52 protein-coding genes (1 of these 52 running past the window's edge) are annotated in these 57,671 nt (G+C 37.6%); 17 read left to right on the forward strand and 35 right to left on the reverse strand.

Annotation, left to right across the window (positions count from 1 at the left end):
• Positions 1 to 136: 136 nt before the first annotated feature.
• A complete protein-coding gene (locus BV906_RS09715) occupies positions 137 to 1,009 on the forward strand; it encodes an SDR family oxidoreductase (protein WP_087973326.1) in 873 nt (290 codons plus the stop codon).
• A 49-nt stretch (positions 1,010 to 1,058) separates the two neighbouring features.
• Here BV906_RS09715 and BV906_RS09720 read toward each other — a convergent pair whose 3' ends face one another.
• The 8 genes from BV906_RS09720 to BV906_RS09750 all read right to left on the reverse strand — a co-directional run bounded on the left by BV906_RS09720 (position 1,059) and on the right by BV906_RS09750 (position 13,879).
• On the reverse strand, positions 1,059 to 2,558 hold the full coding sequence (locus BV906_RS09720) for an alpha-amylase family glycosyl hydrolase (RefSeq protein ID WP_087973327.1): 1,500 nt from the start codon (positions 2,556 to 2,558) through the stop codon (positions 1,059 to 1,061).
• A 229-nt stretch (positions 2,559 to 2,787) separates the two neighbouring features.
• Positions 2,788 to 3,159, reverse strand: coding sequence for a DUF1516 family protein (locus BV906_RS09725; RefSeq protein ID WP_087973328.1), 372 nt, complete (start codon positions 3,157 to 3,159; stop codon positions 2,788 to 2,790).
• A gap of 219 nt (positions 3,160 to 3,378) precedes the next feature.
• Positions 3,379 to 4,554 (reverse strand): DUF418 domain-containing protein, encoded by a 1,176-nt coding sequence (locus BV906_RS09730; RefSeq protein WP_087973329.1) that lies wholly within the window; start codon positions 4,552 to 4,554, stop codon positions 3,379 to 3,381.
• A complete protein-coding gene (locus BV906_RS19450; protein WP_176330305.1) occupies positions 4,523 to 4,681 on the reverse strand; it encodes a hypothetical protein in 159 nt (52 codons plus the stop codon). The genes BV906_RS09730 and BV906_RS19450 overlap by 32 nt, the downstream gene beginning before the upstream one ends.
• Positions 4,682 to 5,023: 342 nt before the next feature.
• Positions 5,024 to 8,758 carry a helicase-exonuclease AddAB subunit AddA gene (addA, locus tag BV906_RS09735; protein ID WP_087973558.1) on the reverse strand — a complete coding sequence of 1,245 codons (3,735 nt, stop codon included), beginning with the start codon at positions 8,756 to 8,758 and terminating at the stop codon, positions 5,024 to 5,026.
• Complete coding sequence (gene addB / locus BV906_RS09740; protein WP_087973330.1) at positions 8,751 to 12,245, reverse strand: helicase-exonuclease AddAB subunit AddB; 3,495 nt, start codon at positions 12,243 to 12,245, stop codon at positions 8,751 to 8,753. Before addB ends, addA begins: the two co-directional genes overlap by 8 nt.
• Positions 12,246 to 12,615: 370 nt before the next feature.
• Positions 12,616 to 13,167, reverse strand: coding sequence for a signal peptidase I (lepB, locus tag BV906_RS09745; protein WP_087973331.1), 552 nt, complete (start codon positions 13,165 to 13,167; stop codon positions 12,616 to 12,618).
• 55 nt (positions 13,168 to 13,222) lie between these two features.
• Positions 13,223 to 13,879: a TVP38/TMEM64 family protein gene (locus tag BV906_RS09750; protein WP_087973332.1), complete on the reverse strand. Its 657-nt coding sequence runs from the start codon at positions 13,877 to 13,879 to the stop codon at positions 13,223 to 13,225.
• Between the two features lie 201 nt (positions 13,880 to 14,080).
• Here BV906_RS09750 and BV906_RS09755 point away from each other — a divergent pair, with 201 nt between their 5' ends.
• On the forward strand, positions 14,081 to 14,473 hold the full coding sequence (locus BV906_RS09755) for a YhjD family protein (protein WP_087973333.1): 393 nt from the start codon (positions 14,081 to 14,083) through the stop codon (positions 14,471 to 14,473).
• Here BV906_RS09755 and BV906_RS09760 read toward each other — a convergent pair.
• From BV906_RS09760 to BV906_RS09770, 3 genes are all read right to left on the reverse strand, one after another.
• On the reverse strand, positions 14,424 to 14,942 hold the full coding sequence (locus tag BV906_RS09760) for a competence protein ComK (protein ID WP_087973334.1): 519 nt from the start codon (positions 14,940 to 14,942) through the stop codon (positions 14,424 to 14,426). The genes BV906_RS09755 and BV906_RS09760 overlap by 50 nt on opposite strands.
• 181 nt (positions 14,943 to 15,123) lie before the next feature.
• On the reverse strand, positions 15,124 to 16,119 hold the full coding sequence (lplA, locus tag BV906_RS09765) for a lipoate--protein ligase (RefSeq protein ID WP_087973335.1): 996 nt from the start codon (positions 16,117 to 16,119) through the stop codon (positions 15,124 to 15,126).
• A gap of 441 nt (positions 16,120 to 16,560) precedes the next feature.
• Positions 16,561 to 17,292, reverse strand: a complete 732-nt coding sequence (locus tag BV906_RS09770) for an MBL fold metallo-hydrolase (RefSeq protein WP_087973336.1) — start codon at positions 17,290 to 17,292, stop codon at positions 16,561 to 16,563.
• A 114-nt stretch (positions 17,293 to 17,406) separates the two neighbouring features.
• Here BV906_RS09770 and yhfH point away from each other — a divergent pair, with 114 nt between their 5' ends.
• On the forward strand, positions 17,407 to 17,538 hold the full coding sequence (yhfH, locus tag BV906_RS09775; RefSeq protein ID WP_087973337.1) for a protein YhfH: 132 nt from the start codon (positions 17,407 to 17,409) through the stop codon (positions 17,536 to 17,538).
• 189 nt (positions 17,539 to 17,727) lie between these two features.
• The gene (gene pepF / locus BV906_RS09780) at positions 17,728 to 19,542 is read left to right on the forward strand and encodes an oligoendopeptidase F (protein WP_087973338.1); all 1,815 of its coding nucleotides are present in this window, start codon (positions 17,728 to 17,730) and stop codon (positions 19,540 to 19,542) included.
• Between the two features lie 104 nt (positions 19,543 to 19,646).
• Here the strand turns inward: pepF and hemY are convergent, their stop codons facing one another.
• From hemY to BV906_RS09800, 4 genes are all read right to left on the reverse strand, one after another.
• A complete protein-coding gene (gene hemY, locus BV906_RS09785) occupies positions 19,647 to 21,059 on the reverse strand; it encodes a protoporphyrinogen oxidase (RefSeq protein WP_087973339.1) in 1,413 nt (470 codons plus the stop codon).
• On the reverse strand, positions 21,059 to 21,994 hold the full coding sequence (hemH, locus tag BV906_RS09790) for a ferrochelatase (protein ID WP_087973340.1): 936 nt from the start codon (positions 21,992 to 21,994) through the stop codon (positions 21,059 to 21,061). Before hemH ends, hemY begins: the two co-directional genes overlap by 1 nt.
• 29 nt (positions 21,995 to 22,023) lie before the next feature.
• Positions 22,024 to 23,058, reverse strand: a complete 1,035-nt coding sequence (hemE, locus tag BV906_RS09795; protein WP_087973341.1) for a uroporphyrinogen decarboxylase — start codon at positions 23,056 to 23,058, stop codon at positions 22,024 to 22,026.
• A gap of 344 nt (positions 23,059 to 23,402) precedes the next feature.
• Positions 23,403 to 25,574 (reverse strand): transglycosylase domain-containing protein, encoded by a 2,172-nt coding sequence (locus BV906_RS09800; RefSeq protein ID WP_087973342.1) that lies wholly within the window; start codon positions 25,572 to 25,574, stop codon positions 23,403 to 23,405.
• A gap of 160 nt (positions 25,575 to 25,734) precedes the next feature.
• Between BV906_RS09800 and BV906_RS09805 the strand changes: the two genes are divergently transcribed.
• Positions 25,735 to 26,232, forward strand: coding sequence for an antibiotic biosynthesis monooxygenase family protein (locus tag BV906_RS09805; RefSeq protein ID WP_087973343.1), 498 nt, complete (start codon positions 25,735 to 25,737; stop codon positions 26,230 to 26,232).
• A 51-nt stretch (positions 26,233 to 26,283) separates the two neighbouring features.
• Here BV906_RS09805 and BV906_RS09810 read toward each other — a convergent pair whose 3' ends face one another.
• From BV906_RS09810 to BV906_RS09820, 3 genes are all read right to left on the reverse strand, one after another.
• Positions 26,284 to 26,763 (reverse strand): thioredoxin family protein, encoded by a 480-nt coding sequence (locus BV906_RS09810; protein WP_087973344.1) that lies wholly within the window; start codon positions 26,761 to 26,763, stop codon positions 26,284 to 26,286.
• A gap of 4 nt (positions 26,764 to 26,767) precedes the next feature.
• Complete coding sequence (locus tag BV906_RS09815) at positions 26,768 to 27,193, reverse strand: disulfide oxidoreductase (RefSeq protein WP_176330306.1); 426 nt, start codon at positions 27,191 to 27,193, stop codon at positions 26,768 to 26,770.
• A 169-nt stretch (positions 27,194 to 27,362) separates the two neighbouring features.
• Positions 27,363 to 27,998, reverse strand: coding sequence for a phosphatase PAP2 family protein (locus BV906_RS09820; RefSeq protein ID WP_087973345.1), 636 nt, complete (start codon positions 27,996 to 27,998; stop codon positions 27,363 to 27,365).
• A gap of 106 nt (positions 27,999 to 28,104) precedes the next feature.
• Here BV906_RS09820 and BV906_RS09825 point away from each other — a divergent pair, with 106 nt between their 5' ends.
• Together BV906_RS09825 and BV906_RS09830 are read left to right on the forward strand one after the other, a co-directional pair.
• Complete coding sequence (locus BV906_RS09825) at positions 28,105 to 28,539, forward strand: ferritin-like domain-containing protein (protein WP_087973346.1); 435 nt, start codon at positions 28,105 to 28,107, stop codon at positions 28,537 to 28,539.
• 231 nt (positions 28,540 to 28,770) lie between these two features.
• Entirely contained in the window at positions 28,771 to 29,946 is a 1,176-nt protein-coding gene (locus BV906_RS09830) for an amidohydrolase (protein WP_087973347.1), read from the forward strand.
• A gap of 296 nt (positions 29,947 to 30,242) precedes the next feature.
• Here BV906_RS09830 and BV906_RS09835 read toward each other — a convergent pair whose 3' ends face one another.
• Positions 30,243 to 31,457: an ABC transporter permease gene (locus BV906_RS09835; protein ID WP_087973348.1), complete on the reverse strand. Its 1,215-nt coding sequence runs from the start codon at positions 31,455 to 31,457 to the stop codon at positions 30,243 to 30,245.
• Complete coding sequence (locus tag BV906_RS09840; protein ID WP_087973349.1) at positions 31,450 to 32,196, reverse strand: ABC transporter ATP-binding protein; 747 nt, start codon at positions 32,194 to 32,196, stop codon at positions 31,450 to 31,452. The genes BV906_RS09835 and BV906_RS09840 overlap by 8 nt, the downstream gene beginning before the upstream one ends.
• 1,153 nt (positions 32,197 to 33,349) lie before the next feature.
• On the opposite strand from BV906_RS09840, the gene BV906_RS09845 reads away from it, so the two are divergent.
• The 3 genes from BV906_RS09845 (at position 33,350) to BV906_RS09855 (ending at position 34,939) form a co-directional block, all read left to right on the forward strand.
• Positions 33,350 to 33,778 (forward strand): HIT family protein, encoded by a 429-nt coding sequence (locus BV906_RS09845; protein WP_087973350.1) that lies wholly within the window; start codon positions 33,350 to 33,352, stop codon positions 33,776 to 33,778.
• Positions 33,779 to 33,917: 139 nt separating this feature from the next.
• On the forward strand, positions 33,918 to 34,439 hold the full coding sequence (locus BV906_RS09850; protein ID WP_087973351.1) for a tryptophan transporter: 522 nt from the start codon (positions 33,918 to 33,920) through the stop codon (positions 34,437 to 34,439).
• A gap of 140 nt (positions 34,440 to 34,579) precedes the next feature.
• A complete protein-coding gene (locus tag BV906_RS09855; protein WP_087973352.1) occupies positions 34,580 to 34,939 on the forward strand; it encodes a YtxH domain-containing protein in 360 nt (119 codons plus the stop codon).
• A gap of 45 nt (positions 34,940 to 34,984) precedes the next feature.
• On the opposite strand, the gene BV906_RS09860 is transcribed toward BV906_RS09855, so the two are convergent.
• Positions 34,985 to 35,338 (reverse strand): DUF1878 family protein, encoded by a 354-nt coding sequence (locus BV906_RS09860; protein ID WP_245844030.1) that lies wholly within the window; start codon positions 35,336 to 35,338, stop codon positions 34,985 to 34,987.
• Positions 35,339 to 35,547: 209 nt separating this feature from the next.
• Between BV906_RS09860 and BV906_RS09865 the strand changes: the two genes are divergently transcribed.
• The gene (locus tag BV906_RS09865) at positions 35,548 to 36,081 is read left to right on the forward strand and encodes a DUF3267 domain-containing protein (RefSeq protein ID WP_087973353.1); all 534 of its coding nucleotides are present in this window, start codon (positions 35,548 to 35,550) and stop codon (positions 36,079 to 36,081) included.
• A 975-nt stretch (positions 36,082 to 37,056) separates the two neighbouring features.
• Positions 37,057 to 37,989: a peptidylprolyl isomerase gene (locus BV906_RS09875; RefSeq protein WP_087973355.1), complete on the forward strand. Its 933-nt coding sequence runs from the start codon at positions 37,057 to 37,059 to the stop codon at positions 37,987 to 37,989.
• 61 nt (positions 37,990 to 38,050) lie between these two features.
• Here BV906_RS09875 and BV906_RS09880 read toward each other — a convergent pair whose 3' ends face one another.
• The 8 genes from BV906_RS09880 to BV906_RS09915 form a co-directional block, all read right to left on the reverse strand.
• A complete protein-coding gene (locus tag BV906_RS09880; RefSeq protein ID WP_087973356.1) occupies positions 38,051 to 38,230 on the reverse strand; it encodes a sporulation YhaL family protein in 180 nt (59 codons plus the stop codon).
• Positions 38,231 to 38,387: 157 nt separating this feature from the next.
• On the reverse strand, positions 38,388 to 39,332 hold the full coding sequence (yhaM, locus tag BV906_RS09885; RefSeq protein ID WP_087973357.1) for a 3'-5' exoribonuclease YhaM: 945 nt from the start codon (positions 39,330 to 39,332) through the stop codon (positions 38,388 to 38,390).
• A 36-nt stretch (positions 39,333 to 39,368) separates the two neighbouring features.
• On the reverse strand, positions 39,369 to 42,326 hold the full coding sequence (locus BV906_RS09890; protein ID WP_087973358.1) for an ATP-binding protein: 2,958 nt from the start codon (positions 42,324 to 42,326) through the stop codon (positions 39,369 to 39,371).
• A gap of 6 nt (positions 42,327 to 42,332) precedes the next feature.
• A complete protein-coding gene (locus BV906_RS09895) occupies positions 42,333 to 43,553 on the reverse strand; it encodes a metallophosphoesterase family protein (RefSeq protein WP_087973359.1) in 1,221 nt (406 codons plus the stop codon).
• Positions 43,554 to 43,680: 127 nt separating this feature from the next.
• On the reverse strand, positions 43,681 to 44,922 hold the full coding sequence (locus BV906_RS09900; RefSeq protein WP_087973360.1) for an NAD-dependent epimerase/dehydratase family protein: 1,242 nt from the start codon (positions 44,920 to 44,922) through the stop codon (positions 43,681 to 43,683).
• A 210-nt stretch (positions 44,923 to 45,132) separates the two neighbouring features.
• Positions 45,133 to 45,339, reverse strand: coding sequence for a copper chaperone CopZ (copZ, locus tag BV906_RS09905; protein WP_087973361.1), 207 nt, complete (start codon positions 45,337 to 45,339; stop codon positions 45,133 to 45,135).
• Positions 45,340 to 45,372: 33 nt separating this feature from the next.
• Positions 45,373 to 47,757 carry a heavy metal translocating P-type ATPase gene (locus BV906_RS09910; protein WP_087973362.1) on the reverse strand — a complete coding sequence of 795 codons (2,385 nt, stop codon included), beginning with the start codon at positions 47,755 to 47,757 and terminating at the stop codon, positions 45,373 to 45,375.
• Between the two features lie 11 nt (positions 47,758 to 47,768).
• On the reverse strand, positions 47,769 to 48,071 hold the full coding sequence (locus BV906_RS09915; RefSeq protein ID WP_087973363.1) for a metal-sensing transcriptional repressor: 303 nt from the start codon (positions 48,069 to 48,071) through the stop codon (positions 47,769 to 47,771).
• Positions 48,072 to 48,239: 168 nt separating this feature from the next.
• On the opposite strand from BV906_RS09915, the gene BV906_RS09920 reads away from it, so the two are divergent.
• Entirely contained in the window at positions 48,240 to 48,566 is a 327-nt protein-coding gene (locus BV906_RS09920; RefSeq protein WP_087973364.1) for a four-helix bundle copper-binding protein, read from the forward strand.
• 562 nt (positions 48,567 to 49,128) lie between these two features.
• Here BV906_RS09920 and BV906_RS09925 read toward each other — a convergent pair.
• Both BV906_RS09925 and BV906_RS09930 read right to left on the reverse strand, forming a co-directional pair.
• Complete coding sequence (locus BV906_RS09925) at positions 49,129 to 50,385, reverse strand: ABC transporter permease (RefSeq protein ID WP_087973365.1); 1,257 nt, start codon at positions 50,383 to 50,385, stop codon at positions 49,129 to 49,131.
• The gene (locus BV906_RS09930) at positions 50,378 to 51,277 is read right to left on the reverse strand and encodes an ABC transporter ATP-binding protein (protein WP_087973366.1); all 900 of its coding nucleotides are present in this window, start codon (positions 51,275 to 51,277) and stop codon (positions 50,378 to 50,380) included. The genes BV906_RS09925 and BV906_RS09930 overlap by 8 nt, the downstream gene beginning before the upstream one ends.
• A 147-nt stretch (positions 51,278 to 51,424) precedes the next feature.
• On the opposite strand from BV906_RS09930, the gene BV906_RS09935 reads away from it, so the two are divergent.
• A complete protein-coding gene (locus BV906_RS09935) occupies positions 51,425 to 51,610 on the forward strand; it encodes a YhzD family protein (protein ID WP_087973367.1) in 186 nt (61 codons plus the stop codon).
• A gap of 141 nt (positions 51,611 to 51,751) precedes the next feature.
• Here the strand turns inward: BV906_RS09935 and BV906_RS09940 are convergent, their stop codons facing one another.
• Positions 51,752 to 52,105, reverse strand: coding sequence for a YlbF/YmcA family competence regulator (locus BV906_RS09940; protein WP_087973368.1), 354 nt, complete (start codon positions 52,103 to 52,105; stop codon positions 51,752 to 51,754).
• Between the two features lie 157 nt (positions 52,106 to 52,262).
• On the opposite strand from BV906_RS09940, the gene BV906_RS09945 reads away from it, so the two are divergent.
• Positions 52,263 to 53,153 carry a PucR family transcriptional regulator gene (locus tag BV906_RS09945; protein WP_087973369.1) on the forward strand — a complete coding sequence of 297 codons (891 nt, stop codon included), beginning with the start codon at positions 52,263 to 52,265 and terminating at the stop codon, positions 53,151 to 53,153.
• Positions 53,154 to 53,242: 89 nt separating this feature from the next.
• On the forward strand, positions 53,243 to 54,340 hold the full coding sequence (locus BV906_RS09950) for an ABC transporter ATP-binding protein (RefSeq protein WP_087973370.1): 1,098 nt from the start codon (positions 53,243 to 53,245) through the stop codon (positions 54,338 to 54,340).
• A gap of 108 nt (positions 54,341 to 54,448) precedes the next feature.
• Here BV906_RS09950 and BV906_RS09955 read toward each other — a convergent pair whose 3' ends face one another.
• The 3 genes from BV906_RS09955 to fumC form a co-directional block, all read right to left on the reverse strand.
• The gene (locus tag BV906_RS09955; protein WP_087973371.1) at positions 54,449 to 54,652 is read right to left on the reverse strand and encodes an alpha/beta-type small acid-soluble spore protein; all 204 of its coding nucleotides are present in this window, start codon (positions 54,650 to 54,652) and stop codon (positions 54,449 to 54,451) included.
• Positions 54,653 to 54,864: 212 nt separating this feature from the next.
• Positions 54,865 to 55,044 (reverse strand): hypothetical protein, encoded by a 180-nt coding sequence (locus tag BV906_RS19170; RefSeq protein WP_140321979.1) that lies wholly within the window; start codon positions 55,042 to 55,044, stop codon positions 54,865 to 54,867.
• A 154-nt stretch (positions 55,045 to 55,198) separates the two neighbouring features.
• On the reverse strand, positions 55,199 to 56,584 hold the full coding sequence (gene fumC, locus BV906_RS09960; RefSeq protein WP_087973372.1) for a class II fumarate hydratase: 1,386 nt from the start codon (positions 56,582 to 56,584) through the stop codon (positions 55,199 to 55,201).
• A 285-nt stretch (positions 56,585 to 56,869) separates the two neighbouring features.
• On the opposite strand from fumC, the gene BV906_RS09965 reads away from it, so the two are divergent.
• Positions 56,870 to 57,671, forward strand: the 5' portion of a protein-coding gene (locus BV906_RS09965) for a zinc dependent phospholipase C family protein (protein WP_087973373.1). 113 nt of this gene lie beyond the right edge of the window; only the first 802 of its 915 coding nucleotides appear in the window; its start codon is at positions 56,870 to 56,872; the stop codon falls past the right edge of the window.

Genomic DNA, 57,671 nt, shown 5'->3' on the forward strand with positions numbered 1-57,671 from the left:
CACTTTGCAGTTTATATCTGTAAAGGTTATAAAAGTAATAAATCAATGAGCTTTTTATTTTAATCTTCTTCATGATTGAATTGTAATTTTTCGGGGTACATTGTTTAATATACAATTCATTGAAGGAGGTCCACATATGGATATGGAAAAATCAAATGGAAAAGTAACACCACCAGCACAGGTGCAAGATAAGCAGCCAGGGTTGGAAACAGAAATGAATCCAGAGCCAAAATATATTCGTAAGAGTTATAAAGGCAGTGATAAATTAAAAGATAAGGTTGCCATCATTACCGGTGGGGACAGTGGGATTGGAAGATCAGTAAGCCTGCATTATGCTAAAGAGGGTGCAGATATTGCAATTATCTACCTTGATGAACAGGAAGATGCACAAGATACGAAAAGACTTGTTGAACAAGAAGGCCAAAAATGTCTTTTAATAAGTGGTGACATTGGAAATCAAACTTTTTGCGAAGCAGCGGTTACGCAAGTCCTCGATACCTATGGCAAGGTTGATATACTTGTCAACAACGCTGGAGAGCAACATCCACAGGACAGCTTTATGGATATCACAAGCGATCAATTGGAGAAGACTTTCCGTACAAATATTTTCAGCATGTTTTATTTAACGAAAGCTGTTTTACCGAATCTAAAGGAAGGTAGCAGTATCATCAATACGTCTTCCATAACTGCTTATAAGGGGAATCCTTCTCTAATTGATTATTCATCAACAAAAGGTGCGATTACATCCTTTACAAGATCTCTTTCCGGCGAACTGGTGAAGCAAGGAATACGGGTCAACGGTGTTGCCCCAGGGCCAATCTGGACACCATTGATTCCAGCTTCTTTCGATAAAGAAAAGGTTGATCAATTTGGAGGAGATTCTCCAATGAAGCGCCCTGGACAACCACAGGAATTAGGACCTGCATACGTTTATCTTGCCAGTGAGGATTCAAGCTATGTCACAGGTCAAATGATCCATGTGAATGGTGGAACTGTCGTCAATGGTTAAAAGCGAGAAAAAAGTAATGCTCTCCATTTTGTGGTGGAGAGCATTACTTTTATTTATTGTCTTTTCTCTGTTTGATACTGAGGGCAATAATTCCACCAATGAAAAGAACAAACACAGCTACAACAAAGCTGATAAATGCCCAATTCAATCCTTCATCCGTTTGTAAGGAATAAACTTCTGTTGTTTCGCGTGGCAAACCAATTCTATAATCACCATTTTCATTTTCCCTTACAAGGTTATCTCCAAGATGGCCTCTCAGCTGCAAGCCAGATTCAATATCTGATACATCTAAATAAGCTGATTCACTGCCATTGTTAATCGCGATATACATTGTCTCGTCTTCCAATGTCCGCTTAAATACACTCATTGCTCCATCTGAACCAACTATTTCAAAGTCACCATGTTGAAGTACAGGAAATTGACTCCTTAGTGAAGATATCCGCTCATGAAACTCTTTCAATTCTGGTTCCCCACTGTTAAATGGCACAAGTCGTTGAGAATCCTCAGCAGTTGCACCATACATCGGTAACTCAGAACCTTGCAAAATCATCGGAGTACCAGGAGTGGTATATAGATAAGTCAATGCCAACGTCCAAGTTGTCAGTGAGTTTCTATGATTTTCAGAATATGCTTGCGTAAATCGCTCTGTATAAAAATCGTCCATATATATTAACCCATGTTGATTTGAAGAATTTGACCAAGTTTCATAAATAGTAGATACATTATTATCTGGAGCAGCAAAGACGTCTACCATCGAATCCCTCAAGCTCATATTTTCAAAAGCATCCAATTCTGTTTCAGCCAATATTTCGTCACTTGCTTCATCTGTAATTAAAATATCTCCAAGTAAATAAAATTCGGGATTTACACTTTTTAAATGACTTGTGAAATTCCCCAAAAATTCTATAGGAGCCTCGTCCACAGCATGAAGCATATAGCCATCAAGGTTCGTTTCATCCATCCAGTATTTGGCAACATCGATTAAATATGCTTCCACTTCAGGATTATTTAAATTCAACTGAACCGTATTCGCTGTCCATGCAGGTTCAGTTAGCTCCTGCTCCATAAACCAATCTTCTTTGTCTGGATCATCAATGATTGGATTCGTATCAGCAATATAATTGGTTACGAACTCCATGACCACTTTCATATCTCGGGCATGTGCTTCTTCAATTAATGTATTCAAATCTTCCATTGTTCCAAACTGTTCTTCTATGCTATAAAAGTCCTCGATCCAATATCCATGGTAACCATTATCAGCATTTTCCATTAGAGGTGATATAGAAATCGTTGTAACACCAATCTTCTGTAACGCATCAAGCTTTAAGATGATCCCTTGAATGTCTCCACCGTGATATGCATTGGGATCATCAATATTCACATCTGCCTGAGATTCCGAGCTGTGATTCGCATTATTGAATCGGTCAACCATTATATTATAAATAATTTCTTCCTCCAAAGCCCGCTCTTCATCTGCAAAAACGGTTGGAATATATGACATCGTAGCCATCATAATAGCTATAACAAGCATAAATGCTATTTTCTTCATAAACAATCCCCCACAAAAATATAGTAACTCTTAGTTTATTATTAACCAATAAAATGAATAGTCAATGACAAACCAAATATTGTTGAAAATACTTCACATGTTAAGATTGTGACTGATTTTTATGTTTATCTGCGATTATGAATAGTTTATCGGCAAATCGCCTTCCAATGATATTTCGCAATAAAAAAAGACTGCCCCAAAAAACCTTGAGGCAATCCTCCATTTCTTATTATAATTGTATACCCATTGGCAAGCGGAAAAATCCAAGTATCAATACGATGATGAACGCAATCCAGAACTGAATCCACGGGCTTTTCGCCGATTTCCTTTTACTCTTTTTAACCAATATCATTTCCATCGCTGCGATCAACCAAATTCCAGCTACACCTTTCGTGATTGCTTCAGCCAGAATCGGCATTCCACTGTTTGTGATGTAATTCCAGAGTAAAACTCCACCAGTATAAAGCATAAACAAGTAAACAAGACGTAAAATCATATGAAGAATTTTTGCAGGTTTTGCATTATCGCGATCCACCATTGCAATTACTAAAATAAACAGTATGATTCCCAAAACCCATGATGTTATATGCATATGTGTCATGAATGTATCCTCCCTTTGTTTCTGTGATTCTAAAAAACTCACAGAATAATATCTAATCGTATCATAACATGTACATCCAAATAATTCATTTTATATAAACCATCGTAAATAAAAAAGATACAAGCTTGTTGCAAAACATTCACAACCCAACCTTGATTAACGTATTGATTTTCTATTTTTACCTTTTCACTTTACTTTCGATTGTTTCATTCATAATTTTCACTTTGTGTTCTTGCGAAACGGCTGTAACTTATTATATGTTAAGCTTCTCCATATCCATTCCATTGGTCCAAAACGGAATCTCGCCAACCACCATTTACTGAAAAATACTTGCATGGTAAAGATAACCAGTACCATAACAATTCCTGCAGCAGGACGGATCGAGCCATATAATCCAAAACCGATGCCATAGAAAAGCATGAAGCTAATGACAGACTGAAGTAAGTAATTCGTCAATGCCATTCTTCCAACACTTATGAATGGCTGGATTATTATTAACCCTAGCTTACTCCTGGCAAGCAGTGTAATTGAAACAATATAAAAGATTGCTGATGCTGTACCACCGATATTATCCTGAATATAAGAAAACCATAACGGATTTTCAAATAAATAGGTTCCCATTTTTATAGCAATAAAGATGATAAGCGATATCACCCATACTTTCTTCAATGTAACTGCATGTTTATTTGGCTCGTGAAGCCAGTGTTTCCGAGCGATATACATACCGAATAAGAATAAAGGAAGTAAGGTTGCTGCCAAAAACAGCATAACAATTCCTCCATTTGCATACATCCAATCATGATAATTTTGTGACCAGATCGTTAGCAGACTATTGCTTTGATAGTTAGCCAATGTTTGATTAATTATATTTTCATTATAACCACCCAAGTAATTGCGGGCACCGTACATCGCTAGTGATAATAGTCCTACACTTCCCACGAGAAGGATCACACCCCAAAGGACCAACAGCTCATCCCTCACATTCAGAAACAACAGCAGTAGAAGACCAATCAGACCATAAGATAGTAAAATATCACCATGCCAGATGAAAAATGCGTGGAAGATTCCAATCCCAATGAGAATAATCAACCTCCTGAATAAGAAAGATCTTACATTTGCATTTCGCGCAACAAGCCGACTTTTTAGCAACTGTATACCAAAACCGAAAAGAATGGAAAACAATGTATAAAAGCTTGCTTGAAAAAATATATCAATAAACCCTTGCGAAAACCGATCCACTGGAGAAGACCAAACATCCTCCGCTCCTCCATGCATAAAATAAGGAGCTGAAAAAGCACCGATATTAACGATAAATATCCCAAAGATAGCAAACCCTCTAGCTGCATCAATCCAAACTAATCGATTACTCTCTTTCGCCGGACCAAATTGTTGCATTGGTTCCACTCCCTTCATTGGTGACTGTCACTTCTAAATGTTGCGTAAGTACATCTGTGGAATGTCCATGCGTTGTATCAATAACAATGGCATCAATACCTGTTACAACGAGTATGATAAAATGCATTTCTATAAGCTTGTGCTAATGCTCCTGTCCAGGATCGCTCTGGGCGGATGCGCATCCTTAGGGCACGTCCTCAAGCCCTCCAAAGAGAAAACCACTCTGCGGGGTCTTCGGACACGTGCTGTTCCCATAGGACTCACCGCCCAGAGCGATCCCGGACTAGTACTACTATTTATGGAGGAATTCTCTGCCTTTTTTCAGTTAAAGATTCTATCTTTAACAAACGCTATTCTAGCAGCCCCGTATACACGTAGACTCCTGAGGGAAGTGAAGTGTATACGGGGCTGCTGTTGCCGAAGTAACTTTTTTGCCTTTATCAGTGTTACAAATCTAACTTAAATATTTTTATTGTTGCACTGGTACTTCCACAAGCAATTGTTTTGAGAAGAAATACAGGTATGTTTCTTTTACCGGTTGCCTCCATATCTCTTCAAGAGCATGTCGGTACAAAGACATCTGTGTTTCGTATCTCTTAACTAGTTGCTCTCTTACAGCATCTGTAACATCCTTTGCAATGGTATCTGTCTTATAGTCGAGGATAATCCACCCATCATCTCTTGGGATAAGACAGTCAATCACACCTTGGATCAGAACTTGTTCATCTTTGTCACTTTTCCAATTTGCATAAACTTTACTTGCAGGCAATGTCAGACTGAATGGCACTTCCCGATACATTTCCGTACTATCTATCATAAGCTTTGCAATATCCGTATGGAAAAATTGTTCAATTGGCCCCACATCCACGATATCCGCTTCTACCCTCGTCAATATCTCTTTATCTGCAAGTAGCTCCACGTATTCTGCGATTTCGTTTCCCGTTAATGCCCGGTCCATTGGCAGGTGTTGCATAACCGTATGCATGGCAGTACCAATTTCTGCTGGTGTAACCTTTTTTTCAGTCTGCATAAAATTCGGTCGTTTGACAATTGGTGCTTTAAACGATTGTACAAGTTGATTGTCACTGTAATCATCTTTGATTTCTCGTTGTCGCTTAAGCTCTGTAACTGTTTGCTTTGCACGCAAACTTGCTGCTTGATTATATGGATATTGATAGGATAACCGTTCATTCACTACAACTTGTAAATCTCTATCTTCCACATCTACAGGCTGCCAATTGATGATTTTCTCCTTCAACTGCAAATCTGCTTCCATTGTCGTTTCTTCCAGATTTGTCAAGTCACTAGCATGGATAATGGATACATCCCATCTCGATGGATCGACCTTTATTTCTTCTAATACAGCATCCCCAATTTCCTCTGTTCGAAGCCCACCTGTTTCTTGATGACGGATGAGTGCTGGTCCGACCCAATCCAAATAGGTCTTCGATTCCATACGGAAATGTGCCGGGAGAACCCACTCGGAATGGTCAATCATTTTCTGCCATTTTTGCAGTTTTTTCTCCATCGATCCTACTGTACCGACCATAACAAGCTTTTCTTTTGCCCGGGTTAATGCTACATATAATACACGCATCTCCTCGGCGAGAAGCTCCCTCATTTTCTCCTGCTGTAATGCATGGTAGAATAACGTAGGATACGTAATTCGTTTAATCGGATCGATATATTTACTCGCAAATCCAAGATCTTTATGCAACAAATATTTTTGCCTTAAATCTTGTTGATTGAATTGCTTTTCCATCGCTCCTAATATTACGACAGGGAATTCGAGCCCTTTACTTTTATGGATAGTCATAATTCGGACAACATCTTCCTGCTCACTGAGTGCCCTGGCAGCTCCTAAGTCATCCCCACGTTCTTCCATTCTTTCGATAAAGCGAAGGAAACGGAAGAGACCACGAAAGGATGTTGTCTCATAACCACGAGCACGATCATAAAGCGCTCTTAAATTAGCTTGGCGCTGGCGTCCACCAGGCATACCACCAACAAAATCATAGTAGCCAGTTTCCCTGTAGATATCCCAGATTAATTCTGATAATCCACCTTGCTTGGATGCAATCCGAAATAGATCCAACTGATTCAGGAACTGTTCTATTTTATTAGCGGTGCTATCACTATTCTGTTTCCTATAACTTATTGCCGCCTCATAAAATGAACCGTTCTTATCTGCTAAGCGAATGGAAGCCAGTTCATCCTCATTTAAGCCGACAATCGGTGATTTTAGAACAGAAGCCATCGGAATATCCTGTCTTGGATTATCAATGATCTTCAACAAACCGATCATTATTTTTACTTCAATCGCTTCAAAATAACCTGTCGAAAGCTCCGCATAAACGGGAATCCCCTGTTTCTTCAGTTCATCGGCAATCGTTGCGGCCCATGTCATCGAACGCATAAGGATTACAATATCCCGATATTGTAAGTCACGCTGGCTCTGTGTTTCCTTATCCACAACTTTCATTGGGGCGCTTGCTTCCTTTAGACCGATCCATGTTTTTATTTTTTCTGCATATGCTCTTGCTTCAAGCTGTGCTTTTTCTAAATCTTGAAAGTTCTCTTCCTCTCCAGTTGCTTCTTCCCTGTCATCTACTGCTTCCCTGTCAATAATAAGGAGTTCAGGAGATGGCTTATCATATGGCAGTTCATCATACATTTTATTGCCGTAAATTAACTCTGCATCTGTATCATAATTTATTTCTCCAAGTTCTTCATCGAGAATCTGCCGGAAAATATAATTTGCCCCTGTAAGTACTTGCTCACGGCTTCTAAAATTGCTTGCCAAGTCAATTCGTTTCGCAATTTCATCGTCATTTGCAAAGCGTTTATATTTTTCAATGAAAAGAGTTGGTTCCGCATGTCGGAAGCGATAAATACTCTGTTTGACATCGCCTACCATGAACATATTCCCCGCACCTGACCTGTCACTTATCAATGTGAGTATCGTTTCCTGGACAAGATTCGTATCCTGATATTCATCGACAAGAACCTCACTGAACTGCTTTTGAAATTGCAATGCTACTGTTGATGGGATGATGTTCCCTGTTGTAGAAGCTTCATCCACAAGCAATTGCAGACAAAAATGTTCCAAATCGGAAAAATCAACAAGGGCTTTTTCTCGTTTATGTTCTGTGAATTTAGCTTTAAATTGCTTTACAAGTTCTGTAAGCTGTTTAATAACTGGCGCCAGCTCTCTCATATCCTCTATATGGCTGTTGAGATTCCTGCTGAACCATTTCTTTTTCATGCCATCCCAGCGATCCTTGTAACTTTTTCTTAGATTCTTCACTTTTTCCTTCTTTAATTCGTTACATTCTGCGCGTTTCCCAGACAATCTTCCAAAAGTACTTGACGTCATAAAGGTTTGAAGTTCGTCCCAGGAACCGACAAAGCGTAAAGCTTCCTGTAACAGAGCCATATCTGCATCAATGGTATCAGCGTAATGATACGGGCCATCATTTTCCCTCGTTATGTTTAACGCAAGCTCCATCTCCTGTTCAATCGCATCCAACTGATCTTTTACTTCCCGCTTGATCATTGTTAGCCAATTTAGATTAGATTCTGTCCAGTTTTCGGGTATTTGATATACATCTGCTAACTTGTCGAGCCACAGATCTGGCCATGGATTTTGTGTAGCAAATGTATACAAATTAAGAATGAGATCTTCTACTTCCAAGTCACTGCGATCACTGGAAAAGCGATCTACAACAGCAAAAAATTGTTCCTGATTTCCCGTCTCGTTGCCATACCATTCTTCAAATAAATCATCAAGTACTTCTTGCTTAATCAAATCACCTTCCATATCATTTGCGATTCGAAATGACGGGTCAATATCAATCATATACGCATACTTTCTGATGGCATCCAGACAAAAAGAGTGCAAAGTAGAAATGGATGCCCTTTGCAGTAAGGATAATTGTTTTTTTAAGTGTATAGAAGTTGGATTTTCTGCAAGTGATTTTTCAAGCGCAGTTCCAACACGATTACGCATTTCCTGGGCTGCAGCATTTGTAAATGTAACTACGAGCAAGGAGTCAATATCAACCGGTTTATCATTCGATAACAACTTTTGAATAATTCTTTCGACTAGCACTGCCGTCTTGCCTGACCCAGCAGCGGCAGCAACGAGAATATCACTGCCATCTGAATAAATCGCATCTTGCTGTTCCTTTGTCCAATTAACCATCATTATCTTCCTCCTCTCTTAGTTTGCCTAATATCTCATCTTCCTTCATATCTGTAAGCTTCCGGTAATTATTTTCCTCTAATACAGGATCAAATTGGCAAACAGAATGAAAAGGGCAGAATGTACAAGCGATATTCTGCTTATGTTGATATGGGTTTAAATGGACTCCCCCATTTGTCATATCAATCCCTGCATTTGTCATTAATTGATGAATATGGTTTTGTAAATTATTGAATGTCTGATTATCAGCAACTTTTGAAAAACTATTAAATCCGCCATTTTTCTTAATACCTGCAGGGACTATCTGGCTTATACCTGTCTCAAGTGAAGTATCCATCATTTTAACGATTTCTTCATTCGAAAGAAGCAGCCCTTGCATTTTGTACTTTTTGAAAATCTCTTCGGCTATTTCATCATCACCCATTTTTCCTTTTCCAGAAATCATCGGGTTATGGACATGGAAATAGAGAACCCCAGCGGGTGTAGCCTTTGTACCAAGCCACTGCTCTGAGTGTGTTAACACGACATCCAAATAGGTGAGCATCTGAAGTGCCAATCCATAATAAACTTCGACTAAGTTAAGTCCCTTGGCACTTGATTTATAATCTATAATTCTTAAAAACAATGATTCCGCGTTTAATGCTTTATCCACACGGTCGATTCTCCCACGGAGCAATAGTTCATAACCATTTGGCAGCTCCATGCTAAGTGACGGAAGTTCTTCCCCCTCACCAAAACCAAGTTCAAATCCAACCGGCGAAAAATTACTCTGTCTTGCTTGTTCACTTAAGATATAAGCGGCTCTTGCAATAATCTCCTCCAACTTCTGCTGGATATATTTATACCGATTGGAACTGCGAAGAATCTGATGCTGTAAAATAGGAGCAAGATTGTGTACTGCCTTTTTTGCATATTGATCTGTATCCGTTTTTGACAGCTTTGCAAAGTCACGCCCTTCCTTGTGGATCCACTCAGTAATTGTTTTTAATGCTTCATGGAAGAGTTGGCCAATATCTGGTGCATCTAATTTATACGTTTTTCGCTCATCTAGTTTTAGACTATATTTTGCAAAATGCTGATAGGAGCATTTATAATATGTCTCCAGTCTGCTAACACTTGCTTTCACTTGTTTTGGATAAAGCTCTTCAACTGTTTTTTTTGCCAAATTAATTGGTTGATTTTCATAATATAAACTTTGCAGGATTGTATAAGTAGTACTATACTTCGGCTGATTACTTACATACCAATTAAATACTTCCCACCAGATTGGTTTCACTGGGTAACCTTTACGGATTCTTGCCATTTGTGCCGTCAGGGCAGACCTTGTTTTTCCCGGTGTCGTTATAAATCGCTCAGCATCTGCAAGTTCGTCTGGGTCTTGCAGTAAGAGATGGTTACTACAGGATGGGAAAAGATTCTCGATGCGCTTAATAAGTTGTGAAGGCATTTTCGCCTTTCCTTCTTCATCACTTAATGGATAACTGACCATCAACCTATCCCTTGCTGCTGTAAAAGCAATATACATATAAAACCAGTCATCAAGCAGCTGACGTTTTCCGCTGTCCGCAAGCCTTATACCACCCGTAGCCAAAATTTCCCGTTCTTCCTCATTAATCATCCCATCTGCTGGCGGTTTCATCGGCCAAATACCATCATTGACACCAAGCAAAAAGGAGCATTTTACTCCACTGATTCTTGATCTATCAATTGTACCGACAATTACATGGTCCATGCTCGGTGGAACATGGGAAAATTTAAGTGTTTCAAATCCAGCATCCAATGTGGCATGGTAAGTGGATAAAGTCATTTCTTCCTCCCCAGCCATTTCAACCATTTCATCAAACAGTTGGATTACGGCATCCCACACTTGATCCTGTTCTCTACCTTTTTCAGTTTCCCCATTTTCGTCATAGTTCGTCCGCACTTTTTCCAGTTGCTGTGGAATATTTAAATTTTCAAGCAGCATATATGTCTCCGTACATAAATCTTTGATTGCCTTTGCCTTTCTAATTTGCTCATCGAAAGGCCTCAATGCTTTCGTAACTTGCTTTCGATAGTGATTGATTCGTTTTTGTGTTTCTTTTTCAATATCGGTTTGAGATGCATTTTCAAAGCCACGGAACCTTTGAAACTTCCATTCTTCTTCACCAAACCACCGTTCACGGGAGCGGATTCCATACTCCAAACAATAGTTTTCCAGTTCATCGATTGCATCATTTGTTAATGGATATTCCGGATCTGTTGCTGGTATAAAGCCTGTTTTCAACACACGGAAAACCGCATCATATCGCCAATTTCCTTCCACAATATCCAATACAGATCGAATAATCTCAATCAGCGGGTGATTCAGCATGGTTCGTTTTTCATCAATAAACACTGGGATATCATGATCATCAAAAATTGTTTGGATTAAATCATGATAGATATCCGTTTGTCTGATGAAAACAGCAATATCCTGAAAACGATATTGCTCTTCCCTGACTAAACGAAGTATTTCTTGTGCAGCTCCCTCCACTTCTGCTCGTGGGTGTACTGCTTCAGCAATCGTAATCGGTACGTCTCCATAGAATTCAGGTGATGGCCTTACATCAAAGTTCTGTTCTAAATGTAAGAAATGGGCTCTATCGCTAAACCTGCCATATTTTGGTTCAAGTACAACCGTTTCATCCAAACTGATTTGATTTTCATCGGCGATTTGTTCCAATATATGATAGGTTTCTGTTGTCTGATAAAACAGATCAAGTTCAGAAACATCCTCGTTCGGATGATCTAAAGCCAATGTGACAGTCACAGAATTACATTTCTTCATCAACGCTTCCACTACGATAAGCTCTTTAGGTGTAAAGCTATGGAATCCATCAAAGTAAATATCAGCATCTTCCAACAAATTGGAATCACTGATTTTTTCCGAAAGCAATTGTAATTGATCTTCACCATCCATATAGTTTTCCTGCAGTGCAATAATAAGCTTTTCATAAATATATAATAAGTCATCTAGTTTGTTCATCAGTGCTACTTCACCGGTAGATTTATGGACAAATTGATTTAAATGGTCCATCTGTATCTGGAGAATATCAGGGGTTACTTGATAACGTTTAAACTCTGTTATCATCGTCTCCAGCTGATTCAAAAATCCTTGCTTTTCCATTGCCTTTTGAAAAACTTTCCAATCGCCTTGCTTTTCCTCGATAATCTTCCGAAGCATCATTTGAATCCCTACTGAACTGATAAACTGCCTTGTTCCTCCACCGGTTTCCTGTAATACTCGCCAGGCAAGTCTGGAAAAACTTACAACTTGCGCTCGGATGCTTCCTTTTATATTTTCATCATTAAATAAAGCGAATTCTTGTTGAAAGGTCATTTGATCTGGTACGATATAAAAAATAGAGGAACCTTGGGGGTTATGAATTAACTTTTCTTTTATTTCATCCAGAGTTCTACCACTTTTCCCTGTACCGGATCTTCCTGTAATAAATCGAAGTCCCATTGTCTAGCCCCCATAGAATGTTTATTAATTTTAACCTAAGACTGTTTTCTAAAACATCGGGGACTGCTGTTACTCATCCCACCGAAAACATTGTTGTTGCCACGAAATATATATTATTCGTCCTTAATGCTCACTCGGTTACTTACTATAAGTATGTGCTTTTCCGGCCGTCCGGGATCGCTCCAGGCGGATGCTTTCCGTGGGCACAGCCTCAGCCTCCCGCGGAAAGCGAAGTATATTTCCCAGAGCGGCTGCCGAAGCTACTTTTCTGACATCGTAGTTTATATCAACTTGCAATCCTATTTAATAAATTAGCCGAAAATAAATAGAGCTTCTATCTATTTTACCAAAGATAGAAGCTCTATAATAATTATTTGCCGAAACTGAGTTTAGTCTTGGACAGTGGCCAGTATGTTACATCCACTTTTCCTACTAGTTGTTCTGTTGATATAAAACCAAAGGATCTGCTGTCCAGACTGTCTTGCCGGTTATCACCCATTACAAATAATTTGCCTTCGGGTACTTTTTGTTTCCCGGTTATTTCCTTTAATGTGAAATTTTGAGTGAACGGTTTGGAATCACTAGCTTGTACATACGAATCAAGAAATTTCTCTTTCACTTTTTCACTATTCACATACAATTGATCATATTTATACTCAATTTCATCACCCGGTAGTCCAATGACCCGTTTGACGTAATCCTCTTCTTTATTTGCATGGAAAACAATTACATCGAAACGATCCACATCTTTTAGATCATAAACAATTTTATTTACCATTAGTAAATTACCATCATATAATGTTGGTTCCATGGATTCACCATCAACAACATAACTTGCAAAGATGGTAGAACGTAATATTACCGCAAGTACAACTGCAAGGATGACAATAGGTACCAGTCTGCGATAATTATATTTTTTCATATTATCTTCCTCCAGGGTTAGCATCTACTGTTAGCATACCCATGAAGGAACGGTTTTAATCTTTATCTAAATTTGGATAGTTCTTGTTTTCCACTTTTTTTTGCAATCTCTTTTCGAGATACTTACCCAGCATCCAAAACAAGCCAATACCAATTCCTACTAAGATTGTTTTGAATGGATTCTGTGCAAACTCCATAATGCTTGAGCCAACGTAGGAAATCGAGAAAATCATTACCGCCTTTCCCAAGAGAACAGCCAGAATAAACTGTTGCGTACTAACCCTCGATAGACCTGCTACTACATTAATAATCGCAGATGGAGAAAACGGAAAGCATAGTAAAAGGAATAATGGTCCAAAACCATGTCTTTCCACCCAGGCAGTAATACGTGTAACCTGTCGATTCGCATTGACTTTCCTAAGTAATCTCGTATTGCCGAGCTTACGAATCAATAAAAATACAACAATTGCTCCAACACTTGCACCAACCCAGGAAAGAAGAAACCCTTTCAACAATCCATAAGCAGCTGCATTCCCCAATACAAATACAATTAATGGAAGAAAGGGCAAAAACGCTTCAATAAAAGGAAGAAGCAATCCCGGTAAGGGTCCCAAACCTTCATATTGGTTTAATAGCTGTTGTATAAATTCATCTAGTCCTTCATTTTCAAGGACAGATCTCCAATTGGAAAAATTGATGTTTAATAGATACATGTTAGACAGATTCTCCTCATATGTATGAACGGTTTCTTAATCTTAATTATAGTTTAAAATAAACAGGATAAAATGCATAGTTTTATCCTCTTATCTTAGCCACTTTCTTTATATTTTATATTTTATAGTGTATTTTTTTGAAACTATGTCATATAATAAGATTAAGAGAACAATTGTTCTATGGATTAAGGAGGGCTAATCATGCGCTATTTAACAGATGAAGAATTAGAAGTGGCTTCTCGTTTCCTTTTTCTGTCGATGGCAATGGTCGTTATCAGGCAGGATATCGATCATGTTCAAATTGGTGCCTTTAAAATTAAAGAACCTTATTTGAAACTTTTAAAAACAATGATATCCGAAGCATCCATTGAAAGAAGAAAGATAAAAAGGCTGATGAGTCAGAAAAACATGCAAGTTGTAACACTAAATAAAAATGATTCTTTCTCATCTTTTCTTTTCCTCTGTCAGAGTCGGGAAGAGAAACGAAATTACTTCAATCCTGTCATCCGCAAAAAAGTGGTGAGCATTGTCCAAGAACTTATGTTTAAGGCTCTGGGAACAAATCAGCAGGAAGATGCTGATGCAAAAATTTAATACGATTGTCAAGTAAGTATCGGTACTGTGCTGTTCGCTGTAACTGATTCAACATAGATCCGTATGAAATGTCCAGAACAATTTTCCTACCATTTTTAAAAGTGATTTCTGTTTGTTTCCCAGCTCTACTGACTTTATCTATATGAGAGTGGGCAATCCAAGAGCAATTTGGGCTGCTTGGTGATGTCGTAGGAAAAAAATACATCCCACTTGAAGGCTCGATGGATATAGGTGCTTTATGTGTGATACCACTGATGTCTTTAGTCCCATCTTGCCTTCCTTTCAAACTTACTCCGAAGAAACGACATGCTTCATCAATAATTTTGGTAGGAGGCTTATTCAATACATATTCTGCGTCTTCCTCCAGAACTCGAGTTATCGTCTGATTTCCATTCTCATCACGCTCAGAAATCACCGCCATCGTAAGTGGAGTAATTTCATGCGAAGTAAAATAGTAGTTTTTTAACATTTCTATTCTTCCCTTCCTAGAAAAATAAAAAGAAAGTGGCTTAAGTACTAATTTACCATATTTATAGGAAAATGGATGGATATAAACCAAATTTTACAAAATATTAATATTCTGTCGAAAAACGGTAAATAAAAGCATTTGTAAAAACCAAAAAGCCCACTAAATAGGGGCTTTTCAGGTGTTAATATAAAAGATTAATGAGATCTTCTTTTGATATTTTGCCGAGATAATGTGACACATCAAAGCCATCAAGTGTCTCTTCAATCGCCTTGCGTTCATGACGTACACCGATTATTTTATTTTCAAGCTCTTCCACATTTCCAATACCAAAGAAATCACCGAAAATTTTACAGTTTTCAATTATTCCTTTTTTAACATCCAAACGTACGTCTACGAGACCAGCAGGGAATTTATATGTTTCCTGTACGTTAAATGCTGGGGATTTTCCATAGTTCCACTCCCATTGCTGGTAACGATTTTTGGAAATTTCATGGATATTGTCCCAATCTTCATCCGTCAAAACATATTCAGGTACATCTTTTACATCTTCTACATTAAATACATGTTTAAGAATCACTTCTTTGAATTGTTCGATTGTAATTTTCTCTTCCAGAAACTCAGAAATATTAGCTACACGGCTTCGTATTGATTTAATCCCTTTTGATTCAATTTTGATTTTCTTAACTTTCAATGCTTTTGTTAACTCTTCTAATTCTGAATCAAACATAAGGGTTCCGTGGCTGAACATACGGCCTCTCGTTGAAAACATGGCATTACCTGATATTTTCCGATCTTTAACGGCAAGGTCATTCCGTCCCTGCATTTCTGCTGGCACACCCAAATTGTTCATTGCATCAATCATCGGTTGAGTAAATTTAGCAAAGTTCTGGAAGCTGTTTCCATCATCTTTCGTAATAAAGCTGAAATTAAGGTTTTGCTCATCATGGTATACAGCTCCACCACCAGAGAGCCTGCGTACAACCTTAATACCTTTTTCATCTACATAATCTGTATTAATTTCTTCAATCGTGTTTTGGTTACGCCCAATAATGATGGACGGCTGGTTAATATAGAATAATAAATATGTATCTTTTTCACCAAAGTTTTCTAAAATATATTCTTCAATAGCCAAGTTGACCATCGGATCTGTAATACCTTTATTATCAATAAACTTCATTTCGCAAATTTCCTCCTTTTATGTTCTTTTAGAGAGGCCCTCTTCATAAATCTTGTTGCTTCTTTAACCTTCACAGTTTCTATATAAAGTGAAGTAACTTTAGCGCGACTCCACCATTTTCCCCCAGGATGGGTACTTTTGCCGCCGTCCGGGATCGCTCTGGGCGGATGCGCACCTTAGGGCACGGCCTCAAGCCCTCCGTAGAGAAACCCACTCTGTGGGGTCTTCGGACACGTGTTTTTCTAAGCTGGAGCCAGCCGCCTGCGGAAAGCGGAGTATAATTCCTAGAGCGTTAGCCGAAGTTCCTTATCCTAGTTCGCAATTTATCCCAACTACGGTGTAGGTACCAACAATCTATGCAATAACAGCCTTTATAGATAAGTTTAATCCAATTTTTTGAAGTAATCAAAGGATATAGCTCATAGATAATCACCGCCGACATTAACTGTCCCATACCATTCCCTCGGCCGCTATTTTTATTATTCCATTATAATATTGCTTTGCTTCTTCTGCCAGTTGATTTAGATTTCCGAATTGTGGAAGGTGGCTGAGCATTAACGTTTGTACACCTGCAGTTTCCGCTATTATGGCCCCCTCTTCACTATTCATATGACCGGCGTTTGTGCCATCCTGTCCAGCATAATAATTACAATCTGTTATAAGCAAATCTGCATTTTTCGCAAAAGCCTTCCATTCCTCTTTATAGCTTGTATCTGCTGTATAGACAATAACGCTTTCTCCATCCGTAATCCGCATTCCATAGCATGGAACTGGATGTACGGTTTCCAAAAATTGAATGGTAAATGGACCAACATTAATTTCCTTTTCCGGTTGGTAGGCTACTCCCTTTGTATACTGATGTGTTAATGATTTAAACCCTTCTTTATTCTTTGTATGGCCATATATTGGTAGTAATTTATCAGAACCTTTCACATAGAATTCAATTAGTTTCGCATATTGAAGTACACCAATATCTGCTACATGGTCATGATGGTAATGGGAAAGTACAACAGCATCCAAATCCGAAACAGGTTTATACTTTTGTAATTTAGACAAAGAACCACTGCCTACATCAAGAAGTAAAGAAAAATTATTTTTTTCAATTAAATATGCTGAAGTGGCTCCATCCCTTGCTGGGAAACCTCCCCAGCATCCAATAACCGTTAATTTCATCTTAAATCACTCCAATTCCCTAAAAAATGTTGTAACACAGTATTGACATTTTACATACTGTTATATTACAATAGGTTTAACATTAAATACGTCGTTCAAAGAGGAGGATACACAATGATCAGTGTAATTGAGTTTTTCAGAAATTTGCCTAAAAAGAAATGTTCCAACTGTGGTGAAGACATGGTACATGAGAAAGCTGATTGCTACGGTAACATCTGTGACGAATGTGATCATCCTGCAAGATAACTAAAATTGTATGGTGTGGCTGCTCCACTATATGTAAACTGTACTACAACAAAAATATTTTCTCCAACTGCAGCTATGTATAGCTGCAGTTTTTTCGTTCACATATATTTAGATGGTTCTATCTTTATCGATATTCTTATATTATAATTATTTAGTGTTACGAATTAGACATGATAAAGGAGCTTATTGATGACAATTACAACTACTAGTAGACCGAGTCGTTCCGAAGTGCCTGAAAAGCAAACATGGGATTTAACGGATTTATTTCCTAGTCATGCAGCATGGGAAGAGGAACTTGTTAATATACAAGTCGTTGTGAGTAATGTAACAGATTACAAAGGTAAATTAACTTCTGATTCAATGACATTGCTACAGGCATTAAAAGCATTGGAAATATACCAGCAACGAGTTATCCGTGTTTCCGTATATGCTAGTCTTCGTTCAAATGCTGATGGATCAGATCCTAATAATCAAAGAGATTCATCGAAAGTATCTTCAGCAATGGCACAGATAAACGCCAAACTCTCTTTCTTCCAATCGGAATTATTGACTCTTTCCGTTGAAACGATTAAACAGTTTCTTAAAGAACAACCCGAGCTGCAAACCTATCAGAAAATGTTAGTAGATTTAATGGAGGATAAAGCCCATACCCTATCACCGGAAATCGAAGAAACACTGGCAGCACTTAGCCAATTACATAACGCACCACATATGATTTATCAACGCAGTAACTCGGCAGATATGAATTTTTCTCCCATTAAGAATCAAGACGGCGTGGAGCTTCCTATGTCAGCAGCATTATACGAAGATCGTTATGAATTCTCCCCTGACACGGAAACACGACGGGCTGCATACGACTCATTTACAAGCACACTAAACCAATATAAGAATACATTGGCAGCAACCTATGCAACCGAAGTCACGAAGCAGGTTACCATGTCAAAGTTGCGTAACTATGAATCTGTAACAGACATGCTTCTGGCACCGCAACAGGTTACAAAGGAAATGTATCATAATCAATTAGCTGTCATCCAAAAAGAACTTGCACCACATATGCGCCGTTTTGCCAAGCTCAAAAAGGAAAAGCTGGGACTTGAAAAAATGCGCTATTGTGATTTAAAAGCACCACTAGACCCGGAATATAATCCGAAAACAACTTACGAGGATGCTACAGCAACAATTGTAGAAGCATTAAAAGTAATGGGTCCGGAATATACGGATATTGTAAGGGAAGGTATTGCCAATCGCTGGATTGATCGCTCTGACAATATTGGAAAGGCGAATGGGGCATTTTGCTCAAGTCCATATGGGGTACACCCATATATTCTAATCACTTGGACAGACACGATGCGTGGTGCATTTGTACTCGCACACGAACTCGGACATGCCGGGCATTTCTATCTCGCAGGTAAAAACCAAGCACTTGTGAATACCCGCCCTTCCACTTATTTTATTGAAGCACCATCAACATTAAATGAGCTATTATTAGCAGAGCATCTAATGAAAAACACGGATGATATTCGCATGAAACGCTGGGTCATTACACAGTTGCTTGGTACCTATTATCATAACTTTGTAACGCATTTATTGGAAGCTGAATACCAACGCCGCGTCTATGATTTGGCAGAACAAGGTATTCCACTAACAGCAAATGTGTTATCCAGGGAAAAAAAAGAGGCACTTGAAAATTTCTGGGGCGATAGTGTCGCTCTTGACGCGGGAGCAGGCCTAACGTGGATGCGCCAGCAGCATTATTATATGGGATTATACCCATACACCTATTCAGCAGGTCTCACTGTTTCTACAGCAGTAGCTGAGAAAATAAAAGAAGAAGGCCAACCTGCAGTCGAAAGCTGGCTCGATGTCCTAAGAGCTGGCGGCACAAAAAAACCACTTGACCTTATTAAACAAGCAGGTGTCGATATGTCTAAACCTGATGCGATTAAGATAGCCGTTGATTATGTAGGCTCTCTTGTTGATAAACTTGTTAAAAGCTACGAATAATTTATTTGAAAAATGATCAGCTAAGGCTGATCATCTTTTTTTGCCAGTTATTTATTTGCACCACTTTAAGTGAACCCCGTTAAATTAAATCCCCGAGCTTTTCTTCATGACTTGTTCAAAAATGCAAGCACATCTGTCGCGCTTTTCTCACCGTGTTCGATGCAATCTGGTATCCCAACTCCATCATAAGAACTGCCCGTCAGGAAGATTCCTGGCAACTCCTTGGATGTATTTGCACGTAGTTCGGCAACGCGTTCCAGATGACCAACATTATACTGTGGTCTGGCATTTTTATAGCGTGTAATCATGCTGAATTCTGGTTTTGCTTTTATTTTCATTATTTTATTTAAATCTTTTAAAACGATGTTTGTAATTTCCTCATCTGACAGATCCACAATTCCTTGGTCATCAGGTTTACCGACATAGCAGCGTAGTAATGCTTTGCCTTCAGGTGTTGTTGATGGCCATTTACGATGTGTCCAAGTGCAAGCTGTAATTCGGTAGTTGCTGTCCCTGCTCACTAAGAATCCTGTTCCATCGATGTCTTTTTTAATATCGGATTGATTAAAGGACATGACGACATTTGCTGTTGATGTTGCCGGAATATCATATAATGTTTTCAAAAAGTCGTATTGACTGAGCATGGCTGGTACTGCTGTATGTGGTGCAGCCATAATAACAGCATCTGCTTTATAAACCTCACCATTACTTAACAACAGATGATAGCCATGTTCTTTTTTCTCAATATGGTCAACAGCTGTATTTATAGTGATTGTGTTAGATTCCAATTTTTCTACCAGACGTTTAACTAGGGTTTCCAAGCCTTTTTCTAAAGACATGAATGCACCTTCAGCCTTCTTATCCGCCTTAGGTTTTTTCGGTACTTTTGGAAGTGATTTTTGTAGACCCTTCATTAAGCTTCCATGCTTCTGCTCTGCTTCGTAAAACAATGGATATATTGCCTTAAGACTCATTTTGTCAATATCACCTGAATGGATTCCGGATAGTAATGGATCAATCTGATGATCAACTAATTCATTACCAAACCGACGACGCATAAACATACCAAGCGATTGGTCACCTTTGACATTGCTTTTGGGGATAACTTGGTCCATCAAGGCGCGCAGTTTTCCTTTTATCGAGAATACATTGGATGCAAGTAACGGCTGTATTTCTTTCGGAACACCCATATATGCGCCCTTAGGCATTTTATGTAATTTATTTTTTATTAAAATATACGATTGCCCTGTTCCATTTCGAATGATTTGATCACTTAACCCAAGTTCTTCTACCAATTTTGCAGCAGCGGGTTTTCTTGCGAGTAGGGAATCAGGTCCAAGTTCAATCGTAAAGCCGTCCTTATGCATACTTTGAATTCTGCCTCCTAGCCGATTACTTGCTTCGACGAGTTTAACATCATAAGACAGATTGCTTTCACTTACTTGTTTTTGCAGATGGTAAGCGGCGGATAATCCCGTGATCCCGCCGCCGACAATTACAATTTTCTTTGTTTCCATTACGCTTCACTCTTTACTTTATTCCATACTACAGATGTAAGTGTACGAATAAAATCCGGGTGATCATTTGGCATGGATGGACGATGATAGTTCGCACCAAGCTCCTCACATACCACTTTACATTCATAATCATTGTCAAACAAAACTTCGAGGTGGTCTGCAATAAACCCTACTGGTGCATATATAAATGAACGATATCCCTGTTTTTCATACAATTCACGTGTTAAATCCTGTACATCTGGGCCTAACCATGGATCTGGTGTATTACCTTCACTTTGCCAACCTAATGCATAGTGTTTAATGTCCGTTTCTTTCACAATAAGTTTAGCAGTTTCGCTTAATTGTTCTGGGTATGGATCACCATTTTGCAAGATTTTTTCTGGAAGACTATGTGCTGACACGATAAGAATGGCTTTCTCTTGTTCTTCTTCCGGCATATTGCGGTAAATTTTGTTAACCCCATCAGCCCAGAACTTAATAAATCCTGGTTCTGTATACCAATCTTTAACAGATTCAATTGTAATACCATTTTTTTCAGTTTCCTTGCCGGCACGATTATTGTATGATTTCACGCTAAAAGTTGAATAATGTGGTGCCAAAACGAGAGAAACAGCTTCTCTAATACCATCTTTTGCCATCTCTTCTACCGCATCTTCAATAAAAGGTGCAATATGTTTCAAGCCAATATATGCTTTAAATTCATACTCGCTCTGTGATTCATTCAAGCTCTTTTCTAATGCATACGCCTGTTCTTCCGTAATTTTCGCCAATGGAGATATGCCCCCAATTGCCTTATAGCGATCCTTTAAATCCTGTAGTGCTTCAGGTTCAGGTTTTCTTCCATGGCGGATATGTGTGTAATAGGGTTCTATTTCTTCTTCTTTATTCGGCGTACCATATGCCATTACTAATAATCCCATTTTTTTCTTTTCCATTGATACTGCACCTCTTTGTAAAGATTCATCTATTTTCTTGTGTATACATGAATTAACTCTGTTAATTTTTTCAATGTTTCAGGTTTAATATCTGGTGTGACACCATGACCTAAATTGAAAACATATTTCCCTTGTTGCATCCCCTCGTCCAAGATTCCTTTTGTACGCTTTTCAATTGTTTCCCATTCTGTAAGCAAGATAGTTGGGTCAAGATTTCCCTGAATAACTTTTGTTACACCCATCTCACGTGCTTCCGTGATAGACGTCCGCCAGTCAAGTCCAATAACATCTACCGGCAAGTCGTTCCATTCCAGCAATAAATGTCTAGCACCTACTCCAAAAATAATTAATGGTATATTATGTTTTCGTAGCTCAGAGAAAATTTTCGTCATAACCGGTTTAATAAACACACGGTAATCTGCGGCATTTAATGAACCTACCCATGAATCGAATATTTGGATAACCTTCACACCAGCAGCAACCTGTGCATCGATATACGTAATAATCATATCTGACAATTTATCCATCAAGAGGAACCATGTCTCCGGTTCACGATACATGAGTGCCTTCGTTTTCGAGTAATTTTTGGATGGACCGCCTTCAATCATATAGCTTGCTAATGTAAACGGCGCCCCACTAAAACCAATTAGCGGTACTGTCAGTTGTTCTTCTGTTAAGAGACGAATTGTTTCCAGTACATATGAAATATCCGAAGTGGGATTTAATTCACCTAGTTTTTCGACATCGCTTAAGTTTCTAATTGGGTTAGAGATTACCGGTCCAATCCCATTCTTGATTTCAACATCTACACCCATTGCCGGTAGTGGTGTCATGATGTCTTTGTATAAGATTGCTCCATCTACACCGTAATTTTCTACCGGAAGCCTCGTTACATAGGCAGCAAGCTCGGGTTGATGGGTAATTTCAAATAACGAATACTTTTCTTTCAGTTTACGATACTCCGGCTGGGAACGTCCTGCCTGTCTCATAAACCAACCTGGTATATAATCTGTTTTTTCACCTTTATATGCTCTTAAAATTGTATCATTTAGTTTTATTGACATAAACTTCACCCTTTACTCATTCTACTGACTCCATTACTAACTATAGCGATTTCCGACATTACTGTATAGGAAAGGTGATGGTTTGTCATGAATTTGCCTCATTTAAGAGGTAATTCAAAAAGTCCGGTAAAAATGAAACTTCGAATTTCTTCGTTAGCTTGCTTTTCCGTTCCTTGGAAAAGAAAAACACTTTTCCTGCGTGCTAGATCGTTTGCTCACGTATTAAAAGCATACGTTCCGTTACCGGGAGCTACGCTGCCTCGAACTTCTCGGTCCTTTTTATCCTCCTTTTTAAATACACATATTTAGAGGTCATTCATATGGGACAGGTTCATGGCAATTTTTTACCAATCGAGTTCAACAGTTTCGGATTTTCCGCCTTCCAATTTAGACAATGGATCATACGCTACAACATAATACTTATTATTACGGAAAATTGCATTGTTTATATAGTATTCTGTTTCACCTGTTACTTCTCCAATACGTTTATCTATTCCTTCATTTTCCTGATATATACGGTAAACAACTCGGTCATCGTCCGAGCCTTCCCATGTTAGTTTACCCTGTACGAATGAAAATCCACCAAATTGATATTCAGCTGTTAGATTAGTGACTACCGGAAGAATAATCGGTTCTGGTAAATTTTCTACATTTTCAGGTTTCGTAAATTCTGCGGAAAGTGTTCCACCTGACTGCTTATCGATTTCAGTTAAAATAGATTTCGCAAGCCTTGTAGGGTATGCACTTCCAGCTGTTAAATAATGACCTTCATCAGATTTGTCATAGCCCATCCATGAAGCCATAATATATTCCGGTGTATAGCCTACAAACCAGGCATCTTTCGTTTCCCCTTCGACATACGGGTGCTGTGTGGAACCGGTTTTCCCTGCCAATGCTTTTGAGTAATCCCCAGCAGTTGCTGTACCAATCTCAACGGTGTCAACTAACATTTCTGTCATATTCCATGCTACCTGTGGACTGAAAACCTGTTTGGATTCCACTTCTGCTTCAAAAATGACTTCACCATCCCTATCAATAATCTGATCGATTGTAGTAGAATTCATTATTTCTCCATCGTCAGCAAAGGTCTGAAAGCTTTGTGCCATCTGCAAGGGGGTAACGCCATGCATCAACCCACCAAGTGCTATGGCTGTTCCTTCATCCTCAATTGGCATGCCTAACTTTTCCAAATAACTCTTGGAATAATCAATACCAATTTGATCGAGAAGCCAAACTGCAGACGTATTTTTTGACTGGATTAATGCCTCATACATTGTTACGGTATTAGCATATACACCGTCAGCATTGGAAACAGCGTATTCTGCAGTCTGTTGATCAGGCAGCAGTGTAAATGGTGTATATTTATCCTCCTGCATCATTGCCGGTCCATAAACAGCAACAGGCTTAAATACTGATCCAGGCTGTCTTTGAACGGTGACACGATTTAAGTTACCAAGCCGATAATCCCTTCCACCAATGGCAGAGACAATTTTTCCAGTACCTTCTTCTAACATGACGAAGGCCCCTTCAACACCGGCAGTATTACCAGGGAAAAATTCATCCTTTTTGTATTGTTCATACGCAATTTTCTGGATGTCTTTGTCCATATTTACAACAATCCGGTAACCACCACTTTTCAATGCATCAACAGAAAGCTGATGTTCATCAGCAGCCTCCTTCATAACCAGATCAACATAACTGTCTGTCCACGGGGTTGGCTCTTTCTTCTGCACTTGCAATCCAAGTGTCTTTCCTTGTTCATTCATTTTCGTCTCCGCCTGAATATAACCAGCATCCTCCATCGTTTGCAGCACAATATTACGTCTTTCCAGCGCTTTATCCGGATGGTTTATGGGAGAGTACCCATTTGGAGCTTTTACAAGACCAGCAAGCATTGCAGATTCTGTAAGTGTTAAGTCCTCCACCTTTTTCGAAAAAAAGAATTCTGAGGCTGCTCCGACTCCATATAATCCATGGCCAAAGTAAACTTCATTCATGTATAATTCCAGAATTTCATCCTTTGATAAATTTCTCTCGAGGTATATTGCTGCCATTGCTTCTTTTATCTTGCGGGTCCACGTTTTATCATTGTAAAGGAATAAATTTTTAGCCAACTGTTGTGTAATCGTGCTTGCACCTTCAACTTTGCTCATCGCTATAATATCCTTGTACACTGCCCTCATAATCGATTTTATATCTACACCTTCATGATCATAAAATCTTCTATCTTCAACAGCAACAAATGCATTGATTAAATGAACAGGTACTTGCTCAATAGATACGAGGGAACGATTTTCATTATATAATGTATCAATTACTTCTCCATCACGCGTTTCAATCGTTGTCGTTGCATCCATTATCAAATCTTCTTCATCCACAACGAGTTTCCCACCAAAAATGATAGTCCCGAAACCAATGAGACCAAGTAGCAGAAGGAAAATTGCAACCAATAAAATAAGTTTAACTTTTTTTCGAAAGGTAAACCGTTTCTTATCCTCTTTTACTTTTCTACGCATATGTTCACCTCTACACATTCAAATTTTATTATACGACATTTTTCGTCAAGATTAAAGAATATACTCCTTATTAGATGATAATAATTTTAAATAACAGAACGTGTAGTAATTTTGAATAAAGGGTAATTATGATACTATATTAATGACAAGGAGGTATTGTATGAAAGCATATATGACGAATGGCACAATTGATTATCTGCAAAAAATCGAACAAAAGAATCCAGACATGAACCTTCATTTAATGAACAGCAGTGAAGGTGGTATTGCTTACTATGAAGGTAGTGTAGAAAAACTATTTAATTCTGGCAGAGAATATGAGGTAATCATGGAAACAGGAGAGATTCTTAAAGAAGGTTTTGTTGTCATGAACAATATTCCTGTATCAGATGAAAGTAAACCCGGATTTGAACATCGTTTTAAAAATCGGAGTAATATGGTCGAAGGTATGCCAGGATTCCAGGCATTTCGTTTATTGAGACCGAATTCAAATAATACCTACGTCGTATTTACCCAATGGCGTACAGCTGATGATTTTGAAAACTGGAAGGAATCGAATCAATTTAAGGAAGCACATAAAAAACAAAGTGCGAAAAAACCGGCAAATATTATGGAGCAGCCCTTCTTAACTACCTGTACCATGTTAAAGGAAGAAGAATAAAAATCAGAAGCTAGCTGAAAGTAACACAGCTAGCTTCTGATTTCATTATTATTAGTTTAAAACATATTCATTAAAAAATGCTTCGTATTCTTCCTCAGGATATTGTCCAACGAGACGGGATACTTCTTCCCCATTTTCAAAATGGACTAAGGTTGGTGTAGACTCAATATTATAGCTGAGTCCTTCCTGACCAAATTCAAGCAAGTTAAATTTCTTCATGTCGACATCCATATCTTCAGCAAGTGGTGCAAGGTATGGTGTTGTATTTTGACAATATACACATGTAGGACTATAGAAATAAACCGTTACTTCTTCCCCGTTATTGATCTTTTCATTTAAATCATTCGGCAAAATGATATTTTGGTACAATGGATCGTCCAGCTGATCAATCGTAGCCTGATCCAAGTCATTTGTTCCATATGGATTTTCACTGTTTTCTAGTGCTTGATTATTCTTATAGTCAATCACAAAGAATAAAGCAATAAATAAGACGACAATTACACCAATAATAATTAACATTTTCTTCCCCATAGATTTAGTTCCTCCTCAATTCTTTTAACAGCATTAGATGCAAGATAAAGATAACAATAAATGCAATTCCAGCCAAAAATGGTATTGTAACAAATCCGAAGTAATTCACGTAAATAGCATTACATGGGACACCACCAGTACATGCTCCACCTAATTCATGAAATGCAGAGACTTTTTGTACTAAATAGTGATAAATAGAAACAATTATTCCGATCCCACTTAGGATTAGTCCTGGTAATGCGACATTAATTTCCTTCTTAATAGCTGCCACACCATAAATAATTACAAGTGGATACATTAAAATACGTTGGTACCAGCACAATTCACACGGTATATATCCCATTACCTCAGAGTAGAATAAACTCCCTGCCAACGCCAGAAAGGCTTGTACCCATATGAGCAGTAGTAAATTTTCTGCTTTCTTGGTCATAAGAACAATCCTCTCTAAGTATATAAAGTACATTAGTATTATACAAATGTACCGAATTAAATACAATATATTGTTCTCGGAATCAAGTGCAATTTGACAGTTTATTGAACATCCTATACTTTCTTGTCGTACATATTATGACCCATTTATAGAAAGCATGTACCCCGGTTTAATATGTCGAGCTATTTTTTTTGAAAAACTCATATAGATAAATAAACGCTACCAAACACATAAATCCGATTCCAAATCCGGCCAGTACGTCTGTTAGATAATGGACATTAATTACATATCTGCTGATTCCGACTAGAAATATAAGTAAGGCGAAAATTAGATGCGTAACTAAAGCCACTTTCATTGACCTTATCTTTTTCCTTAGAAAATAGACTAGCAAACCATAACATACTATTGATATCATCGCATGTCCCGAAGGAAAACTATACCCCTCCGCATCTAATGCAATGGAGATACTAGGCCTTTCCCTATCAACCATTTTTTTTATAAGGATATTCAACACATGCGTCATTAATGTTCCACTAGCAAAGATGAATGCAGCAAACCAATTTTTAAGCAAGACTCCTATTACGATAGCCATTATAATAACAAATGGTGTTAGAAAGGAACCAGAGCCAAGCTTCGTAAGGTAATAGAAAACATCATAAATAATGGAATTGTCCAGTATCATTACCAGTTCTCTTGTCCAACGATCAATATATGGAACATAGCCCTTGATGATCTGAATAACCCATAGTCCTATCAATAATAAAATAAGCAAACAAAATAAAATCAAAGATTTTCTATTCTTCATTAACTAATGCCTCCCTTTATTATCATACATCAAATTTATGTTTAAAAAAAATATAGCAGGGTATTTCATTAGTATACTAATAATTAAAAAGGCAGGGGTCGTACTAATGGAAAAAGAATTACAACAGTTAATCGATGGTTTAAATGAAGACTTAGCACATGAATATGGAGCAGCAATACAATACACTTATAGTGCATCCGTTGTATCTGGCTTATATCGTTCCGCATTGAAACCTTTCTTTGAGGAAGAAATTACTGATGAACTTGGACATGCATTATATTTATCAGAGAAGATTAAATCACTTGGTGGTATACCGACAACAAAATCTGCAGAAGTACCACAACCAACAGAAGTTAAAGAACTATTGGAGGCTACGCTTCAAGCAGAATCAGATACAATTAAACGATATGAAGAACGTAAAAAACAGGCCGAGTCGCTTAGCTTAACAGAACTCGTTGTCAAACTGGAAGATTTAATTTCTGATGAGACACACCATAAAGAAGAAGTTGAACGCTTACTTGCTGATCCGAGATTTTCTTAATATATTGGAACCCCCTTTGATAAAGGATGGCTGTTTAAAGCCATCCTTTATTTTTTTCTCATTTATAAGCTTTGTTTTTCAGAAAATCTATATACCTTCAATCGAAATGAAACCTATTGTTTGGGGTGTGTAAAATTAAAATGTTAGAATAGTGTTATAATAATATCAGTGGTTTGATTACTTAGGAGAGTCCTATACGCTTAAAAAAATGAAGTAAAGGTGGAAATAATCATGTTAGAAAACATACATAAATCAATCGATGAAATATATCCAGAAATGGTTGAAATTCGCAGGTACTTGCATCAATACCCAGAACTATCTTTTCAGGAAACTAAAACAGCTCAATATATCGCAGAATACTATGAACAGCTAGAAATCCCATATATAGCCAATGTAGGTGGAAATGGGGTTATTGCTACACTTAAAGGTGATAAGCCAGGTAAAACAGTTGCTTTAAGAGCTGACTTTGATGCATTGCCAATTCAGGACGAAAAGGATGTTCTCTATAAATCGAAAGTCCCTGGTGTCATGCATGCTTGCGGTCATGACGGACATACGGCCACATTGCTAACACTTGCAAAAGTAATGAAGGAATACCAAGATGAATTGGAAGGAACCATTGTATTTCTACACCAACATGCAGAAGAATATGCTCCAGGTGGGGCAAAACCAATGATTGAATCCGGCGCCCTAAAAAATGTCGATGCAGTGTTTGGCAACCATTTATGGGCTACCCTTCCTGTTGGTTTATTACAAACTTCGAAATCTGTCATGATGGCTGGGGCTGATCGCTTCGAGCTTACGATTCAAGGTCAAGGAGGTCATGGTGCATACCCACAAGAAACAAAAGATGCCATTGTAATTGCATCGGAAGTTGTTTCCCAATTGCAACAAATTGTCAGCAGAAGATTGGATCCATTAGAAACCGCAGTTATTACAATCGGAATCTTTCAAGCAGGAACTGCCTTCAATATTATCGCAGACCAGGCAAAATTAACCGGTACTGTCCGATATACAAACCCAGATATACAAGAAAAAATTATCGGTGAAATAGAGAAAATCATTAAAGGTATATGCATTTCAAATGATGCAGACTATACCTTGGATTATTTGAAAGGCTACCCACCATTAATCAACCATCCAGAAGAAGCCGAAATTGTGCTGGAGGCAAGCAAGAATATTGTAGAAATTTACAAAGCTGAGGAAACTTCTCCATATATGGCTGGGGAGGATTTTGCCTACTACACAATGGAAAAACCGGGTGCATTCTTTTTTACAGGGGCAAATAAAGCTGGTAATCCATACCCACATCACCATCCTAAATTTGATATTGACGAGAAATCCATGCCAATCGCCGCTAAGACTTTGATTGGAGCTTATTTTGGCTTTCAGCGTTCAACAAGATAAATTTCTATCGGAGACCACCTCTCATAACGGATTACGTTTCCGATCCATAAAATTTGAATTTATGCGAAAAATAAATTCAAATTGCATACCATACTGTATCTTTAAATAAGGTACACTTTGGCTGTATGAATAGCCGAATTCAATTTGAACTCGGCTGTTTTTGTGCTTTTACAATTAGGAATTAAAATTAATTTATCTCATTAAAACATGACTACAAATTGCTATGCAAATTTTGTAGTCATGTTTTATCTTAATGTATCCGAATGGTAATCCCCTGATTACCATTGGACTTCATTTTATTTCATACGCGGTCTAATATAACCATTAACAAACACTACTGTAAATGTTCCCCCCACGGCAAGTGCAAGAATAAATCCTAAATATTCTCCTACCAACAGGAATAATAGGGAGAAAATAATTACTTGGATTCCACTAAGCTGGTAAATGATTTTTATAACTGCATCCCTTTTCGTTGCAATATCTACGGGATAAAGATCAAGCCAAATGTTCGTTCGATGGTGTTGGTACAGTGTCATCATCTGGAAAGTACTTAAATACAAAAATAGAATAGCAAATATTAATTTCATCCATAAATTGGGGATAAAATAAATAAATAATCCACCGAGCACAATCAGACGAAGGTACATTCCGAGGTAATCACCGCTTCGGATAAAAGAAATGCGGAATAAGTAATCATAGGTAGCACTCTTTTCAAAAGGTATTGCTTTGCTTAATAAATTGACCAACCATTGTCTCTTTTTCACACGATTTTTCAAATGCGGAACATCTGCAAACATGTTAGCCATGCGATAAAATGCCTGCATCCGATCACGATCCTTTTCAACAAGCATATCCCATACAATACCAGACTGCTTATTCGATAAATAGTAATCATAAAGGAATACAACAACAAAAAGAATGGAACTTATTCCGGCAAACAGCATTTCGCCTTTGATAATAAAGTAAAATATAACGATATTTAGTACCGTTCGAATGAAGATGTCTGTATTTCTGGTTCCTGGCTCCCTTATTTTAAGCATCCACCAGTTTGAAAGTAAATTTGCTACCTTAAAAGTGAGCAAAACAGCAAGTGTCAATAAATAAATATTGCCTTGCCTGTCCGAATAGGTTGTAAAATATAATGGACCAAATGCTGCTGCAAAAAGCAAAAGTAAGTACAATTGAATGACAAAACTGTATATAAGCGAATTACGAAAATATGGTCCCATCTTACTTTCAGCTACAATTATGAAAACAAGGTCCGGTTCTTTCAGCAACGTTCGGATTGGACTGTAGCTTACAATCAATCCGAAGACCACCCCGATAATAAGTGCTGTAGGAAAATCTTCTGGTAACTGTGCTAGCCATTGTTGATAATAATATGCAGATGCAGAAATAAAAAACAGGATGGCAAATACCATATGACTATTGAATATGTATTTTAAATAACGGCTCGTCTCTTTTATATGAGATGAAAGCCGTTTTTTATAAAATTCATGCGAATCAAACATGGCTATCTTCTTCCTTTGTCAATTGCACGTATAAATCGTCAAGTGTTGCGCCCGGCATATTAAAGCTTTCGCGTAATTCTTCAAGTGTCCCAATTGCTCTTGCCTTTCCATCATGTAAAATAACAAAGCGATCACAATAACGCTCGGCTGTCGCGAGAATATGTGTGGACATCAATACACCAGATCCATTATTTTTCATTCCATCCATCAATTGCAAATACGATTGAATACCCAATGGATCCAGACCAACAAACGGTTCATCCACAATATATAATGGAGGTTCGATTAAAAACGCACACATAATCATTACTTTTTGACGCATTCCTTTTGAAAAATGGACAGGAAACCAGTTTAGCTTTTTTTCCAAACGGAATTCCTTTAGCAGTGGTGGCAGCCTTTTCTCAAAAGTATCTTCCGGGATACCATATGCCATTGCCGTTAAGCGTAGGTGCTCATGTAATGTTAATTCATCATATAAAATTGGCATTTCTGGAATATATGCCAGTTGGTTCCGATATGTTTCTGGATTCTCATGATATGACTTACCGTTCACACGGACCGTTCCTTTTTTGGGCTGCATTAATCCGATAACATGTTTAATCGTTGTACTCTTCCCTGCCCCATTGAGTCCAATCAGTCCAACGATTTCCTTTGGGTTTACATCAAAGGAAATGCCATGCAATACATTTTTATGTGTATATCCACCATGCAGGTTATCAATATGTAATAATGATTCCACAAGAGTCCCTCCTCTTTACTACTCTGATTTTATCATTATTGGGATGTATTGCCAAAGTCAAACCTTACAACAAATTCCGTCATTTTTTACTTTTCATGTATAAGTTGAACTTTTCGGCACAAAATAGAAAGGAAGAAACGGGGATGTTTCACCGCAACAAAATCTGTTATAGCGTAAATGAGGTGTCGGCGATCGAATATCTAATGTAATTTCGTGTAAAAAACACAAATGAGGTGTTAGTGTTCGATAATTGTGCTAAATTTCGTAATAAAACTCAGATGGGGTGTTAGCGTTGGGATATGAATAGGTTAAATAAACCATTTTACCAAAGTCCACTTCGAGTGAAATGGACAATTGGTATGACGGTTTGTAAATTATGATTGTTTCATCCACACATGATTTACTAATTTGTTTACCTTTCCCATGCATGAAGTGACACATCCCCTTTCTTCTTTAAGCAGGCAGGTCCGTGTAAAAAGCGGACTTAGCCTGTTTCTTTATTTTTGGCTCTTTTCGCACCTTATTGCTTTCTGGCTTTCAATCAGGTGCAGAAACTTCGGCAACCGCTCTAAATACACTGCGCGCATCCTAAGGCATAGGTGAACCCCTTCATGCTGAAGCATTTCAGGGTCTCACCTATGCCTTTCTTCCCGTAGGATCTTCGTGTATTTCCCAGTGCTAATTAGAAGTTTAAAATCTATTAACTGCATTAGTGATTGTTAAAAAATATATTCATACACCTTCACCAGTCCGGCATCGCTGTGGGCGGTGACTCCTCGAAAATACAAACCAATTTTCTTACGAAGATGCAAATGCTGCCGAAGCCTTCCTTGTCCTGCGAGAATAGCACGTGTCCGAAGACCAAAAGAGTGATTTTCTCTTCGGGTCTTTAGGCCATGCCCTAAGGTGCGCATCCGCCCGCAGCAATCCCGGACGGCAGCTAAAGCACACGTCTTTTGATATCTGCTAGCAAGTTACGTCGTATTTCATCTCGACTACGGGGCAGATGACAACAATCTATGCGAAAACAGCCTTATTTTTATACGTTATCCCTTTCTTTATCAAAAAATAAAAGTAATCGCTTTACTTTTCTAATTGAAACTTTATACAATAAGACTACGACTACGATTATTAAAGGAGAGATGATTTTACGATGGAACATGATGATTGTATTTTCTGTAAAATTATTAAAGGAGATATCCCTTCCGCAAAGGTATATGAAGATGAGCATGTATATGCATTCCTTGACCTGAGCCAAGTAACAAAAGGCCATACTTTGGTTATTCCAAAAACACATACGAAAAACATTTTTGAAACACCTCCAGAAGTAGCGAAAGAATTATTTTCAAGGGTACCTGTGATTGCAAATGCAATTAAGAAAACCTATAACCCACTTGGAATGAATCTGTTAAATAATAATGAAGCCGCAGCAGAACAATCCGTTTTCCACCTGCATATTCATATTATTCCTAGATATGGAAATGGCGATGGCTACACACCAAACTGGACCGTACATACAGATGATTACTCTTCCGAAGATTTGCAGAATATTGCCAAGGAAATAAAAGTGAATGTCAAATAGCGGATCAAAAATTAACTTTACTGAAAATTAATGCTTTTTATTTGTAGATGTTTCTGTTATAATAGTTTTAATTTCCGCAACTGACAATAGTGTACAGTTGGGAAAAAATGAGTGTAGCATAGTAGAGGAGAGTTTAAAAATGAATACAAGAATTTTAGTCATTTTATCACTATTGGTAGGAATTGGTACAGTTCTTCATGCTTTTGTGCCACCAATGCTTTTTGGAGTAAAACCTGATATGCTTTTATCTATGATGTTTTTGGGGATTTTGCTTTTTCCTAAAACGAAATACGTTCTTATTTTATCTATTGCTTCAGGTGTCATATCTGCATTAACTACTTCCGCGCCAGGTGGTCAAATTGCCAATATCATTGATAAACCAATTACAGCATTCCTTTTCTTCGCAATGTTTTTATTGCTAAAGGATAGAATTAACATCAATATCAGTGCACCGGTACTTACTGCTGTTGGTACAATGATCAGTGGTTCCATATTTCTTTCCGTAGCCTTATATATCTTAGGTTTAATGGAAGGTGGATTCTTGGCTTTATTTGTGGGAATGGTTCTACCCGCGGCTGTCCTGAATACCATTATTATGATTATTGTTTATCCAATAATCCAAAGTATTATGAAGAGATCAAAACCACTTACGGTTGCTTAATAAGATTAACCTAGGAAGTCCTCTGGCAAAAAAATGCCAGAGGACTTTTTAGCCACAAAAATTTTCTTTTCAAAATAAGGTTTGGTAGCAGTATCAAAAGAGGAAATGATATACTAGAGTCAGGAAAGGAGCGTATTATTATGTCTAGTGGAAAATCATTGGTATTGGGACTTTTTGTTGGGGGTACTGTCAGTGCTGCGATTACATTATTAAGCACACCAGCATCCGGCAGCTCTATAAGAGGTCGTGTTAAAGATCAAGGTATGGAGCTTAGGAATTTATTATCAACTCTGAAAGAAGATGGGTTACGACTAAAGGACCAACTTAGGGAAACTTCTAAAGAGGGTGCTGGCTTAATTAAGGAACTGACAGAGGAAATCAAAAGTTCTGTTGAAGATTGGAAAGAAACAGTTGAACCACATCAGGATAGTATTTACCAATCTTTAGAACAAATTGAAACGAGTATTAGAGATCTTGAAAATAAGATGAAAACACAATAATCTTACATGAATGATAAGGAGCTTTTTCCTAAGAGGAAAAGCTCCTTATCTTCTTCTATATTCATTTTCTTTCAAGATTTTAGAGAATTCTTCCATTAGTAAGGGATAATGTCCTTCTTTTTTAAAAGCATATATCGTTTTATCAGGATGTAACTTTTCGTTCAGCATCCCGGCAAAGTGTATTAATAAGGAAGTAAAATTCAAAAACCCCTCCTCTTTCTGCAATTCATAGGTTTTATTCAGACCATGAACCATCTCCATGAGTTCCTCGTACTCCGCGCGTGAAATATTATTTTCTATTATTAATTTAATCAAGGGGTATTGGTTCATATCAATTATTTTTGAAAGTAATTGTATATGAAAAGATGGATCTTCATTTGTTTGATTACATGCTTCCAATCCTTTACTCCCCCTTTAAATAAAAACGATAAAATATACGTAATTACATTGTACCGTAAAAACAGAAAATATACGTAAAACATCTTTAAAAAAGTTTACAAATAAATCCTCTAAAAACTATTGCATTTTATTCGCAATCATACTATTATTCATGAAGTGCTTCAAAGCATAGTTATCAAACATTAAAATGAATTTGAGGTGATTCACAGATGAATTGCTGGAAATCTATAAATATAGCAAAAGAATTCGGACAACATCGTCTGCTATTAATTTCGTTAATTATTGGTGTCTTGTCATTTATATTTTTATTTGTTCCTATTTCACTTTTACACGGAACGACCACTGTAAATGAGTCTGGTATCCTGCCCTTTATGATTGCATTATTACTATTACCATTTTTACACTCATTTGTGAATATGCTATCACTGATTACAATGCAAAAACAAACTAAAATCTATTTTAAATCTAAAGTCAAATGTTTTCCATCTTTTCATACGGAGGCCCATTTATCTAAATTGGAATCCCTAATGGTTAGTTTAGCGCCAACACTTTTTATTACGTTACCCGGTTTGATTGCGAGTCTCGTGGTTGCTGATTTTTATGTATATATTTTATTATTTACATGTATCCATATTGGTATAACATTTATCGATTTCTTACATGTTCTTCATATTATTAAAGCTCCCAGAAGAGCCTATATTCAAAATGCCCATGATGGATTAGATATCCTTGTTAAAGAATAGATATACTATTTTCCTATTAGTAGAATTTGGATTCAGGCTTGCCTGGATCCTTTTATATTTACACTATTTTCGTAACAATGTTTGTGACTACGGTTACCCGTCCTGCCGAAAATAATTGTTGCTATAATGCTCACAGTTGAGATTGCTGCGACATAAAACAATAAACTTCGGCGACTGCTCTGGAAAATACAAATTGCGCATCCTAAGGCATAGGAGTCTCCGTGTATTTCCCAGAGCTGGTTAGAAAATTGTTGCCAGTTCTCTGCATTCATAAAAAAGATAAAAAGATAAATCTCATTATATAGGTTTACCAGTCGGGGATTGCTCTGGGCGGTGACTCCTCAGGGAACAGCACGTATCTGAAGACGCCGCAGAGTCGGTTTCTCGAGGAGCCTGAGTCCGTGCCCTAAGGATAATCCGCCAAAGAGAAATCCCGGACGGCAGCAAGAGAACACATTTAGTAAATAAGCCTAAAGTTACTTCGTAGCAGTTTATATGTTTTGTAGCAATAACAAGATATCTTGCGGTGGGATGAGTAATCGCAGTCCCGATCTTTTAAAAAACATTTATAAAAAGTAAAGTTTTGAATGGATAACAAAGTCATTTTTCCTAATTAGCCTGTTCATTCTTACTGCTTTTTGGTAGAGTAAAGGATATGGGATTTAAGGGGGAAATAGATTATGGTTATCTTTTATTTGATATACGCATTTATAGTTTTACTGATTTTTAACTTTCTTATTGGGAGATTTTGCGCTAAAATGCAATTTAATCAAACAAAGCAAGCCAAGAACTTCAGAGTGATTAATATGATTATGGTCACATTATTAGTATGCTCTTACTTACGTGTTCTTAATGTGGCAGTTTAAAGGTATTTTATAGGTATTTTATATACGACTATTTATTTCAAGTTAAAGTATGATATATTTATGATTGTAAAAACTAGAAGTAACTAAAGACTAGGAGTGTTTATTAAATATGAAAAAATTGGCATTGGCCGCTACCTTAACAGCTGGTATATTCACATTGGCTGCATGTAGCTCAGACGAAGCAAATACTGAAGCAGTAGTTGAATCCACTGCAGGAGATATTACAAAAGAAGAATTTTATGAAGAACTAAAAGACCGTAATGGTGAAGCAATTCTTTCGGAAATGGTAACCATAAAGGTTCTTGAAGATAAATATGAAGTTACGGATGAACAAGTCGATGCAGAAATCGAAGCTGCTAAAGATCAATTCGGTGACCAATTTGAAATGGTACTTCAACAAAGTGGTTTTGCTGATGAAGAAGCCTATAGAGATGTAGTCTACATAAGCTTATTACAAGAAGCTGCATTAACAGAGGATGTTGAAGTATCTGATGAAGAAATACAAACTAGATATGACCGTATGGGAACAGAAATTGATGCCCAACATATACTAGTTGCTGATGAAGAAACTGCAAATGAAGTAAAAACAAAACTTGATGAAGGTGGAGACTTTGCAGAACTTGCTGCTGAATACTCTACAGATGGTTCCGCACAAGATGGTGGAAACTTAGGTTATTTCACTGTTGGTGATATGGTTCCTGAGTTTGAAGAAAAAGCGTACAGTATGGAAGTTGGAGAAGTTAGTGAGCCAGTTGCATCTGACTTTGGTTTCCACATCATAAAAGTGAATGATAAACGTGAAACAGAGGAACCAGTTGGCGAATTAGAAGATGTTAAAGATGATATCAAACGAGACTTGGCTGCTTCCAAACTGGATATGACAAAAGCACAAGAAAAAATTAATAGTTTGGTACAGGATGCAGAAGTCAAAGTTAATGTAGAAGGATATGAAGATTTATTTGCACCACCAGAAGAAACAGAGGAAAAAACTGAAACTGAAACTGAAACAAATGAAGAAACCGAAGAAGAACCACAGGAATAATAAATCAACAGGCTGTCAAGGTGTAGTTAAACCCTGACAGCCTGTTTTAATTAGACCCCTGCTATTTACTTGCTTCACGTTTCTGTCTATCCTCTTGTATGCGTTCCAGATAAATGTTTCCCTCTCGTTCAATAAATTGCTGGTCCAATTTTCTTTCTGCAAGCATTGCACGATAAGCCATATACCCACTAAGGAAAATCAGGATAATCACAGCGAAAACCCATAAAGGAATTGCTTCCATCATTTATCCTCCTTGTCCAATCCTTTCTATCATATATATGAACAAAAACGAGAAAAATAACTACGGATTAATTTTCTTTTAGAAAACTTGGTTGTCACCAAGCTTTTAAGGGACGACATTAGTTGCATTTTTGCAGTGAGAAGTTATTTATAAATCCTTAACTGTTGAATAAAGGTTTGTAAAAAGCTCGATTATCCATCGCAAACATCCGCTCGGTAAACTCTCCAGGTTTGACTTTATCAAGTGCCCGATTAAGCATATTCATTTTTGCATCAATTAAATCGATTAGATGAAGCAACTCTGCTTCACGTACCAATGGAGGTGTCGGACTCCCCCACTCTGCTTTCCCATGATGGCTTAAGACCAAATGCTTAAGAATTAATACTTCTTCCCCTTCTATTTGCAGTTCTCTTGCCATCAAACCAATTTCTTCCACCATGATTGGAATATGCCCAAGTAACTTCCCTTGTAAAGTATATGAAGTTGTTATGACACCGGATAACTCCTTTAATTTTCCAATATCATGTAAAATAATACCCGCGTACAATAAATCCTTATTCAATTCTGGGTATAATTTATGTAGTTCCTTCCCCACTTGAAGCATACTAACGATATGGTGAGCCAATCCTGATGCATATTCATGATGGTTTTTCGATGCCGCCGGATAGGTAAGCAGGCCTTCTTGATATTTTTTTATAAAAGCTCGTACCATTCGCTGGATGATAGGATTTTGCATTTCAAAAATAGCTTCCGTCAGTTTTTCTGATAAATATGCCTTATCAACTGGCGCCTTTTCTACAAAGTCTGTTACTTGTACACCATCTGTTGGTTGTGCCGGGCGCAATGATAGAATCTTTAATTGCGATTTCCCCCTGAACTGATTGACTTCACCCGTCACTCTAATAATCTGTTCGGCAGTAAAAAGCGATTCATCTTCCTTTGTTGCATCCCAGAGTTTTGATTCAATTTCACCTGTTGCATCCCGAAGTATCAGAGTGAGGAATGCCTTCCCATTACTTGCCACCCCTTTGGTAGCTTCCTTGATTAATAGAAAGTCATCAAATGTATCACCTACTGAACTATAGCCAATTCCTTGTCTCAATTGCTTCCCCTCCTTAGATTTAATGAAAAATATAGATTAGACTTGCAGTTTACCGGTAAGATCGATTCGTTTCATTCCGGATATGTTTGCTGCAATCTCTTCTTTACAGGTAAATAGAATTACCTGCTGGTTTTCTGCTGTCTGATTCAAAATTTTAATCATTCTTTTTGTTCTCACAGCATCAAAGTGGACAAATGCATCATCAATAATAAATGGCAATCCATAGTCATCACTCATAATTTCACTAATTGCTAAACGTAGTGAAACATATAGCTGATCAATCGTACCCTGTGATAATTCATTAACAGTGTATCGCATATTTTGGGATGATTCTACTTGAAAAGGACTAGTATCGGTTGGTGCATAGACATTTATATATATATTCCCAGTTATTTCTTTAAAATATTTGGTCGTAACTTCAATTACCCTTATCAAATATTTATCCCGATAATCTCTTTTTGTCTCACTGAGCATTTCCTTTGCTGTTTTTAATACAGACCATTCTTTTGCCATTCTTTCCAATTGCTCTTTTTCCATCTCATACTGATGAAGACTATTTGAATATGATTCGGACGACTCCATTGCAGTCAGTTCCGCCTTAACCGTTGCCAGAGTCTCCCTCTCCTTTTCTAATGCTTCTTCCAGCATTTCAAGGGTGTTCATTTCCTTCTGTTGCATCATTTCCAATTCTTCTTCTGTTACCTCCTCATCTAAATACTGTGGGATGTTTTCCTGTGGTAAAATCTTAGCCAGCTGGAATAGTGTTTTTTCCAATTCTATGTTTAATTCGTTTTTTTCTTTTGACTGTCTTGCTTGGTAGTAAAATAACTCCTCTGTATCCACCTCTGCAATGTCATACAAATGTCTTATTTCACTTTCATATGTCTCTATTTGCTGTTTTAAATCCTGAAACTTATCTTTAATTTCATTCAGCAACTTGTGATAATGTTCATGTTCATGTAATTTTTCTGTCTGTATGCTCACCATTTTTTTTATTAGATCGATCCTATCTCCACCACTTTTATCTGCTAGAGCAGCATCCTCTAGAAACTGGTCTACCCTTTGATAGAAAGCATTCAGCTGTTGCTCGATTGCGGCGATCGTTACTGCATGATTTTGCCGTTCCTTGTTTATTTTTAATAATTGATTTAGACGGTGAAAGAATTCCGGCCAAAAGGTTACTTCTACTCTTTCTAGAAATGGATAATTTTCATATTGCTGATTGATTTGCTGTTCTAGTCTATTTGCTTTGTCATCCAGTTGTTTTTTCTTTTCATTCCATTTGATAAATTGAATCTCGGCTAGTTTCTCCTGTTCCTGAAGAACCGTCAACTCATTTTTAGTTTTATGATGATGTTCCAATAATTTTTCTGCTTCTATCTTTTCTGCTTCCGTAACCTGGATTTCGTGTTGCTTCGTATTCACTTCGAACATCTTATCCATTTCACTTATAGAGCGTCTCGTCATCAGCCATTGCCCGATGCCAAATACAATCGCAATAACTATTATTGCAAGTAGCCATGTTAGATCAGTAACAATTGCTCCTATCCCTAACAAAAGAGCAAGTAGCATACTTCCAGTCAAAATGGATGATGCTGTCTTTTCCTTGGTTGCTTTACTTTTTTTCCATACGTTTTTACCTGTTTCTGATTCTTGGCTTACCTTCTGCAAAATATGATACTCATTAAATATATTTACTCGAATATGAAGCTCATCGACTTGATTATCAGTTAAAAGGTTACCTTGAAGCTGCTTTATTTGTTTAAATAGAAAATTCCGTTCCTGTTCCAACTGATCATATTCCCCTGAAATTTGTTCCATTTCCAGTTTTAACTGTTCATGTTCATTTCTCACTTGATTCCACGTATTTTCCAAATAGAAAGGGAGTTCCAGATTTTCAAGGTCTTCTTCCTGTATACCAATATTTAATCGATCTATTTCTTCATTGATGAGACGTTCAGCATCATGCAGCCTATTTTCCACCTTTTTGAGTTCCTGAATTTGTGAATCAACCATTAGTTGCTTTTCAAGAAGTATTTCTGCTTCTTTTTGAAGTGATTCAGAATACCTACTTTGTTCGATTGCGTTGATTTTATCGATGTATGCCCATTCATTTTCTTTCAGGACATTCCATTCACTTTGTAGTGGCAGTAAAGATGCTTTCCATTTCTCCAGACGTTGCACCCCATTTTCCGGGAATGCAATTGTTTCCGGATATGTAGCAAGTTTACTTTGTAATTGATGATAATCCTGTATTTGCGGGAGAGCCTGTAACCGCTTGTCTACGGAAAGTGCCTTGGCATTCACTTCCATTATATCCTGCTGAAGCCTAGTCAATTCACGCTCCGATTTTGTAAGTGCTTCCTTCTTATCTCGATACGTTGCTTCAGTTTCACCAAAACGTTGCAGGGAGGCTGCGATTGTTTTCAAAGATTCAATTTGCTGATTCATTAATGGCTTCTTGCCTGTTGGTTTAAATAACTCACCGATTTTCGCATCTAATCGTTTTTCAATGGAATAAATACTGTTTGAACCTGTTAGACCAATCCCAAGCAGTACTTCTCCTAAATCTTCATCCTTCATATGTCTGATTTCAGCTAAATCCAAAGCAGAAAAGGAAAAAATGGATTGGTATGTTTCCGCGCTCATTCCGTTCAGATTTTGTTGCAGCCATACTTCATCATGGGCTTGCCCATCAGACGTAAAACATACTGCTGCACCGTTTTTCACTTCATCAAATCGTTCGATGATGATGTCGCCATTTTTAGGGTGATAAAGCGTCATCCTACCACCCATCTTCCCACTAGTTTTTGGTCGGTAAAAATTCCGCTGCCTTGGTGGAAGACCAAATAACATAAATAATATAAACCTTTGGATTGTTGATTTCCCTGACTCATTTTCTCCGTATATACAGGTGGCAGATTCTTGATCAAAATCTATCGTATAATCTACCCATTTTCCAAATCCATAAATGGTAGCGTTCCGGATTTTCAAGCGCTGTCACCCTTTCAATAGCTCATTCATCAGGAGCTGTTTTGCTTCATCTTTAATTTCTATTTCTGCTTCTTCAGATAAACCGTCCAAGTACTTTCTACCTTGTTTATGTAGAAACAGTTCTTTCAGATAGGGTTGAACCGACTCTTCGTCAAAATGACGTGATAATTCCGCAATAAAGTGATTTCCTTGGACTGCCTCCACTGAAGACTGCTGGTGACCCACATCCACAGAAAATCTAAAAATGTATTTCCAACTTTGTTTATCCATGATGGACTCATTTATGATTTCTATAACGTCCTCTAGCAGTTTTTCATTCTCCCATTCCAGCAAATTTGATTGGTTGCTTTTTAATGTCAAATTGAACAGTGTCGGACTATCAATTTCTTTAATTTCATCTAAAATGTATTTTTCTAAATCGTGAATTTGCTTACAGGTCGAGACATCGATAGTTAATGCTCTAAATTGAATTGCTTGTAAGGGAATAAAAGAAAGCTCTTCTTCATCCATATTTAAAATAACATGATAACAGCCCTTTTCGCCTGTTTCCTTTCTATTTCGACCCTGCGTATTACCTGGATATACAATTGGTGGAGATTCTTTTAAGATTTCCCGTTTATGGATATGTCCTAATGCCCAGTAGTCAAAGTCAGATGCTAGGAGATCCCTTAGTTGAAAGGGTGCATATACATCATGATCCGTATTGCTTAAAATACTGCCATGAAGCATCCCAATATGAAAGGGAATAGCTGCATTGCTTATCTTATATTCTTCCACCTTTTTATCCATTACAGCACGGTTCTCATAGCTGAATCCATAAATTTGTGCCACTTGTTGACAGTCTTTCTCAAACGTAAAATGACTTACCTTTTCGTTTGGGAAAACAAATACATTTTCAGGATATGTTACAGGGTGAATATTTCCATTTATGTAATCATGGTTCCCGTAGGATAAATAAACATTTATCCCATATTGCTGTAATCGTTCGAAGGCTTTACGCAAACGGATTTGCGCTTTTAGGCTTTGCTTCTCATTGTCGAATAGATCCCCAGCTATCAGTATGAAATCTACTTTTCTTTCAATAGCTATATCGACCAACCGATCAAGTGCCACAAATGTACTTTCCCTAATCTCCCGAAAAATGTGATCAGGGGCGCTGGCCAATCCCTTAAATGGACTATCCAAATGCAAATCAGCAACATGAATAAATGATATTTGTCTTACCATATACTTCCCTCCCTATTAAAAAATTCCTAACTCTATTCTATCAAAACAGTTACCAGAATGCACGTTCTATATCTACTAGTCAACAAAAAAATAACACTCGATTAGGAGTGTCATTTTTTACTTTTTATTAAACCAAGTCCTTTTCTCTTACTTCTGGAATGCCTGGCTGTTGTTCTTGTGTCCATGTGCTTGTGGCAGGGATTTTAGTTTGATCTGCACGATGAGCATATTTTTTCGCAATATTGGTAACTTCTTGCAATAGGCCTTCATCCAATGTAATTGGTTCTAAACCTTTTGATAAGAACAAATCGTTCTTAACATGTAATTCATTTTCTGCAGCTTCTTTACGGGGATTGGAGACATATGCGATTTCCGCTTGTGTCAGCTTACCGATAAGTTTAGCCAAATCGACTACACGATGTGTTTCGGTCATCTGATTAAAGATCATGACTCTTTCCTCACGTGTTGGTGGGTTTTCAATGGCCAACTGAATACAGCGTACCGTATCCTGAATATGAATAAATGCACGTGTTTGACCACCTGTACCATGTACGGTAATTGGATGTCCCACTGCTGCTTGCATTAGGAAACGATTTAACACGGTACCATAATCACCATCATAATCAAAACGGTTAATAAGTCTTTCATCAAGTTTGGTCTCTTTTGTATTAGTTCCCCAAACAATGCCTTGATGGAGGTCCGTAATTCTCAAACTATCATTCTTATTATAGTATTGGAATAGTAATTGGTCCTGTGACTTTGTCATATGGTAAACAGAACCAGGGTTTGTCGGGTAAAGGATTTGCTGCTCGATTTTATCTCCTGTCTCTGTCTCAACTTCGATATCCAGATAACCCTCAGGAATCTTCATCCCAGCAGTTCCATAACCATAAACACCCATCGTTCCTAAATGAACAAGATGGATATCCAGACCTGATTCCACCATCGCACATAGAACATTATTTGTTGCATTCATATTATTGCTAACAGTGTAGCGCTTATTTTTTGATGACTTCATGGAATATGGCGCAGATCGCTGCTCTGCAAAGTGAATGATTGCATCCGGTTGTTCATCCGTAATTACTTTTAATAATGCGTCATAATCATCGGCTATGTTTATATTATAAAATCCTATTTTTTTACCTGATACTTCTTCCCAAACTCTCAATCTTGTTCCCATAGGCTGAATCGGTGTTAACGATTCGGCTTCAAGCTCATTGTCAATATTACGTCGGGACAAGTTATCAATGATGATAACATCATGACCAACACTCGAGAGATGCAGACTTGTAGGCCATCCACAGAACCCATCGCCACCTAGGACAATAATCTTCTTGTCTGATGTTAAATGCTTATTTTCTGAATTCAAATTTACCACCCTTTATCTGTTATTCTTCTATGGAAAGAAGGTATCGATCAATAACAAAATTTAGTTTAAGTATAACTTGCCTAATAAAATAATAACAGCGTTTCGTCCATTCGTACAGTTATGTAATATTTACAAACTTAATAATTTATTAAATTTACTTCTTCAAAAAAGCTGATTCCCCCAAAGAGAAACCAGCTTTTCACATTATAATTACGCTACAACATCATAGCCTTGCTCTTCCACCGCTTCACTTAGAGCTTCTATAGTTACTTTGGATTCATCATACGTCACATCTACTTTTCCTGTAACTAAATCCACTTCTGTATTCGTAACACCAGTTAATTCGTTAAGGGCACCTTCTACAGACATTTTACAATGCCCACAAGTCATACCTTGCACGTTTAAAGTCGCTTTCATCTGTTATCCCTCCTTTCAGGGTCAGAAATAATGTTATATTTTGACTCGCTTCAAGCGAAGTGAGTTTGTAACAACACTTACAGAACTGAGAGCCATTGCCGCCCCCGCAATCCATGGAGCAAGAAGCCCCAATGCAGCTATTGGAATTCCTGCTGTATTGTAACCAAATGCCCAGAATAAATTTTGGCGGATATTTTTAATCGTAGCATGGCTAATTTTAATTGCTTTCGGTAGAAGTAATAATTCCCCACCGAGAATCGTAACATCTGCTGCTTCAATTGCAACTTCAGTTCCTGTTCCAATTGCGATTCCAATATCTGCTGTAGCAAGTGCTGGAGCATCATTTACCCCATCACCAACCATGGCTACTCTTTTACCTTTACCCTGAATTTCTTTTACTTTATCTGCTTTTCCTTCAGGCAATACTTGGGCGATTACTTGATCAATTCCAACCTGCTTTGCAATTGCTTGTGCAGTTCTTTCATTATCACCTGTCAACATAATAACTTCCAAGCCCTGCTCTTTCAATTGTCTAATTGCTTCTGGCGCTGATTCTTTTATTGTATCCGCTACTGCAACCGAACCACGATATATTCCATCAATAGCAATCAACATTGCAGTCTTTCCAGTTAATTCAAACTCAGTTAATTCCTGTTCGACCTCATTCACATTTACTTGATGATCATGCATTAATTTACGATTCCCGACAATAATATTTCTCCCTGAAAGTGTTGCCTCAATACCATGACCAGGTATTGCAGCGAAACTTTCCAGCTCAACTAATTCAATATCCTGTTCTGTTGCATAAGCAATGATTGCTTCTGCAAGTGGATGTTCAGATCCTTTTTCAGCACTAGCAAGTAATTTTAATGTTTCTTTATCACCTGTAAAGTCAGTAACCTCTGGTTTCCCTTTTGTAATTGTTCCTGTTTTATCCAGGACGATTGCATTTAATTGATAGGTACGCTCCAGATGCTCGCCACCTTTAAATAAAATGCCATTCTCTGCAGCTCTTCCTGTTCCAACCATAATGGAAGTTGGTGTTGCAAGACCCAATGCACACGGACATGCGATGACTAATACAGCTATCGCAGCAATAAGAGCCGTTTCAAAATCACCTGGTTGGACAAAGATAATCCAAACAGCAAAAGTTAATATCGCAATCCCAACGACAATTGGAACAAAATATCCCGATATGACATCTGCCAATCGCTGAATCGGTGCTTTTGATCCTTGGGCATTTTCAACTGCTTTAACAATAGAGGCAAGTGCTGTGTCTTTTCCGACCTTTGTTGCTTCCATTTCAATCGATCCATTCTTATTGATTGTTGAACCGATGACAATTGCTTTCTCATCTTTTTCAATTGGAATCGATTCACCTGTAATCATCGATTCATCAACAGAAGTTCTACCCTTTGCAACAATACCATCTACCGGTATTTTCTCTCCCGGTTTTACAACAAGTCGATCACCAACGATTACATCTTCTATTGGAATCATTAATTCTTCGCCATTTCTCAAAACACGAGCTTGTTTTGCCTGCAAATTAAGCAGTTTGGAAATGGCAACCGTTGTTTGGCTTTTTGCCCGTGTTTCCAAATACTTTCCAAATAATATCAATGTAATTAAAATGGCACTCGTTTCAAAATATAGATGTGGCATATATCCAGGAATGCCGATTGTTTTAAATGCTTCATATAAACTGTAAAAATACGCCGCACTAGTACCAAGAGCAACGAGGACATCCATATTTGCTCCACCATTACGTAGGTTTTTATATGCCCCAACATAGAATTGCCATCCAATCACAAATTGAACTGGAGTAGCCAATGCAAGCTGAAACCATGGATTCATAAAGATGGCAGGAATATTCATACCAAATAAATGGACCAACATCGTTACGAGCAATGGTAAAGATAATACAGCTGAAATAATTAATTTTCTTTCCATATGCTTAAGCTGCTTTTCTTTATGTGTCTGCTTCTCTTCTTCGTCTGCTTTCGGTTTAGCATCATAACCAAGTTTTTGAATTCTTTCGATAATCGCTGCTACATCTATCATGCCAGGATTATAATCAATAGCAGCACTTTCAGTAGCTAAATTAACTGTTGCATGTTTCACACCATCCTGTTTGTTTAACACCTTCTCAATTCGTGTCGAGCATGCAGCACAGGTCATTCCGAATACATCAAATTCAGCTTTTTCATTTAGAACACCATAGCCTACTTTTTCTATTTTTTCTGTAATATCATCCATTGAGGTTCTTTCGGGATCATAAGCAACAGTTGCCTTTTCAGTCGTGAGATTTACTTGAGCATCAACACCGTCCATCTTATTTAAAACTTTTTCAATTCTATTTGAACAAGCAGCACAGGTCATTCCTGTTACACCAAGTGTCGTATGTTTTAATTCACTCATTCTTATCCTCCCTACTTAGAAAATTGTTTCATTACACCCATCAGTTCATCGATTGCTTCATTGCCTTCACCGGATTTAACAGCATCACTAACACAATGTTTCACATGTCGTTCAGCTACTTCAAATCCTACTTTTTTCATTGCGGCATTTATTGCACTGATTTGCACTAAAATATCTACACAATAACGGTCTTCTTCAACCATTTTTTGAATACCACGAACTTGTCCCTCTATCCGTTTCAAACGGTTCACGACAGCTTGTTTCTCATCCCTCGATCGGGGTGTTGTCGGGTGATCATGTAAAAATTTATCCATAGGATTCACTTCCTTTTGTTTATACTCATACTATACCCCCCTAATGTATAATAGTCAAACTTTTAATTCCTAAAAAATGAGCCTAATTTTAGTTAATGTGTTTATTTGTGTAACTCACGGGAAACGTATATTGGTAGGAAAAAATAAAATTTAGGAGGTTATTTTAATATGTCACATGTACAACATCAAGATCTAATTCAAACTTTACATGATTGTATGACAGCGTGTAATCATTGTTTTGATGCATGTCTTAAAGAGGAAGATGCTAAAATGATGGCTGAGTGTATACGGTTGGACAGAGAGTGTGCAGATATGTGTAATTATTTGGAACAGGCACTTTCTAGAAACACTCCATTTGCCGCTGAATTAGCTGCCGTTTGTGCTACGATTTGTGAAGCATGCGGAAATGAATGCAAGAAGCATAACCATGAACATTGCCAGAAATGTGCAGACGCTTGCTTTAAATGTGCTGAAGCATGTAGAAACGTGGCTTAATATCATTATATTAGAATATTTTTCGTAATGTATGTTGCTTTTGAAGAATCGCAGAGTTGATATATATGAAAAGAAACTTCGACGACCGCTCTAGGAAATATACTTCGCGCACCTTAGGGCGGCTGGAGTCTAAGTATATTTCCCAAAGCTGGTGTTAAGCTTGCAAACAATTAACTGCTTAGTGTTTGAAATAAAAATCGCATCACTACTTCACCAGTCCGGCATCGCTGTGGGCGGTGACTCCTCAAAAATACAAACCAATTTACTTACGAAGATGCAAATGCTGCCGAAGCCTTCCTTGTCCTCCGGGAATAGCACGTGTCCGAAGCCCCGAAGAGTGGTTTTCTCTTCGGGGCTTTAGGCCGTGCCCTAAGGTCGCATCCGCCCAGAGCGATCCCTGACGGCAGCAATAGCGCAAATCTTTATAAATAAACCTTAAATTACTTCGTAGCGTTTATATCAATTCCGGAAAAAACAACAATTTTTTCGAAAAGTAATAAAAAAAGTTACACCAAAACAGGTTAGAAACCTTTGGTGTAACTTTTTTAACGAATAGAGTATATTATTTTTCCTTTTTCGATAATCTAATTGCCTTTTTAAAGTCTTTCAATGAACCAGAACGACCGTACATTAGAACGCCCCCGCTATAGACTTTTGCTCCAATATAGGCAAGGACAGCGATTGTTCCGATGAGAATGCCGATGGATAATGCTACTTCCCAAACTGGTATATCAAGCATACCTACACGCAGGAACATAATCATTGGTGTAAAGAACGGAATGAATGAAGTTATTTGTATGAATGTTGCATCGGGCGTTCCCAACCCAAACATAGCGATAAAGAATGCAACCATGATAAGCATGATCATTGGTGTTAGAAGCTGATTGACATCCTCTATTCTGCTAACTAGTGATCCGAGCATTGCTGCCAGTGTTGCGTATAGCAAATATCCTAAGATGAAAAACACGATTGCATAGATAAAAATGGTTGGTGAAGTATTCTCGAAACCAAAGGAACTAAAGAATTCTCCTGTCATTTCATCCTGTTTGGAAACAATTAACCCATACGCTACCGCAATTACCAGGCCCACCTGTGTTAAGCCGACTAATGCTACACCAGCAATTTTTGCGAACATATGTGTGACAGGCGACGCACTTGAAATCAGGATTTCCATAACCCTTGATGACTTCTCGGTAGCCACATCTGTTGCAATCATTTGCCCATAGATAATAACTGCCATATACAGTACAAACAGCATGATATAGACAATGCCTCTAGCCTGACTAAGCTCTTCTTGCGTTTTCGCTGATTCATCCAAGGCAACTGTTTCAAATGACATTGGAGCATATATATCCGCAATGGTTGCCTGATCAATCCCTGATTGCTGTGTTGCGATAACAACCTTTAATTGTTGAAGATGTTGCTCAATTGCCATCTGATTTCCCGAATCTGCAATATTATTAGCATAGTACGTCGCTTCCGGTAGCTGATCTGCATTCGTCGATATGGCGACAAGTGCATTATATTCCTCATTCTGGACTGCTGTTTGCGCTTCATCTACAGTACCATCAAATGGGATTAGCTCTATGTCTTCGTCTATTGCAGCAAAACTTTCCTGCAAAGGTTCCATATAAGTACCCGATTCATCAACAACTACCACTTTTTCTGTGCCACTTTCATCTGAAAACATGCCAATGATACTTTGAAAATTTGCAAGGCCAATGATTAGCAGGAGTGTGATTGCTGTACTAATCAAAAACGACTTTGTCTTTACTCTTGTTAGGTATGTATGTGAAAGTATAATCCAGAATTTACTCATAGGATGCACCTACCTTCTCGATGAAAATATCATTCAATGAAGGTTCTTCCAAATCAAATTTACGGATAAACCCTTGTCCCTGTAATGCTTGAAATATTTCTTGTGAGATTTCTTCTTGAGCAATCTGTAATTCACAGCCTTGTGCTAGTTTTTTATAACGTAAAACCCCTGGGAATTTTTCCAAAAAGTCAAATGAGAGATCACCATGGATGACAAGATTCTTTTTACCAAAAGTCTGTTTTATATCTTTCAATGAACCTTGTACAACGGGTGTTCCCTTATGTAAAATACAAAGATGCTCACATAACTCCTCTACATGTTCCATTCGATGGGATGAAAATACGATGGAAGTACCCTGCTCTTTTAAATCGATAACAGCCTCTTTTAACATTTCTACATTAATTGGATCCAGGCCGGAAAATGGTTCATCCAAAATAAGTAACTTTGGTTTATGGATAACTGCCGTAATAAATTGAATTTTTTGTTGGTTCCCTTTTGATAGTTCATCAACTTGCTTATTCATATATTCAGGAACATTGAATCGCTCAAGCCAGTATTCAAGCTCTTCCACGACATCCTGCTTTTTCATACCTCGAAGTTTTCCAAGATAAATTAATTGATTCTTTACCGTTAACTTTGGGTATAATCCCCTTTCTTCTGGTAGATAACCAATTAAATGACTCTTATCATAGTTAATCGATTCCCCATTCCACGAAATTTCCCCCTCTGTAATGTCCAACAAACCAAGAATCATACGAAAGGTCGTTGTCTTCCCCGCACCATTCCCACCTAAAAAGCCAAACATTTGTTTTTCAGGGATTTCAAGCGACAGTCGATCGACTGCTGTATGTCCTTCAAAACGTTTTGTTACTTCCTTTATCAATAATGTCAAAGTTTTCTCACCCTTTCCTATATATTATACTACGAAATTATTAATTAATAGTTTCATATTTTTTAAATTCATTTGTAGTAATATTTAAACTATAATGATAATATATGAAATAAAGCGATTACATAGAATGGATGAGGAGGAATGATGATGAGATCGTATGCATTAACTGTTTTTGAACCAACTGGGGAAAAATTACTTGATGAATCTTTTATGGCTGACACTGACGAGGACGCAAAAAAAATCGGGACAGAACGTTTAGCTGTGGAAGGTTATGCGGAGCATACGCACCGTTGCGTAAGTCCAGAAGCAAAACTAGTACTTTTTCATAGATAATCTGGAAGCCATAGAGATGGGTTGAATGTGAGGTAGCAAGGTAAGTAAGGCAAACACATCTAAATTTTTAAATTGTAATACAATAAAAAAACAGAAATCCCGTAGAACCTTAATTCTGCGGGATTCTATGTAATTACTTGGTTAAGCTTCTTCGGTACTTCCGTAAAGCTCTTCCAATGGTTTAGTTATAATACGACTAATATCATTGATTACAAGGTTCAAACGCTGTTCCTCTTCCATTAATTTAGCAATATCCTGGTGTTGCTGAACGGATTCGACAACGGAACGAGCCTTTTCAACTTCTTCTTCTGTAATTTCAATTCCTTGCATTTGCTTTTCCTGTAACTCCATTTGTGTATCGCGGAAACTTTCAAACATTTCCTTTGCACCTGGATCATTCATAACGGTTTCATATACTGTTTTTAAGCTTTTAAATTCTTCACTTTCGCGAATTGCAGTTTCTAAATCATATGCGCTATCATAAATATTAGGCATGGATTTCCCTCCTTCAATCATTTCTATCGTTACTATAACAGAGGAAAAGATTGATGTATACCCTTAGCTGTTAATAGAAATACTACATAAATTTACTTTTTGACTTCCATGAAACTGCTATAATTGAAAGAGATACTGACAAAGAGGAGTTTTCGATATGCAACATATGCTTAAAAAGGTTTTTTCCACTTTTTTAATTTATGATAAAAATTTATCTATCGTGTCCAATGATTACAAATGGTTTCTCACAACTACAAATGAAGTAATCGGGATTCATAAAAGTGAATTAAGTAAAAAGGATACAGCTATCCTGTCTGCTTTTTTAACACCGTACCATTTAACTATCCCAAAGCCGACAAAACAAGAAGTTATATGGAAGGAACGAATACAAACTTCATCCGATAGTGGAACACCCGACAAGGCTTTTCGTTTCATTTATTTTTCATATAAGAAAAATCAAATGGAAGCTACTATGTTTAAAACAATCATCCAGGAATTCTTTTCGGGTCCGGTAGCGATCTTATGGGAAAATGAGCATGAAGGGATAATCATTGAACAACAGGATGAGCATTTAGAAGAGAATATATCATACGAGCAAATAAGTGAGACGCTAATGAGTGACTTATATGTTAGCACCAAATTTTTCATTGGACCGTATCTTAATCAATTCAGTGGTTTAAATAAGGTTCATTCATCCATCCTTCAGTCAGCACAAACTGCTTTTACATATACCGACAAATCCGTTGTTACGTATGTAGATGCTGTTCCACTGGATTTGGTGAAAAATATGGAACCCGAATACCGGGAACAGGTCAGCAGCATTATTTTAAAAGACTTCAGGTATGATGAGGATTTCCTTCAAACAATCCGAACTTTTATTCAATGTAACCTGAATATCTCTGTTACAGCTAAAAAGTTATATATGCATCGGAATAGTCTCCAATATCGAATCGATAAGTTTCATGAGAAAACTGGAATAGATCTTAAAGCATTTGACCAAGCAGTTACGGTTTATCTTGCATTACTATCCAATATGCACAGAACTTAAATTGATCTTTGTGCATTGAAACCATTTCCTAACCTTGGCCTAACTTGTACAATATACTTATAAAGCGTTTACATTTTGGAGGGATTATATTGGCTGAATTACGATTGGAACATATTCAAAAAGCGTATGATAAAAATATTGTCGCAGTTAATGACTTTAATTTACATGTTAAAGACAAAGAATTTATTGTGTTTGTCGGACCTTCAGGTTGTGGTAAATCGACAACTTTAAGAATGATTGCTGGTTTGGAAGAAATTACAGAAGGTGACTTCTATATTGATGAGAAGAAAATGAATGACGTGGCACCGAAAGATCGCGATATTGCGATGGTTTTTCAAAACTATGCATTGTATCCACATATGAATGTATATGACAACATGGCATTCGGTCTAAAGCTGCGAAAATTTAAAAAAGAAGAAATTGATCAACGAGTTAATAATGCCGCTAAAATACTAGGGCTTGAAGCATATTTGGATCGGAAGCCTAAAGCACTTTCTGGTGGACAACGGCAGCGTGTTGCACTTGGACGAGCTATCGTTCGTGATGCAAAAGTATTCCTGATGGATGAGCCCTTATCCAACCTGGATGCTAAATTACGTGTGCAGATGCGTGCAGAAATTCAAAAGCTTCATCAGCGTCTACAAACAACTACGATTTATGTCACACATGACCAGACAGAAGCAATGACAATGGCCACACGCCTAGTAGTGATGAAAGACGGTATTATTCAACAAATCGGTGCACCGAAAGATGTTTACGATAATCCAGATAACGTCTTTGTTGGAGGTTTTATTGGTTCACCTTCTATGAACTTCTTTACTGGTACATTAACGGAAGACTATTTTGTAATTGGTGATTCGAAATTAAGGGTCCCAGAGGGCAAATTAAAAATGTTGCGTGAACGAAATAATATTGGGAAAGAATTAATACTAGGGGTTCGTCCAGAAGATATTCATGATGAACTCATATTTATTGAATCGTCTCCAGATACGAAAATTAAGGCTGACATTGAAGTTGCTGAATTAATGGGAGCGGAATCCATTTTATACTCCAAACTAAGTTCTCAGGACTTTGTTGCTAGAGTAGATTCACGTACAGATATTAAAGGTGGCGACACTATAGACCTAGCTATTGATATGAATAAAGTTCATTTCTTTGATAAGGAAACGGAATTACGCATAAGATAATGGGGTAAGAGAAGCGAAATTAACGCTTCTCTTTTGTACGAATATGGTTAATATGGTTATATGTAAGTAAGGGAGGAAAGTCCCGAAGACTTTCCTCCAGCCATATTATTAGAAGTTTTGTCCATTCATTTGTTGTTGAGCAGTTTGTACAAGACGTTTTGTGATTTCTCCACCAACAGAACCGTTTGCACGGGAAGTTGTGTCTGCTCCAAGATTAACTCCAAATTCTTGAGCAATTTCAATTTTCATTTGATCAAGAGCTTGTTGTACACCAGGTACAAGTAATTGATTTGAGTTGTTGTTGCTAGCCATGTTTATCACCTCCTGTAATTCTATTGTCTGCACATCCGGAAATCTTATTACAAATATTTGTTGGTAAATTGTAGGGTATTTTCCAATTACATAAAATTGCCTTTGATTAAGCTTTTTTGGCTTTATAATCGCCATAGCCGAGACAAACTGCTACAAAGGATAAGTAGCTTTGGTGACCGCTCTAGGAAAGAGTTTTTAAACGATTAACTGCATTAGTGATTGTTGTAAAAATCGCACAGCTTCACCAGTCCTGGTGAGCGGAGGGCGGTGACTTCCTGCTGGAAAAGCATTTGTCCGAAGAACTGAAGAGTGGTTTTCTCTTCGGGGCTGATGAGGCCGTGCCTTAAATGCGCATCCGCCCGAAGCGGTCCCGGACGGTAGAAAAACCACATATCTATCTTAGTAACATGCTTTTCGATAGGATAACCATTGCGCAGGCCTAATTATTATTTGCTTGAACGAGTAACCGTAGTCCCGATTTTTTAGAAAACAGCCAATAAAAAAGGAGCTTGCTGATTAAGCTTGCTCCTTTTTAAGCTATTCTATTTATTTCGGGTATGTCATTTCTTTCGGATTAACATATTCGTCAAATTCTTCTTCTGTTATTAATCCAAGTTCAATAGCAGTTGCCTTTAATGTTGAGTTGTCATTAAATGCCTTTTTGGCAATCTTGGCTGCATTTTCATATCCAATATGAGGATTCAGTGCTGTTACGAGCATTAATGAATCATTTAAATATTTTTCAATTTGTTCATTATTTGGTTCTATACCAACCGCACAGCGTTCATCAAATGAAATAATGCTGTCTGAAAGTAGTTGGCTGGACTGCAGGAAGTTATAGGCAATGACTGGTTTAAATACATTCAGTTCAAAATTCCCTTGACTCGCAGCAAATCCAATTGCAGCATCATTCCCCATAACTTGTGCTGCAACCATGGTAACTGCTTCACTTTGGGTAGGGTTTACTTTTCCAGGCATAATCGAACTTCCTGGTTCATTTGCAGGAATTGTGATTTCGCCAATTCCACAACGTGGTCCACTTGCCAACCAGCGGACGTCATTCGCAATCTTCATCATATCAGCTGCCAATGCTTTAAGTGCTCCATGTGCATACACTGTTTCATCATGACTTGTTAATGCATGGAATTTATTCGGTGCGGAAATGAATTTCTTCCCTGTATATTCACTGATTGCCACGCAAACACGTTCAGAAAACTCCGGATGAGCATTCAATCCGGTTCCAACAGCAGTACCACCAATTGCCAATTCTCTTAAATGATCTGTACTTTCAGTAACCATCATTTCAGATTTCTCCAGCATCCGATGCCAGCCACTAATTTCCTGACCGAGAGTCAATGGTGTAGCATCTTGCAAATGTGTTCTTCCGATTTTTACAATGTCTGAGAATGCTTTCATTTTCTCATTTAATGTTCCTTTTAGTTGCTGAATTGCAGGAATTACTGTATCTTCCAATTTCAGTACAGATGCCACATGCATTGCTGTAGGATATGTATCATTGGAGCTTTGGGATTTATTCACATCATCATTTGGATGTAATCGTATTTCGCTATTCTTTTCTTCAAGCCACTTGTTACCAACAAATGCTAATACTTCATTTACATTCATATTTGATTGTGTTCCACTACCTGTTTGCCATACAACAAGCGGAAAATGCTCATTCAATTTATCCTCAAGCACTTGATCTGCTGCATAATAAATTGCCTCTGCTTTTTCGCTATCCATTAGTCCTAAATCACTGTTCGCTTTTGCTGCACTTCGCTTTAATATTGCAAACGCTTTTATAATTTCTATTGGCATATTTTCATTACCAATTGGGAAATTTTGTTTACTTCTTTGCGTTTGTGCCCCCCAATATTTTTCAGCTGGAACATTAATTTCCCCGATTGTATCTCTCTCCACACGAAAATCCACGTTAATTTCCTCCCTTTATATGTATAAGTGCTTCAAACCATCTCTATTGTACCAAATTTTCCGGGAAGAATAATACTAATTATACTTATCTTTCTAAATTTTTAAGCCCTTTTGGTAATTAAAACCTGTTGACACAAAATTGTACTAGATTCTTCATTTATGAGATGGGATTTTTAGTTATAATGATTAGAGGTAAACTTACCAATAGAAGGAAGACAGTTTATATAATAGTATAAGTCTTCGATACAAATAAATGTTGGAATGTGTAAAAAGGAGGATGTCTTGATGCCGAATATATGGACACATATTTTATTTTGTGAAGATGCTATCGATGCCGTAAAACGCCCATATCCATTTTCACCATACGAGCCATACATGAGGTTAGGTGCTCAGGGACCGGATCCCTTTTTCTATTATAACTTTTGGCCATGGATTAAAAATGAACCAGTACATGAAGTCGGTATGGCGTTGCATACGAGACGATGTGGCGAATTCCTAGCTGATTTAATTATTCATGCAAAGGATCAGTGCAATGAGGTCAAAGCATTTGTTACTGGTTTTATCACACATCATATTTTAGACCGTAATGCCCATCCATATATTCATTACCGTGCTGGCTATAGCGGCAGCAAACACCAAAAGCTGGAAATAATTATTGATACACTAATATTGGAGAAATACCACAAGTTAAAAACCTGGAAATCACCTGCATATAAAGAAATTGATGTAGGAAAATCATTGAACAAAGAATTACATGTATTACTTGATCAAACAATAAATAAGCATTATCCAGAACTTGAAAGGCCATCTTCGAAATATATCCAAAAGGCTTACAAAGATATGAAGCTTGCACTTAAAATACTTTCTGACCCTTATGGCTGGAAACATCGTTTGCTGGGACCCGTGATCTCATCTTACTCACATAAGCCAATAAAAGATGATATGGACTATTTGAATCTTAAACAGACAACATGGTACCACCCAGCAACGAAAGAGCCTTCCACTAAAAGCTTTATTGATTTGTACAGCACGGCCCGTGGGGAAGCTATCCAAGTCTTAACGGAATTACAAAACTATTGGGAGAACG

The organism is Oceanobacillus rekensis (genome assembly GCF_002153375.1).
GTDB classification, from domain to species: Bacteria; Bacillota; Bacilli; order Bacillales; family Amphibacillaceae; genus Oceanobacillus; species Oceanobacillus rekensis.

What these genes read in the sequence shown, in the direction of transcription:
- BV906_RS09715 (WP_087973326.1), top strand. Translation starts at nt 137, where the DNA reads ATGGATATGGAAAAATCAAATGGAAAAGTAACACCACCAGCACAGGTG.
- BV906_RS09720 (WP_087973327.1), bottom strand. Translation starts at nt 2,558, where the DNA reads ATGAAGAAAATAGCATTTATGCTTGTTATAGCTATTATGATGGCTACG.
- BV906_RS09725 (WP_087973328.1), bottom strand. Translation starts at nt 3,159, where the DNA reads ATGACACATATGCATATAACATCATGGGTTTTGGGAATCATACTGTTT.
- BV906_RS09730 (WP_087973329.1), bottom strand. Translation starts at nt 4,554, where the DNA reads ATGCAACAATTTGGTCCGGCGAAAGAGAGTAATCGATTAGTTTGGATT.
- BV906_RS19450 (WP_176330305.1), bottom strand. Translation starts at nt 4,681, where the DNA reads ATGCATTTTATCATACTCGTTGTAACAGGTATTGATGCCATTGTTATT.
- addA (WP_087973558.1), bottom strand. Translation starts at nt 8,758, where the DNA reads ATGGTTAATTGGACAAAGGAACAGCAAGATGCGATTTATTCAGATGGC.
- addB (WP_087973330.1), bottom strand. Translation starts at nt 12,245, where the DNA reads ATGGGACTTCGATTTATTACAGGAAGATCCGGTACAGGGAAAAGTGGT.
- lepB (WP_087973331.1), bottom strand. Translation starts at nt 13,167, where the DNA reads ATGAAAAAATATAATTATCGCAGACTGGTACCTATTGTCATCCTTGCA.
- BV906_RS09750 (WP_087973332.1), bottom strand. Translation starts at nt 13,879, where the DNA reads ATGTATCTATTAAACATCAATTTTTCCAATTGGAGATCTGTCCTTGAA.
- BV906_RS09755 (WP_087973333.1), top strand. Translation starts at nt 14,081, where the DNA reads ATGCGCTATTTAACAGATGAAGAATTAGAAGTGGCTTCTCGTTTCCTT.
- BV906_RS09760 (WP_087973334.1), bottom strand. Translation starts at nt 14,942, where the DNA reads ATGTTAAAAAACTACTATTTTACTTCGCATGAAATTACTCCACTTACG.
- lplA (WP_087973335.1), bottom strand. Translation starts at nt 16,119, where the DNA reads ATGAAGTTTATTGATAATAAAGGTATTACAGATCCGATGGTCAACTTG.
- BV906_RS09770 (WP_087973336.1), bottom strand. Translation starts at nt 17,292, where the DNA reads ATGAAATTAACGGTTATTGGATGCTGGGGAGGTTTCCCAGCAAGGGAT.
- yhfH (WP_087973337.1), top strand. Translation starts at nt 17,407, where the DNA reads ATGATCAGTGTAATTGAGTTTTTCAGAAATTTGCCTAAAAAGAAATGT.
- pepF (WP_087973338.1), top strand. Translation starts at nt 17,728, where the DNA reads ATGACAATTACAACTACTAGTAGACCGAGTCGTTCCGAAGTGCCTGAA.
- hemY (WP_087973339.1), bottom strand. Translation starts at nt 21,059, where the DNA reads ATGGAAACAAAGAAAATTGTAATTGTCGGCGGCGGGATCACGGGATTA.
- hemH (WP_087973340.1), bottom strand. Translation starts at nt 21,994, where the DNA reads ATGGAAAAGAAAAAAATGGGATTATTAGTAATGGCATATGGTACGCCG.
- hemE (WP_087973341.1), bottom strand. Translation starts at nt 23,058, where the DNA reads ATGTCAATAAAACTAAATGATACAATTTTAAGAGCATATAAAGGTGAA.
- BV906_RS09800 (WP_087973342.1), bottom strand. Translation starts at nt 25,574, where the DNA reads ATGCGTAGAAAAGTAAAAGAGGATAAGAAACGGTTTACCTTTCGAAAA.
- BV906_RS09805 (WP_087973343.1), top strand. Translation starts at nt 25,735, where the DNA reads ATGAAAGCATATATGACGAATGGCACAATTGATTATCTGCAAAAAATC.
- BV906_RS09810 (WP_087973344.1), bottom strand. Translation starts at nt 26,763, where the DNA reads ATGGGGAAGAAAATGTTAATTATTATTGGTGTAATTGTCGTCTTATTT.
- BV906_RS09815 (WP_176330306.1), bottom strand. Translation starts at nt 27,193, where the DNA reads ATGACCAAGAAAGCAGAAAATTTACTACTGCTCATATGGGTACAAGCC.
- BV906_RS09820 (WP_087973345.1), bottom strand. Translation starts at nt 27,998, where the DNA reads ATGAAGAATAGAAAATCTTTGATTTTATTTTGTTTGCTTATTTTATTA.
- BV906_RS09825 (WP_087973346.1), top strand. Translation starts at nt 28,105, where the DNA reads ATGGAAAAAGAATTACAACAGTTAATCGATGGTTTAAATGAAGACTTA.
- BV906_RS09830 (WP_087973347.1), top strand. Translation starts at nt 28,771, where the DNA reads ATGTTAGAAAACATACATAAATCAATCGATGAAATATATCCAGAAATG.
- BV906_RS09835 (WP_087973348.1), bottom strand. Translation starts at nt 31,457, where the DNA reads ATGTTTGATTCGCATGAATTTTATAAAAAACGGCTTTCATCTCATATA.
- BV906_RS09845 (WP_087973350.1), top strand. Translation starts at nt 33,350, where the DNA reads ATGGAACATGATGATTGTATTTTCTGTAAAATTATTAAAGGAGATATC.
- BV906_RS09850 (WP_087973351.1), top strand. Translation starts at nt 33,918, where the DNA reads ATGAATACAAGAATTTTAGTCATTTTATCACTATTGGTAGGAATTGGT.
- BV906_RS09855 (WP_087973352.1), top strand. Translation starts at nt 34,580, where the DNA reads ATGTCTAGTGGAAAATCATTGGTATTGGGACTTTTTGTTGGGGGTACT.
- BV906_RS09865 (WP_087973353.1), top strand. Translation starts at nt 35,548, where the DNA reads ATGAATTGCTGGAAATCTATAAATATAGCAAAAGAATTCGGACAACAT.
- BV906_RS09875 (WP_087973355.1), top strand. Translation starts at nt 37,057, where the DNA reads ATGAAAAAATTGGCATTGGCCGCTACCTTAACAGCTGGTATATTCACA.
- BV906_RS09880 (WP_087973356.1), bottom strand. Translation starts at nt 38,230, where the DNA reads ATGGAAGCAATTCCTTTATGGGTTTTCGCTGTGATTATCCTGATTTTC.
- BV906_RS09895 (WP_087973359.1), bottom strand. Translation starts at nt 43,553, where the DNA reads ATGGTAAGACAAATATCATTTATTCATGTTGCTGATTTGCATTTGGAT.
- copZ (WP_087973361.1), bottom strand. Translation starts at nt 45,339, where the DNA reads ATGAAAGCGACTTTAAACGTGCAAGGTATGACTTGTGGGCATTGTAAA.
- BV906_RS09910 (WP_087973362.1), bottom strand. Translation starts at nt 47,757, where the DNA reads ATGAGTGAATTAAAACATACGACACTTGGTGTAACAGGAATGACCTGT.
- BV906_RS09915 (WP_087973363.1), bottom strand. Translation starts at nt 48,071, where the DNA reads ATGGATAAATTTTTACATGATCACCCGACAACACCCCGATCGAGGGAT.
- BV906_RS09920 (WP_087973364.1), top strand. Translation starts at nt 48,240, where the DNA reads ATGTCACATGTACAACATCAAGATCTAATTCAAACTTTACATGATTGT.
- BV906_RS09925 (WP_087973365.1), bottom strand. Translation starts at nt 50,385, where the DNA reads ATGAGTAAATTCTGGATTATACTTTCACATACATACCTAACAAGAGTA.
- BV906_RS09935 (WP_087973367.1), top strand. Translation starts at nt 51,425, where the DNA reads ATGAGATCGTATGCATTAACTGTTTTTGAACCAACTGGGGAAAAATTA.
- BV906_RS09940 (WP_087973368.1), bottom strand. Translation starts at nt 52,105, where the DNA reads ATGCCTAATATTTATGATAGCGCATATGATTTAGAAACTGCAATTCGC.
- BV906_RS09945 (WP_087973369.1), top strand. Translation starts at nt 52,263, where the DNA reads ATGCAACATATGCTTAAAAAGGTTTTTTCCACTTTTTTAATTTATGAT.
- BV906_RS09955 (WP_087973371.1), bottom strand. Translation starts at nt 54,652, where the DNA reads ATGGCTAGCAACAACAACTCAAATCAATTACTTGTACCTGGTGTACAA.
- BV906_RS19170 (WP_140321979.1), bottom strand. Translation starts at nt 55,044, where the DNA reads ATGTGGTTTTTCTACCGTCCGGGACCGCTTCGGGCGGATGCGCATTTA.